Origin of the sequence: Traorella massiliensis, assembly GCF_900104665.1 — a bacterium.
Classification (GTDB): Bacteria; Bacillota_I; Bacilli_A; order Erysipelotrichales; family Erysipelotrichaceae; genus Traorella; species Traorella massiliensis.
The window spans coordinates 288,358-346,028 of record NZ_LT629968.1; the positions used below are offsets into that span (position 1 = coordinate 288,358).

The window sequence follows — 57,671 nt, forward strand, 5'->3', positions numbered from 1 at the left end:
TCATTTGTGAGAAAAAGGCGGTCTGTGGTGTTGATGTGCGTGGCGGCGGTCCTGCCTCCAGGGAAACTGAACTCTTGAGGCCAACAGCTAGCAATGATGGAATACATGGTTTATTGTTAAGCGGCGGCAGCGCTTATGGTTTGGAGGCAGCAGGTGGTGTCATGAAGTATTTAGAGGAACATAAGATTGGCTTAAAGGTAGGAAAATCACTAGTGCCAATCGTTGTTGGCTCTTGTATCTTTGATTTAGGATGTGTGGATGATCAGGTTCGTCCAGATGCTGCCATGGGGTATGCGGCCTGTGTAGATAGTGAAAAAAATCTAGAGCGCAATGGCAATGTTGGCGCCGGCATGGGAGCTACAGTAGGAAAGATACGTGGCGATAACTTTGCGATGAAATCCGGGCTGGGATGTTATGCTGTACAGACTGGCCGTTTGCAGGTAGGAGCTATAGTCGTTGTGAATGCCATAGGCGATGTTTTTGAGATGGATTCCAATCATCAGTTAGCAGGTCTTTTGAATGTGAAAAAAGATGGTATGGTTAGCAGTGAGCAAGAAGCTGTCAAATTGCTTCAGATCGCAAGTAAATTCTCTTTTAATACGACGATTGGAGCCATTGTAACCAATGCAGCTTTAGATAAGACACAAATGAATAAGGTAGCAGCTATGGCGAGCAATGGTCTTGCACGTACGATACGCCCGCTCAATACTTCCATGGATGGGGATTCAATTTATGCATTGGCAACCGGTAAAATAAAGTCAAGCCCGGATGTTGTTGGTACACTGGCGGCTTATGTTTTAGGAAAGGCTGTAAATCGTGCAGTATTAGAAACCGAAGAAAAGTATGGTTATAAGGCAGCTAGGAGCTTTCTATGAGAAGTCATAGTGAAATGATGAAACTGATCTTTTCTAAAGCTGAAGATGAACGCATTTTACTAGTAACCCAGGAGGGAAGCCGTAATAGCAATGAGGCAGATGCTTTTAGTGATTATGATATTACTTATTTTGTAGAAGATATTGACACTTTTGATGATACTTTTATTGAAGATTTTGGGGAAATCATGATTCTTCAAAAACCAGAAGCCATGGCTTGTTTAAAACATGCGAAAACTTATTTAATGATGTTTCAGGATGGGAATCGTATTGATTTAAAAATAGCCCCTCTTTGGGATCTTGAAACCTATTTGCATGAAGAAAATGTCCATGTTCTGTTAGATAAGAGAAATCTTTGTTTACAAAAGGATTATATCAATCATACTTATGAAATAGAAATGCTTTCTTATTCAGATGCTTTAGCATGCATCAATGAATTTTACTGGATCTCACTTTATGTACTAAAAGGAATTTTACGCCATGACCTTTTATATGCAAATTATTATTTTACTCATATCTGCATGGAAGAATGCCTGAAGATGATGAGCTTTGATATTCAGCTTCAACATCAAGAAAAACTAAAACTTGGAAAATGTTATAAAAGGATTTTTGAATATATAGATCATCGTGATCATGAGTTGATGAATAAATGGTTTCATACAGCTAGTACTCTAGAAATGGGTGAAGCTTTATTATCATGTATGTATCTATTTAAATCTTATGCCAAGGATGCTTTTTCACGATCAGGATGGACGATGCCAAAGGAAGTAGACAGGGTCGAGAGATATATTTCTAAGAAATTAAGTAAAAAGTAAGATTTGTTTATTGTGTTTGGAGGACGATGATGGTCATACGTGCATATCGAGAAGATGATGAAAAAAAGTGGCTTGCTTGGGGCACCCTCCGTAAGGAAGGTGCCCCAAGGTCGCTCTTGTAATTGAATTAAATATTGATTGTTTTGGACGGTGTAGCCATTGGTTACGCCGTCTTTGCTTTGTTTATCTTCCGTTTGGCAAGGTGTTCCTGAAAGGCTTCTTCCATTTCTTCAGGGGTAAGCCCTCGTATCACACCAACGCCGTTGTAATAGATGTCCATTAGCTGATAACGCTTTCCGTCAAGGTATCTCCGTTCGTGTATCACAATCTTTTCAATGAATTCGTGTACCAGTTCGGGAGTAAGCTTGGTTGGCTGCGTAATCTGTTTTACCTTGTCAATAAAACGCTGTAAGCCTTCAGACTTGTCCGTTTCGGTTTCAAGGTACGCCTGCATATCGGGTATTGCTTCTTTGAGATTTTTCTGTTCTTCCTCATACGCCATTGACATTGTGGCAAAGCGTTCATCGGAAAGTTTGCCCATTGCATTGTCCTCGTAAATCTTCTGAATCAGCAAATCAATATCCTTGATACGCTTCTCGGCTTTGGTAAGTTCTCTGCGTTTTTCGGAAAGTTCCTTTTGCTTTTCCTCTCCGTAGCATTTCATCTGCTGTTTGGCGAACTCTTTCTCATAAGCCTGAACATAACGAAATACTCGCCGCATATTCTCAAGAACATTTTCCTCAACCACTTTTTCTCGGATATAGTGTGCAGAACACACTTCGGAATTTTTACGATAGGAAGAGCAGAAGAAATAGGCTTGCTCTCGCTTGTAATTGTTTGTCACGCTGTAATACAGTTTCTCGCCACAATCGGCACAGTAAAGAAGTCCCGAAAACATACTGACAATTCCGCTTTTTGTCGGTCTGCGGCGGTGCTGTCTGAGTTCCTGCACAAGCTCAAAGGTTTCACGGTCGATAATGGCAGGGTGCGTGTTCGGGAAGATCTGCCATTCCTCCTGCGGTCTTTCAATCTTCTTTTTGTTCTTGAAAGACTTTGTTGTACTTCGGAAGTTTACCGTATCGCCACAATACTCTTGTTTGGAAAGAATACTCGCAACCGTATCCGAACACCAGTTGAATTGTCTTGCAGGCGGATTGCCGCAGTTTCTTCCCATACTGTTCCAATACTCGGTCGGCGTTAATATCTTATCCGATTTCAGCCTTTTTGCTATCTGTGTCGGTCCTAAGCCTGAAACGCACATTTCAAAGATTTGTCTGACAATCTTTGCGGCAGGCTCGTCTATCAGCCATTCCTTTGTGTTTTCGGGATTTTTCATATATCCGAAAGGTGGATTGGTGGTAAGTGGTATGCCTGCCATTCCCTTGTTCTTGAAAACATTGCGTACCTTTTGACTTGTATTCTTTGCGTGCCATTCGTTGAATAAGTCTTGCATAGGAACAATGTCGCTTAGTCCTTTTGCGGTATCAATATTATCCATAATGGCGATATATCGAATACCCAATCGGTCAAATTCTTCTTCCAAAAGCTGACCGACAATCAAGCGGTTTCGTCCTAATCTCGAATGGTCTTTGACGATAAGATTAGCAATCAATCCTTGTTCTGCAAGCTCCATAATCTCTGTAAAAGCCGGTCTTGCGAAGGTTACGCCCGACCAACCGTCGTCAATAAATACACGGGTATTTTTGAATCCGTTTTCCTTTGCGTACTTTTCAAGGATAGACTGTTGAGACGAGATTTGTCAAGGTTATTTTCTCCCGCTGAATACAAATGTCCAACTTTACTGTGAATAGCTCAGATATAATAAACACAGAGCCGCAGAATGGCCAGGGTTGCCATCACCGCCGCAATGATTAGGATGGTGTTTCGGTTTTCTCCGGCCACTCCGATGTCAATCATACTGGCCAGGGCAGTAGGCAGCAGCATGGCTGTCACAGCGGAGAGCAGCATCAGCGCCAAGAGGGCGGCCACATGCTTTCCGCTGAGTTTTACACGGGAAAAAATCGTACCCATAGTTTTCCTTTCTGCTCGTCGTACTCGCATTTTAGCTTGACAGGGCAAATAGCAAATGATAGTATAAATGAAACGATAGTATCATAGATGCTATGAATATCACAGAAGCAGGCGTTGTCAATAGTCCGAGCGAAAGTGGAACAAATGACAATCCTTGTTTCAATGATACGCAATTAAAGGAGACGTTTCTTATGCGAAGGACAACGGCTACAACAGACTATCTGAAAGAATGTATGGGTACAGCGTTGCTGGAACTAATGAAAGAAAAACCCATTGAAAAAATCAGTATTGAGGAGATGACTGCCAAGGCAGATGTAGGTCGCTCCACTTATTTCCGTTATTTCAAAAGTAAAGATGAAGTTCTGTCTTTCAAAATCACATGTCTGTGGAAGCGCTTTTCCGACGAACACGGTGCTACCAACTTCGCCACTGGTAGTTATGACGGCATCAGGCTGTTTTTTGAATTTTGCCTTTCCACTCGTCCTATTTGTGATCTGCTCTACTCAGCTGATCGCCAATATGTGATTCTAAACTTCTATTTACAAGAAGCGGCATCCATTGTCGCTAATGCCGATGCCAAAACGCACTACTTTATCCAATTTATTACATATGGATTGTTTGGGCTTATGAATGCGTGGGTATTACGAGGCTATAAAGAAACCCCACAGGAAATGGCACAAATAGTTTGCGATTGGGAAGCATCTTCGGAGGAGAAATAACATAGAGGGGGGTAAACATATGGGAAAAATCATTCGACGCATTCTAACAATTATTCCAGCGGTGGCTTTACAATCGCTCTGGCTTTTGCTGTTGATGAAATGGCTGATCCCTTACGCACCGATTATTGTGTCACTGCTTTCCGTTGCAGCGTTTTTCTTGGTGGTATTTATTATTATAAAGAGAGATGAAACCGCTTATAAATTGCTTTGGCTGCTGGTTATTCTGTCACTACCTTTGGTAGGAGCGTTACTATATCTGCTCTTTGGAAATAAACGGACGGCCCGCCCTCTAAAAAGGCGCTTGCAGCAAGTTCAAAAGAGTTGCAATCCGCAGCCTCTTCCAATAAAAGAAGCGCCCTTTGACGGCGAAAAACGCATGGGGCAAACAGTGCGGTGGCTGGAAGAAAAAACGCAATATCCGATGTGTGCAGTTGAGCAGGTTCGTTACTATCCGTTGGGCGATAATATGTTCCCTGATATGCTTGCCGATTTGAAAAATGCAAGAAACTCGATTTACGTAGAATACTTCATTATTGAGCCGGGGCATATGTGGGACGCAATCGTGAACGAACTGGAAGTAAAAATGGAGCAGGGCGTTGATGTACGTGTGATATACGATGATCTTGGCAGTATTTCTTCGTTCAATTTCAGTAATGTCCGTGAACTGAAAAAGAAAGGCATTCCATGTATTCCTTTTAATCCTTTCCTTGCCTTAAAAGGAACTGCAAACTATCGCGATCATCGCAAAATGCTGATTATTGACAACGAAGTTGCTTATAGCGGAGGTATCAACTTATCAGATCGGTATATCAATTTGGAACATCCCTATGGACACTGGAAGGACACAGGCTTTCGGATTACTGGTGAGCCAGTAAAAAATTTTACCCATATGTTCTTGACCTTTTGGAACGCATTTTCGCTGGAAAAAGAAGCAGGACAGCTTGCAATGCCCACATATCCCAAAAGGTATCCTGCGCCGCCGCACACATTTGATGGTTATGTGCTTAGTTACTACGATTCGCCCCTTAACCATGAAGCTACCAGTAATCAGCTCTTTATTGACTTGCTTTCTCAAAGCACGGATTACGCATGGTTTTTTACACCGTATCTTATGCTTGGCGATGACTTGATGGATGCAATGATTTCCGCTGCTCAACGTGGTGTAGACGTGCGGATCATTATGCCCGGCATCCCTGATAAGAAGCTGATTTTCCGTATGTCTCGGAGCTTTTATCAGGTGTTGCTGACTGGCGGCATCAAGATTTATGAGTATACTCCCGGCTTCGTTCATGCAAAGAGCTTTGTATCAGACGACAAAGTTGCGACGATAGGAACTGTCAATCTGGACTACCGCAGTCTCTTTCTCCACTTTGAAAACAATTCGTTCTTTTATCGTTCCAGTATTATTGCAGCAATAAAGGACGATTTCATCGCTACACAGGCAAAATGTAAAGAGGTAAAGCCCTATGATATGAAACATTATTCGCGCCGCTGGGTCGTAGATGGTGTCCTTCGTATTTTCGCACCGCTATGTTGAGGTTTTTATGAAGCATTTTCTTATGTGTCTGCTATATATCGCGGCGTTAGGGGTTCTCTCCTTTGTAGTGGGGCGCTTGATCCCGAAGCATTGGTTTCACGCCGATCGTTTTCCTTGGGTCTGCCACCCGGCAGAGCAAAAACTATGGAAGCGGCTTCATGTTCGGAAATGGCAGGCAAAGATCCCCGATATGAGCCGCATATTCGTTAAAATCATGCCGGAAAAGAAACTGACAAAGGAAAACTATGAGAACTTGCCGCGCATGATAGAAGAAACTTGCGTGGCAGAGTGGACACATATTCTGTTGTCTATCGCCGGTCTTGGACTGCTGAAAATATGGTCCGGTGTTGGCGGGGTATGTATAACGATTATCTACATTGTGCTGGGTAATTTGCCGTTTATTGTTGTCCAGCGCTATAATCGCCCACGCCTGCAAAAGCTGTTTGCTATGCAGCAAAGGAAAAAATAGGAGATTCAAATGCAAACACTAATTCTAAGCTGCAACACTGGCGCAGGGCATAACTCCTGTGCGCAAGCAGTTCAGGAAGCCTACCACTCTCGCGGAGAAATCTGCAATATTACAGATTCTTTGCAGTTTATTTCAGAAAAAGCATCCACGTTTATTTCTAATTGGCATACCCGAATTTACCGCCATGCTCCAAGGCTTTTTGATGCTGGGTATCAGCGTGCGGAATCTCACGAAGATATTTTTTGTGAGGGAACGCCGATCTATAAGCTACTTTCCTCCGGCGCAGAGCGGATGTATCAATACATCCGCTCTGCAGGCTACGATAATATTATCTGTACTCATGTATTCCCAGCCTTGGCGTTGACAGAAATGCGCCGACAGCACCCATGCTTACAGCTTGTAACGAGCCACATTTCTACAGACTATACCTGCGCTCCCTGCACAGCGGATTCTGCGCTGGACTGGTATTTCATTCCGTCCACTTCGCTGTTAGGTGAGTTTGAACAATGTGGACTTCAACCTCAAAAGCTGATCGCCAGTGGAATCCCTGTGCGGCAGCAATTCTACCAGCGTGTGTCACAAGAAGCAGGAAAAGCCAACGCCGGAATCTCTCCTGCTCATCAACATATTTTAATGATGTGCGGTAGCATGGGCTGCGGTCCAATGGAGGAGATTATATCGTATCTCTGCCCTTACCTCACAACAGAACAAGAACTTAGTGTTGTATGCGGCACAAATGATGATTTACGCAAAAAACTCCAAAAAAGGACAGAAAAGTATTCTCAAGTTCATGTTCTGGGAACCGTCAATAATGTGCCGCAGCTCATGCAAGCCTCAGACCTATTCCTGACAAAGCCCGGAGGTCTAAGTACATCTGAGGCAATGGCGGCAGAGTTACCAATGGTGCTTATCGATGCAGTGGCTGGCTGCGAGACACATAATCTGAATTTTTTTCTGCGTAATGGAATGGCCGTCACAGCCAATACGCCAAAAGCAATCGCAGACACCACAATAAAAACGCTAAATGCCCCAGTGCTTCTTTCTAAAATGCGCGCGGCAATGCGGTCGCAGACGGAATGTACGGCAGCCGATAAAATCTATGAATGGATATACAGTCATGCAAAGTAATCATATAAAGCCGGAAGTTAATTACCGTGAGTTCCGCATCCATAAACTTAATACACCTGAATTTTCTCACGTCAGGCTATTGCTTTACTGGCCAATTTTCGGCTTGCTGTTTTTGTTTCTTGAGCGGTTGCAACCGCAACGAAATTACTATCCCGTCTATTGTGGACTCGATGATATAATACCATTTTGTGAATGGGCGTTGATTCCGTATCTATTTTGGTTTGTCTTTCTAATCGGTACGTTGGTTTATACTTTTTTCGTCGATGTACCTGCATTTCGGCGTATGATGTATTTTGTGATAGTCACCTATACGATCACGGTTTTGATTTACCTGTTCTTTCCAACCTGCCAAAATTTGCGGCCAGAAGCATTTGTACGCAATAATCTACTTACACGCTTTATTGAATTATTCTATAGTTTCGATACCAATACAAATGTTTGCCCCTCACTTCATGTAATAGGCTCTGTTGCCGCGATGTTTGGGTTATGGGATTGCAAGGCGCTCCAAAGCGTCGGATGGAAAATCGCTGCTACATCAATCGCCGTGTGTATCAGTCTCTCCACCGTTTTTATGAAACAGCATTCTATCATGGATGTTCTCGCTGCATTGCCAGTCTGTTTCTTTGGTTGGTGGATTGCCTATAAGATACTCCCCAATAATAAAACAAACCGATTTCTTACGAGGATGTAATCATGGATAAATCCTACAAAAAGCCGCTTCTACTAATCACGTTTGGGGTGATCTTATTTGCGGCATTCAACAATCTAAACTATGTTGCCAACTTTCTAAAATCGTGTATTGGCTTGCTCGCTCCGATTTTATCAGGCCTTTTGCTGGCCTTTGTTCTGAGTGTACCCGTGCGCGGACTGGCAAAGAGGCTTCGACGAAAGCTGACTAAAGCTACAGATCGGCAAATAGACATGATAAGCCTGTTACTGACGCTGATATGTGTTATTGCGATTATTGCTCTTCTGTGTGTAATTGCGATTCCACAGCTCACTGCATCTGTAAAAAGCATTGCTGCTCTTGTTCAAGAAAAATGGCCTGACTGGGTCGGCTTATTGCAAAGATACGGCATTGACACAGAGAAACTGTCGGCACATTTTGCTGCGCTCGATTGGAAATCTATTCTGCAAAGCATTTCGAGCGAAATGAACACAGTGATTTCCTCAGTTGCCAATGTTGCTGGCTCTACGGTATCTGCGATTGCTGATGTTGCAATTTCACTTGTGATCACATTCTATGTGCTAATTGGATGGCGTGAATTGAGCAGTCAAAGCAAACGGGCACTGTATGCCTACTGTAAGGAATCCGTTGCAGATAGAATTTGCCATATTTCGAAACTTGCACATGACACCTATGCGAAGTTTCTTTCTGGTCAGTGTGTCGAGGTTATGATTCTTGGAACATTGATCTTTCTTTCGTTTTCTGTTGCAGGGATTCCATATGCGGGGCTAACAGCCGTTTTAACTGCCGCCTTTGCATTCGTTCCTTATATTGGAGGATTTCTCTCCTGCGCTTTCGGCATTTTATTTACTTTATTGGCGGCTCCGAACAAGGCGCTCCTATGCTTGATCGTCTATCAGGCAACTCAGTTTGTTGAAAATCAGTTCATCTATCCGCACGTCGTGGGAAACAGTGTAGGGCTATCCCCGTTCTGGACGTTGTTGGCGGTTTTGCTGGGCGGTAAACTGTTCGGTGTCCTTGGCATGATTTTCTTTATTCCGTTAATGGCTCTTGTATCTCAGCTTCTACACGAATCAATCGAACGGCGGCTGCATACCCGCAAACCGGAGCTGTCCAATGTACAAAGCAACTCAGACGAGAATACAGACATATCTCAATGATGTAGCAGGCGTTCGAATAGTTTGTGCGTTTATTGACGATAATCGTCTGGATGAACAGATCCGCCAGGCAGTTCTTTCATTGGAAACAAAATGGACAGAAAAAGAAATTGGTTTTCAGGTAGAATTGGAGGAAGTTAAATATACTGCGAATGAAGGACTTTTTATGCATATCTGGATAAATCTTTTAGATAATGCGATTAAGTTCAGCCCTTCAAAGGGGACAATTACGATGTTTCTGAAACAAGAACAGGATTCTGTTAAGTTCATTCTGGAAGATGAAGGACCAGGAATAGAGGATGATGTAAAATCCAGAATATTTGACAAGTTCTATCAGGTAGATGGATCTCATAAAGCAGAAGGAAATGGCCTAGGTCTTGCACTTGTAAAACGGATTGTAGATAGTGCCGGAGGAACAATCAAAGCAGAAAACCGTGAATATGGTGGATGCAGATTTGTTATAGAGCTGCCAAAGCAGAAAGATGAGATTATCTAGTTTTAAGATAAATTAGAAGATGGGAGTATTTATATGACATTTTATCAGGAGTTGCAGTTAAATCAGGCAGGTTCTAAAAACCTGTTGAAAAAGAGTGAAACACTAAAAGAAAAACTATATCATATGTGGGTATATCTGGTGAAGATAGCTGCTACAATGGCATTTTGTTTTTTCTTTGTTAGTATTTTCAGCATCCTATTTGGAAATGAGAACAGCATTGTAGGTGTAGTAGTCTTATTATGTCTCATGGTGTTTAGGAATGCGGATCTGGGGATCCACACCGGACAATCTACGATGCTTTTGGCTTTGTTCTTTGTAATTATGACTGTATGTCCGCATTTAGCAAATCAGTTTTCACCGGTATTGGGAATGCTGTTAAATATTGCGGCACTGGCTGTGTTGATTCTGTTCGGATGCCATAATCCATCCATGTTTAATCAATCTACATTGGTTCTTGGGTATCTGCTGCTATATGGTTATGATGTTACGGGAAAAAGCTATCAGATGCGATTAGTCGGAATGGCTTTAGGTGCAGCACTTACCTGCTTCGTATTTTATCGAAATCATAAAAACAGAACTTATAAAAGAAATCTGAAAGATCTGATACAAGAATTTGATATCACTTCTTCCAGAACAAAATGGCAGATATGTCAGATTTTATGCGTACCGATTGTCCTTTGCATTGCAGAACTTTGTAATATGCCACGTGCAATGTGGGCTGGTATTGCGGCCATGTCCGTGATTTTGCCGTCTATGGAAGATATGCACTACAGAGTCCGTAAAAGGATTGTCGGAAATATTGCAGGTGTTATATGTTTTACAGTATTATATTTTCTGCTTCCTTCGTCAATCTATGCATATATAGGAATTCTTGGTGGAATCGGTGTAGGATTTTCAGCACAATATGGCTGGCAGGCAGTATTTAACACATTTGGTGCTTTAGCCATTGCTGCAGAGACATATGGACTACAAGGAGCGGTTAGTCTTAGAGTGAGTCAAAATGTTTTTGGTGTTGTGTTTGCTTTAGCATTTTGTGTTATATTTTATTGGTTTATGCCTAAAAAAAAGGAAAGTGAGGTGACCGTACATGCAGAGTGAAGTGAATCAGAAAGAAAATTTGAATAGAATTATTACGGTTCCTAATCTTCTTTCTTTTTTCGGCTTTGTCTGATTCCGGTAATTATATGGAGTTATTGTGTAAAGAAAAATCCTCGAATGAATGCAGGGAAGTGACCGAAAAGTACCGCACAGGACGGAGTGCATATTTATGGCTCGGACAGTTGTTTATGAGATTGTTTGCAGGACTATTATAGCAGAAAGAAGAGGTGTTCGATATGTGTACAGCAGCAACTTACAAAACAAAAGATTTTTATATGGGCAGAACGCTTGATTATGAATTTTCCTATGGGGAACAGATCACGATAACGCCAAGAAATTACGAATTTGATTTCCGGTTTGCCGGGAAGATAAAAAGCCATTATGCTTTGATCGGAATGGCATTTGTTGCAGGAGGTTATCCGCTTTATTATGATGCTGTTAATGAAAAAGGCCTTGGAATGGCAGGTCTTAATTTTGTCGGCAATGCGGCATATGAAGAAGCTTTGCCGGAAGATGAAACAGAAGTCAGCCAGGTGGCACAGTTCGAGTTCATCCCATGGATCCTTACACAGTGTGCTACTGTAGCAGAGGCGAGAGAGAAGCTGGCAGCAATGAGACTGACAGGCACAGCATTCAGTGAACAGCTGCCGACAGCACAGCTTCACTGGATCATTGCAGACAAAGACTCCTGTATCGTTGTTGAGTCTATGAAAGATGGGCTGCATGTATATGATAATCCGGTAGGAGTGCTTACCAATAATCCACCATTCCCGAGTCAGATGTTTGCACTGAATAATTATGCCGGAGTATCCAGAAAACAGCCGGAGAGTACTTTTGCAGGAGTATTACAGCTTGATGCATATAGCAGAGGAATGGGTGGAATGGGAATACCTGGAGATCTTTCCAGCCAGTCAAGATTTGTGAAAGTTGCCTTTACAAAATTAAATTCGATCTCCGGTGAAGAAGAGGATGAGAGTGTAAGCCAGTTCTTCCATATCTTAGGATCCGTAGATCAGCAGCGTGGATGCTGTGAGGTGACAGAAGGCAAATATGAGATCACGATATACACGTCCTGTTGTAATACAGCAAAAGGTATTTATTATTATACGACTTATGATAATCATCAGATCACAGCGGTTGACATGCATGCGGAAAATCTGGATTCAGATCAGCTGATCTGTTATCCGCTTCTGTCCAAGGGCGAAGTCAGATGGCAGAATAAATAATACGAAAATGCACGGAGAAAGCATAACGCAGAACAACAGGAGGACAATATCGAGATTGTATGGAATGCAGATGTTAGGTTGATAATTGTGCAAGCACCGCCTGCACAATTTGTGCAACAAAAAAGAGGAGCCAGTCCAGACTCCTCAAAGGTACGTTATTTCAAAAAGTTGCTCTTGTGTTCCAGCGCGTGCAGATTATGATAGTCTTCATAAATAAGTCAATTTTGCAGATAAAATTAGCAACTCAGGAAAAAATGATTTGCTTGGAGAAATCGAAACGATAAGCTGAGATAATGGTTTCTCTTCTTTAGTGAGCCTATGAAATGACGAAATGTGGCTCGCCACATGGTGCTAACGCATACGACTGTTCTCCTCGTGGTGATGAATTGTTGAAGTTAAGTGAGCAAAAAGCAAAATCTGAACTTGTGAACTTAATTGCCAGTGCAGCAGGCGCATATACAGGGGCTGTTATCTCGCAAATATTCGATGCGGCGTAAGTAAAAAAGTTGGGCACGATCTTAACGAGCAATGCATGGCGGTACCCACTCATGCAAAATTTATAAGCCCCTGCCGCAGCAGGGGCTTATAAATCGCCTGTCTGGGATAAAATCCTCGAACCCCTTTGACACAGATTCCATCTGTGACTATGCATCGCAAGCGATGCTAAAGGAGCACGGTCAGCCACGACCGTGCTCCTTTAAATTTGTGCGGCTCTATGTCAATAGTTGGGATAGAGGTAAGCGCAAGAATGTGGTAGCATATATATATTATCGTTCCCAAGTGTCTCTGCTGTTCTTCTTGTTTTGCTTCTGCTGTGCCTGCTGTTTCTGACGCAGATGTTCACGGATGGAGCGAGCTTCCGTTTCCTCATGAAGTATATCAGCAACATCCCGCTTGCTGTCGTACATCATCAAGTAATCGTACTTATCTCCGTAAGCAGACTGCACACGGTCAACCACAGAGCGCTCCATTGCAGGACGCAGGTCGAGCCTTGCGTCCTGCAATTCGTCTGGGTCGAATTCTGCCGATTGCGTCTTCAAATCAGCATACTGCTGCAAAGCGTCGTTCAGCTCAGCCGTGTACTTTTCTTCCTGTTGCGACAGCTTTTTTAGTGCGGCTTCCATCGTGGAAATGTCCTTTTTCACAGCAGCGATACCGGCATCGTCACTGCATTCCAGCGAGTGCAGCAGCATATCCTTCTCGGATTTCAGCTCTTCCAATTCCTCGGTCAGCTCCGCAATATGGCGGGACAGTTCACACTGCTTCGGGATGAGATAGAGGGGTGTCTCCTTCTTTTGGGCAAGCAAAGACTTGCGTTCCTTGCCCTTGCCCCGAATCTCCTGAACCAGCTCGGTATAGCGCACCAGATTCGGCTGAACCGCGTGGATATAATCTTTCATGCGCTGCCTGCCCCGGCCGATATGCCGCAGCTGATAGCGGAAAACAATCATATTTGCCCGCAGCTTTTCCATCGCCTCGGCAATAACCGGGAGGGTGTTCTTTACCGCCTGTGCCAGCTTCCTGACCGCAGCTTTCAGCTCCCGCAGCAAGGCATTGTCCGCCTTGATCTGCCGGTTGATCTCGCAGCGGTCAGCAATGATCCCTTTCCGCTCCAGCGCCCGTGCGGTCACTCCCTCATGGATGGTAGGCTGCTCATCCAGACCTCTGGCTGCGTTGCTGCGGTGGTCGATTCGCTCCGCCCGTCCGGCGCGCTCCAGATAGAGATTGGTCACATCCGCCCATGCAGCCCGCCATGTCACAAGTTGCTCCTCACTATTCCAACGTTCGGAGATGGGGTTCTGTCTGCCGTAGCGGGTGCTCTTCGGATGCTTGTCAGCCCGGATGAGTCCCTGCGCCTCGGCAGCAGACGGTGTCATATAGACCTTCTTTTTGCCGACCTTGTAGGGATATTGCTTCTCCCAGCCCTCGTTCTGCGCCGCCCGGAACTCGGCGGCGGTGAAGCCTCGTTCTTCACCGTTTCTCATACAGAGATATTCTTTTTCGGTCTTGTACTGCCAGCGTCCCTGCTCATCCAGCGGGCGCACCGTCAGGAGAATGTGGGCGTGGGGATTGTGACCGTCGGTGTCGTGGATGGCAGCGTCGGCGCACATTCCATCGGACACAAATTGCTCCCGGATAAAGTCTTGCAGCAGCTCGATCTGCTGTTCCCGGTTTAGCTCTATGGGCAGAGCCACAACAAACTCACGGGCAAGCCTGCTGTCTTTTGCTGTCTCTACTTCCTCCACGGCGTTCCACAGTTTTTCTCTGTCTTGCCATTCCTGTGGGGCATATTCCGGCAGAAACATCTGCTGCCAGACAAGCCCTTGTTTTTTCGTGTAGTCGTGCTGAATCCCGTCGTAATCGTTATACAGGCGGGAGCAGCTCAAATAGGCAGAAGCAGCTACTGCGGAGCGGCCTGCGCCCCGGCTGACCACCTTCGCTTCCAAATGATAAATCGCCATATCTTCTTCACCTCGTTCTTCCTTTTTCTGTTTCTCTTTCGCAAAAGAGAAAATGCCCCGAAGATGAGCTTCGGGCATAGCCGCAAACAAAGCTGCCGGTGGCAGGTTTGTGCGGGCAGGGTGCAAGCTGTTTCCAAAGCAGAAACAACTGCGACCTGCGCAGACGATGACAGCAGCACCCTGCAAGTGCTGTGGCATTGTCTGGAGGCTGCCGCAGCAGCCGCATCCGCCTCGCAGAGCGCACGATTTCCGCAGGAAATACCACTGCCCTTTAGGGTGGTGAGTAAGTGCGCCCTTTGGGAGAAAAAAGAGGAAGGTCCCCGGTTTCCCGGAGACCTCCCAGCAGATTCAATCGTGCTGCGGCAGCTTCTGTATCAGATAATCCTCCAGTACAGTCGGCTCCATCGTCCGCACTTCTGGCAGCACCTTTTCCAGAATTGCGCCCTCCTGAATGAGCCTGCGTGTTCTGGCTTTGCGCTCCTTGACCCGATCCCGCGCCTGCGCTTCTTCCAACCGGTGCTGTGCCTGCAACAGTTTCTTTTCCGCATCTGTCATCATGCGAAAGCCCTCCTTATCTTCGTTTCTGCCAGACGATTTCATAGCCCAGCGCGTCGGCAAGCTGGACAGCTTCGACATAGCGCAGGGATTCCCGCTGGAGCTTATTGGACAGGTTTGATACGCTGTCAGACCAGCCGTGTTCATCCCGCAGCAGATCAACGACCTCCTGCATGGTCATGCCCTGACGGACGATGTATGACTTGATCTCATTTCTCAGATTGGATTTCATCAACTTTTACCTCCATATTTTCGTGATATTGGTTTTTGAGTAAGTGAACTGTGTGCGCTTTGTGGTGAAAAATCTGCTGTGCCGCAAATCCGCTCAGATTTCCGTCCGTGACGCCCTGTTCGTAACAGTACCCTACCAGCTTCATCGTTTTGTGCGAAAGCATACGAAATGGCAGGATATGCCACAGTCCAGTGCGGCGGCTTCACGCTTCGGTAAATCACCGGATGGTGCAGCGCGTTCGACCTACGGCGAAAATCTTCACGGATTTCACAAGCATTGATTTTGGGGCTGCAAGATTGAGCCGCCGGTGTACGGCTCGGTACAGAAGAGCCCTCTTGTGTACGCTTCTGTACGCCGGTTTTGTGTACCAGCCGTCGGTTCAGCGGCAGATTTTACACGTTGACGTGAAATACTCCACGGTGCTCACAAGCAAAAGCGGTTTTTAAGAATGAAATCAAAAACAGCCGTACAGAGTGTACGGCGTGTACGGCAGTTTTGAAGTCCGTTTCTTATTTTCAATACGGCGGCGGATTGATCACCTCAATACCCACAAAGCCCCGCACCCGCTTACCGCCGACATGGACATTGTTGGTGGCCTCTACATTGTAAAGCCGCTCATTTTGTGCAAGCTCAGAGCTGACCCGGTTGGCAGACATGGGCTTCTGCGCGTTGTCGTCGCACCATCTTGTGTAGGCTTCATAAATTGCCTTGGAGCTGGCCTCGCTGTCTGCCCGAAAGCGTATATAGCCCTCAGATTGCAGAAACTCGATCACATTGTTGCTGCTGCGCTTGACCGTCTCCATATTTTCTCTGGCTTTGCCCGAAATGCTGAACTGATAGTTGTTCCCAATCAGCCGGTGCAGCCCCTCCAGACACCATAGGAAGATACCATCCTTTTCCCGCAGCAGCTTGTCCACCAGAAACGGATCATCCGCTCTGCCTGCGGGCCGGTCTTTGGTGGTCAGCACGATCTGGCGGCGAAAAAAGCCGTCGGACTTGTCGTGCAGGGCGGTCAGCGCACCGTTTCCGAAGCAGAGGAAGCGAACATAAAGCTGGCTCTGATAGCTCTGAACGCCCTTGCGCTCCATGTCCATCTTGCACTCCGAAGTCACGATGGATTTGATATAATTCGTCTTGGGCAGGGCGCTCATATCCATATCATCGTCCACCATCAGGAGCTTGTTTTCCAAGTCCGCGCGGCTGAACCGGTTGCTCTCGACTTTCTGGATGCTGGTGGTATTCATACTGTCGCCCAGCAGCGAGCGCATGACCAGTCCGATGCGGCTTTTGCCCTCGCCGCCCTTGCCGATGAGCATGAGCAACTTCTGTCCCTTGGTGGTTGGCAGCAGACAGTAGCCGAGAAACTCCTGCAAGGTGGGAACGTCCTCCGGTTGCAGCAGCTCGGACAGGAATTGCAGCCAGCGTTTTGGCTCAGGCGCGTCTGGGTTGTAGGCGACCGTCAGCCGGTTGTTGCAGTAGCTCTTGTCGGCGGTGAAGCTGCCATCCATGAAATACGTTCCGTTGGCAACATGGATGCGATCCGTTTCAATGGGCAGCGGCGGTGAATAGGCTTGCAGCTTGATGCTGGCAAGCAGATTTATCACGACTTTGGACAGTCCGGAGGTCAGCACACCGGAGATTTCCTCCAGAATGAGATTGCCGATCTGCCCCTCGTCCTCTATCAACCCGTCTACCGTGAACAGCCGCCCGCGCACACATTTCATGGGGTGCTTGTCCAAAAACTGCTGGCAGAACAGCACTTCATTGATATGCCTGCCATCGTACCAGTCAGGCCACGCCTGCGGTGTCATTTCCATCTTCCAATTCCTCCTTGTGAATTTCCTCTAATCTTCTTCGCAGCCTGTCCAGCTTGCCGTCTTCCATCTGGTGCTGCACCACTTCGGCGCGTTCATGGGAATCCCCGGCGCACAAAATATCCAGATAGTATTCCGTTTCATCGAGCTTGCGACAGGCTTCCGTAAACCGTGCGTGAACAGGTTGATCAGGTGACTGCGGCGCATACCGCACCTTCCAGTTCCGCAGCACACGGGCGTAATCAGACAGAACAGAAAAGCACAGCCGCTCGTTTTCCATGAGCTGCTGTGCTTCTGTTCGGATGCGTTTTGCGTGAAGCGCTGCTGCGCTGGGCGGCTTGTCCGGGCTGAGATGAAAATCTGTCATCAGCTTCCGTGCCGCATCGTAGGGTGAAAGCTGAAACAGCCTGCCCACAAAGTCGATCACATCCCCGTGCTCCCCGCAGGCGAAGCAATAATAGTGGTCGTCGGCCACATACAGGCTGGGATGTCGGTCATTGTGAAACGGGCAGAGGGCTTTGCCGTATCGGTTCACATCGATCCCGTACAGCTCTGCCGCTTCCCGCAGATTGATGTTTTCTTTTACGATTTCAAAAATACGCATGATACCTCCATTTCTGCGCAAAAACGGCGGCCTGCCCGATCTGGGGCAAGCCGCCGTCTGTGTCTTTTCTTATGATGTTTTGATTTCTTCCTCATTCTTGGCTTCTCGCAAGGCTTTCTTCCGTGCGCCCTGCCGCTTGATCTGTGCTGCATACCGGCAAGCATCGGAGCAGTATTTGACGCTGCTTCGTGTCGTAGGAAACACCTTGCCGCAGTTTTCACAGGTACACTCCCGGCTGCGGCTTTCTGCCGCCTCCTGCCGGTAGAATTTTGCCCGGCAGTTGGGGCCGCAGAACAGGGTGTTCGTCCGTTTGGATGCAAATTCCTGCCCGCAGCACTTGCAGGTCAGCATGAAAGGCTGACCGACAGCGTGTTCACCAGCCTTGATTTTCTGATACCGTTCCCGGCTTTTAATGCGATGTCGCTTGAGCTGCTCCTGCCGCTTGATTTCTTCCTCGGTCAGCTCCGGCGCGGGAAGCTCAAACTGCCCGATAAACCGAAGGTGGATTTCCACCTCCTGCACCCGGTCGCCGTCGATACGCTCTGGGGCGTGGACGATGATTTTCTCAATAAACTCATTGATCATGGGCGTGGTCAGCTCGGAAAAATCGGTGTACTTCTTTGCCAGCTCCAAAAACTGCTCCACACGGGCGGTGTCCTCTGCGAAAGCGGACAGCTTTTCTTCCGCTTCTGCGACAGCAGTTTGCAGCGCTTTCTGCTCGGCTTCGTAATCTGCCAGCAGGCGGTCAAAGCGTTCATCGGTAATGCGCCCGACGGCAAAGGATTCATAGAGCTTTTTGATGATGGTGTCCAACTCGGCAATGCGCTTTTTGTCCTTGCTCAGCTTTCGCTTGGCATCCTTGGCCGCTTCTGCCTGTTGGAGCTGGGAGGCAGAGCGCACCTTTTCCATGAACGCCTCCTGATTGGAAATCGCAAAGGTGCTGACCGTGCGGATGGTGTCCAGAATCAGGGTGCGCAGAGCCTTGGTGGAGATGTAGTGACCAAAACAGGCACTTGTCCGTTTCTGATGCGCCAGGGTATAGGCAGAGCAGTCGAAAAAGTCAGATGGGTACGGATTATTCTCTGTGCCGCCTTTGGAGCGATGGTTATACATCTTTTCTCCGCAGTCAGCGCAGTACAAAAGCCCGGTCAGCGGATTCGCTTCTCCCAGCGTGTCAATGCGCTTTGGCGTCTTGCGGAGCTTCTGCGCAAGCTCCCATGTCTCCCTGTCCACGATGGCCTCGTGGGTGTCCTCAAAGATGAGCCAATCCTCCCTGGGATTCATCACGGCGTTTTTATCTTTATAGGACTGCTTGTGGGAGCGGAAATTCACCGTATGCCCCATATACTCCGGCTTGGAGAGGATCTGTCCCACGACATAGCCGCTCCAGTTATAGGGATTGGAAAATTCCTCTTTGCTTTTCCAGATGCCCTTGCCCTGCTTGCCGAAGTACACGGCGGGCGTTTCCACCTTATCCTCAAAGAGAATACGGGCAATGTCGTAGGGGCCTTTGCCCTCAATGGTCAATCGGAAAATGCGCCGTACCACGGCAGCGGCTTCCTCGTCGATCAGCCAATGGTATTTGTTTTCCGGGTCTTTCTTGTAGCCGTAGATGGCGCAGTTGGTGGTAGGCTTGCCGGATTCTCCCTTGACGCGGATGGCGGTTTTCTGCTTGCGGCTCAGGTCACGCAGATACCACTCGTTCATGATGTTGAGGAAGGGGGCAAACTCATTGCTGTTCTGGTCATCGCTGTCCACGCTGTTGGCGATGGCAACAAAGTGGACACCGTGCTGCCGGAAGAACACCTCCGTGTAAAATCCGGTTTGCAGATAGTCACGCCCCGCCCGGCTCATATCCTTGACAATCACATGGGCAACCTTGCCTGCCTCAATGTCTGCAATGAGCTGCTTCCATGCCGGACGCTCAAAATTGCCGCCGCTCCAGCCGTCATCGGTATAGTGTCGGCAGTTAGTGTAGCCTCTCTGCCGGGCATAGCTTTCGAGATATTTTTTCTGATTCACGATGGAATTGCTATCCCCGGCATTGTCATCGTCGCGGGACAGCCGCTCATAGAGGGCGGTAATTTTGCTTTCAGTCTGTTTCACGCTCATGATGCGCTCCTTTCAGACTGTCGGCTCATTTGTGGTGTCTCCATTATACCACAGGTTCCGTCGTTTGTAACCATATCATTGCGTACAATCCGTAAAATTTTATCCTCCATGGTCTCGCCGCCGCTTTCGTTGAACACGACTCTGACCTTGTAGGTGGTGCCGCCGATCCGGCGAATGATAAACTGTTCTCGTTTGTTCTGCTCCATACTGTCCCTCCTTGAAAAACTCATCATATTTTGGTATACTGATTGTGGTTCCGACGATTGTAAGCCGAATGTGTCATATCTCTTTTCCATGGCGTTGCCGCACTCTGCGTTCCTCCTTTTCCTTTGTTCTGCGCCGAGAAAGTAACCTGAGTAACCGAGTGTCAAATTACTTCTCACTAATAGGAGAAATACGGGGTGTAAATCGGAACTGTTTTTGAAAAAAAGAAAATTCTTTTTCGGGGAGGTGAAGCTGTCGTGGAACCATGGGAGGATGAACTGCTGTGGGATGATGATTATTCCGATGAGGAAGAAGATGCCGAGGAGCAAATAGAGGAAACCGGCCTTGAAATGGCTGCGGACAGCTTTGCCGATTGGGAGGATTCCTCGGACGGTGCGCCGGTGGATGAGCCGCTGGAGGAAGCGCTTGCAGAGGAACGCACGCTGGAGCTGGAGAGCGAACTGGAGCAGGACGAGCATCCCAGAGACTATGATGCCGAGCTGGAGGACGAGGAGGAAGAAGCCGCGCCTACCAGTGAGAAGCGGCTCAAGCGGGAAATTCGCGCCGAGGCTCTGCGGCGGCTGGAGGAAGCAGCACGGACAGAATCGGATTTTCTGACTGTGGTAGACGAGTGGAACAAGCTGGGCAGAAATCGGGAGCGCCGAGAGCGTGACCATGAAAACCTGCGCGGGGATGTTCCTTTGGAGTTTCAGGCGGTGCCTGATCCGAAGATTGCTCCCCTCTGGATGAATCTGCCGAGGTTCCGTCAGCTCTGTCAGGGAAATTTTCTTGACATCATCTTCTCCTGCCCCTACGAGCTGCATGAGCTGACAGCGAACCGTTTTCTCTCCAAGCTCTTTTTCACCCTCAGTGATGAACAGAAGGAGGTGCTGTACTACCTGTTCGTCAAGCAATACAGCACTACAAGGCTTGCTGCCATCCGTGGGCAGTCCGACCGGAATATCCGAAAGCTGCGGATGACCATTCAGAAAAAGCTGCAAAAGCGGATGTACGAGCATCTGAGCGAAAAACAGGAGAAGGACTACAGCATTACTCTGCGAGAACGCGAGTTTATAGAGGAATATGAGGCGTTGCTGCAAACCATGGGCAAGGATGCCGTGATCCGCCGAGAGAACAAAACCAAGCCGAGAAAAAAGAAAGCCGCCCTTGACGATGCCAAGGACGGTTGATACAATAGTAATATGGTTAATATATAGATAGATTACGAATTGAGAGGAACAGCGCCATGAACAATCTGTTTGCGCAGTCCCATTCCCATTGGGTGCGGTATGACCGCTATGAGATCAAGACCGGCAAGGATGGGAAACGCTATATAACGCCGGAGAACACAGCAAAGCCCGATGTCTATAACCCGCTGAAGGAGTCCTCCGAGATGGTGCTGGAGGCACTGAATGTTGGGATGCTGATGATGAACCGCAGCCCGGAGGATGAGGTGGAAAAGGCAATTCTGGCTTTTGTGACCCATTACGGTCTGTTGGGGCTGATGACGGCGCTGCCCACCACGCCGTCCTTTATGGACTATGAGGCAGTCTATCTGCCGAAGAATCACTTCATCAAGGAAGAAAGCATGGCAACAGAGGACTACCTTGCCCTGTTCTATCCCTTTGACAAATTGGATGTAGTGAAAAAAGGCGTGGAATCCAGTTGGAATGTTTCCGGGGATAATATGATGATTGCCCTGACCATGACCTTCATGGATGAGCCGATGGCAAAGAACATGAGCTTCCAGCGGGAATATGCAGAACCGTATGATTGGGTGGCGCAGCAGTTCAAGGATTGGGCGTTCACGCTGACTACCTCTATTTTGTACTACAATGACTACGACAGCATTGACGAGGATACAAGAAATCTCTACCGCAAGGCCATGGCTGCCTTCGGCGGCATTGCGCCGAGCTATCATATTGAACTGCTGGAGAAACCGACGATCTATTGGGATTTCCATTCGCTGCTGCTGGGTATCCAGATGATGTTCAGCTTCATGCTGGTTGATGATGCGAAACCCCTGCGGCTGTGCAAGCACTGCCAGAAGGTATTCCTCGGCAGCCGGGCCAATTCCGCATTTTGCAGCGCCCGGTGCAAGAATCAGTATAATGTCTATAAGAGCAGAGGGAAGAATAAGGGAAAGGACGGTGAGAATAATGATTGACCGCTGGATCGCAGAAGCGACCGAATGCGATTTCAAGGTCGCGCTGGAGGTAAAGAAGCCGAAAAGCTGGCTCAAAAGCGTCAGCGCCTTTGCAAATGGCATTGGCGGCACGCTGTTTTTCGGTATTGATAATGACAGAAATGTTGTCGGCTTAGCTGACGCACAGAACAATGCGGAGGCAATCAGCCGCTTGATCAAAGAGCGTATCACGCCTTATCCGAGTTTTATCCTCGCACCAGAACAGGAGGACGGCAAGGATATTCTTGTGCTGTCTGTGTCAGCAGGGCGCTCCACACCGTATTACTACAAAGCGGACGGCATTATGGAGGCGTATATCCGCATTGGCAATGAAAGCGTGATTGCCCCGTCCTATGTGCTGAATCAGCTGATTCTCAAAGGGATGCACCGCACCTATGACGAACTGGTTTCCGAGTATGATTTCAAGGATTACGCTTTTTCCAAGCTGCGCGAACGGTATAAGGCTTGGACGGGCAACAGCATGGAAGAAAAGCTGTTCGATTCCTTCGATATGCGGGACGAACACGGCAAGCTGACCAATGCAGGCGCTTTGCTTGCAGATGATTCTCCCATCAGGCATTCCCGCCTGTTCTGCACACGCTGGAACGGCCTTGATAAAAGCGGCGGCATGGTGGATGCACTTGACAGCGCAGAATTCTCCGGCAGCCTGATCATTCTGCTCAATGAGGGTGTCAGTTTTGTCAAGCGGAATATGAAAACACGCTGGAAGAAAACCGCCGATTCCCGTGTTGAGATGCCCGACTACTGCGAGCGGAGCGTTTTTGAGGCGCTTGTCAATGCGCTGATCCATCGTGATTATCTGATTTTGGGCAGCGAGGTACACATTGATATTTACGATGACCGTCTCACCATCTATTCTCCCGGTGGTATGCCCGACGGCACACGGATACAGGAACGGGATCTGTCCAGTATTTCCTCCACACGCCGCAATCCCATCCTTGCGGATATTTTCGGCAGATTGGGCTATATGGAGCGGCAAGGCAGCGGCTTTAAGAAAATCACGGAAACCTACCGCGCCGCTCACAATTACCGTGACGAACTGGAGCCAAAATTCTATTCCGATGCCAGTTCGTTCCAAGTTACGCTCTATAATCTGAATTATGGAGCGGCGGCAAACACAACCAAGATTACGATTGAAGATGAAAATGTTGCGATTGAGGTTGCGATTGACCGGCTGAACGCAAGCCAAGGTACGATTGCAAAGGCGAAAGCGGTATTTGCAAATATGGGCGTCGATGGTGTCTTTGGCCGATCCGATATCGCTGCTATCACAAAGGATTCTGTTACTGCCGCAGGGAATCTCATTACAAAACTGAAAAATGCGGATTTGATTGAGCCTGTCAGTGGCTTTGGAAAGGGCAAGTATAAGTTTATACCGCCTAAAGAATAAAGATAATGCCCGTTATCGGCCATGCTGCCAATAACGGGCATTTGTCATTCATATACAAGCTCGGTCAGAACGATTTCCTCCGCACGGCTGCGGATGTTGTTCATGCGGCACACCCATTCCATCTGGTCGGCGGCTTTGAGTGCTTCGGTCACACCTTCCCGCTTCGCCATTGCAGAAACGATGATTTCCATACGCTCATTGCAGGCTTGGTCGATCTCGGCAAGGTGACGATGCAGCGTTCCGCTTGTGAGCAAATTTGCGTAAAGAACAGGACGATGCTCCTTCAGATAGCTGCGGCGCATACACCCATACTTGCCGATTTGGTATTCCGGTTCTTCCGGCAGCGAGAGATTGGGAATAAGATAATCTCCCTCTTGTCGGTAAGTGACACCCATTTCCTCAAATAGAGATTTCATAAGAATCAGCTCCTTTTTGTGTTGATTTTCAGCGGTTAATAGGTTTTTCTACTCCTTTCCTATAACTGCTGTTCCATTCACCACAAATGAGCCGCAGTCATATGTATTAGGTGGGAGAAACCACCCTCTACATAGTATCTCTTGGTTTACTATGCTGTTGCTGTCTCCTGCAAGCTCATCATCACGGGAAAGCCTGCAGTAAAGAGCAGTAATTTTCGCTTCTTCAAATGCTAATGTTGATTTACGTATAGTGCTAAATGTTGACTGTCTATTCATTTTTTTCCTCCATTTCCGACAGTCTTCAAGCGGTTTAGTACTATGTATATTACCGTACTACCTTGAAGAAGTCGAGTTGATTTCCGTGGGTTTATATGAACTATCTGATAACTTTGAAAGGTTTTTTGCGTTGACTGTAATCAGTCGTTTCAGCTTGGAATATGCACTTTCCTTTGCTGAATCACTTACTCGTGATTCCACCACATAGACCGTACCTCCGATATCGGATTTGGTTGTGCGGCTGTTACTTTGGTTTTCCATATCGTGACCTCCTGTCCGATGTTTTGATGGAACTGGCACTGAGCCGAATTGATGACCCAGTGCCTAATCCATTATTTAAGCTTTTATTTGTAATATTTTCAGAGCATCCGATTGAATTAGCTTCCCATCCAATCTCTCGTAAGCAGAAAAGCCAATTTGCCCCTGCAATGCATATAATTCACTTAATTTCTTTATTGTTATTGGTTGACGCTCAATCAGCCAGTAGTATGATAAATCTCCAATTACAATGCTTTTTGCTCCTGCTGATACTGTAGGCATATATGGAGAGGTAACTACAGGCTTTCCGAAGATGGTGTTATCTGAAGAATTCCACAGATAACTGCCGCTTGTATCCTTAAGGGTTCTAAGGAGCATAGCTGTATTATCGTGCATGATAAACACAGCGTTATTTCGGTATTCATCTTTTAATGAAAAATACAGCGAAATAATCTCGTCAAAAGAGATGGTAGCACTATCTGCTGTAGTTACATCTGCGTCTGCCGTAAGTATACCTGTTGGCTGTGTTGTGCCATTTCCATTAAGCAATGCATTTTCCTCAGCCTTGCCAAAACGCTTCGCAAAATCACCCATCAGATATTTTTCAAGATTAAAGTTCATATCGGTGACGAATGAGCGGTTTAGCTTGACAAGAGATGCCAGCTTGTATGATTTCACCAGAAACTGTGTAAATGTATCGGCGCTTTCGGGGATTGGATCTCCGTCTTCAACCCAATCTGCTGTCCCCTTTGAGGATACCGCTTGAATTTTACCTTCTGCAGAAGATAGATTGATAACAGTAGCAAATCTGCGGAATATATTTTCCTTTGCCAAAGCAGTGTTAAAGCCTTCTCTGAACTCATCTGGTGCGACATAGGCTCCTGCATTATCAAAACCCTCGCTTAGATTTTGATTGTTTTCTTCTTTTCCTTTCATAACATTCCAAAACGCTCTATTATAAGTTGTTGATGTTGCCATAATCGTTTACCTCCTAAATTAAAATGGATTGTGGGGTATATACCCCGTTAGAAACCGCGTTTTTTTACGCGTTGCCCCACGCCCGTTATCCAGATAAAAAGGTGTGGAGATTTGACCTGCCCCTAGGGGCAGGTATCAACACATGGAGTCATATCCAGTGGTTTAAAGCTTTGTAGCAAGATGTAGCAGGTAAAAACTAAACTCTCTATACGAGAGCGATTTTTTATATAACCTGTTTTTCTTGCTACAAGCTGCTACACTGTGTTTAAATAAGAAGAAATTCTTCTTCTGTCAGCTTATATCCGATAAGCATTGTGGTCATTCCACCACCAGAACGTGGTCGTTTCCGTTCTACACGGGCGATAGCTGTTAATGCCTGTTTGAAGTTTCTTGCATTCTCCGAATAACATCCATTGGCACTGCACCAACGCTGATACCGGGCATACACTTCAGATGTCCGCACCTCACTATTAGGACTTTCCTCCAAGGCATCCTCGAAAAATAATGCTATTTTGTCGCTGTCACGCTTATAAGCCTCTGTTGCTGTCTTAACGGAATCAGGTAAAGTCAAGCCTTCCTTTTTTAACAGCTGATAGCCTTCAATTAGCCAGTTAAGGATAGCACTCTGATTCTTCGGTTTGGCGAATTCACGTTTTAGGTTTTTATCCTGCTCGCTTTCATCAAAGTGTCGTTCAAAAGGGATAATCACCACTCTGCCACTGGAAAACAGCGTCATATCCGTAATAACGGGCAGATAATTGGTGTTGATATATAGCTTAAACTTTGGCGAAAAGTCAAAAGAATTCTCATGTAGAAACCTTGCGTTGATGGTGTCACCACCCGTCATGCTTTTTACCTGTGCAGCATTTAAGACAAGTCCTCTGCTAGGCTCGGAGATATTTACATAGCGTACTCCTGCAAGCCGGGCAATATCTTCACTTGGACTTGAACTGTTATTGTTCTTTTTCAGACTGATAGTCTCCGGCCTTGCGGTACAGCCATAACTGCCTAATACCTTAAGAATGCTCTCGCATAGCGTACCTTTTCCGTTTCGAGTTGTAGCACCATAGAGAACAAACAGGCATTCATACCGAGTGTCTCCGCTGATACTGTAGCCAAAGGCTTTTTGGAGGAATTTTGCCTTTTCCTCATCTCCGCTCATAATCTCATGAATAAATCTATCCCATCGCTCGCTTTTTGCTTCTGGATCATACTTAACACCAGATATCTTTGTGAGTCTGTCCTCGCTGTTGTGGGGACGAAAATCCATAGACATTAAAAACAATGTTCCATTGGCACAATTGAGCATAAGCGGGTTTTGGTCAAATTCAGCCATTGATATGGGATATACGCTCTGTGCATCCTTAAGCACCGTTTCCCTGTATCTTCTTGACTGCCACTTTCGGCAATAGTCAATGTATGCCTTTCTTTGATGTTCATCCTGAATAGTCAAAGCATAGGTTAGCAGTTGATTAGCCAATGATTTACACATTTCCATTACTTTTAGATTAGCGACATCAGGAATCCAAATACCATTCTCATAGCAAAACCACATCTTCCTTTCGGGAACAAAGCGGGCAAAAGATTTATAATAATCAGCAAACAACCTGCTTGCCCCAATAACCGTCCAAGGGTAGCGATCGTTACTCTCAGGCTTAAAGTCAGCAAGGGAATATTCTCCAAAATCTTCTGTAGCTGATGAACGCTTACCACCTGGTTTGTATATTTCAGTAGCATTTGCGATAGCTTTTTCTATGGTTATCATTCCATAAGTACTGCCGGACTGTGGTCTATTCCATTTATCCCGCATTAAGCCGCTTTTTCGGAAAAGTCTGTCCATCTGCCCAATATCCCTGCCACACCAAAATGCCAACATACCGCAAAGTGCCAAATCAGCTTCACTAGCAGAAGCATAACCAGATGTATCTCCTTGCCACAATGCTTTGAACCTTTCTCCGTTTGCCGATTTTAATGCCTTCTCAATAACAGACTTGTCAGACAGATAGGATTTACTTTCTGTATCCAGTAGTTGCTTCACAGGGGCAGGACGCAGCATATATTTGTCTAGTATCATCTGTAGTTCATTCGATTTCTCCGGTATATCACCATCTGCAAATACATTGCCCGTTACGGTAACAAAACGATTTGTTGCTGCAGCCACATAGACCTCAACTCCCAGCTTTCTGTTGTTGATATAGTATTTTATTTTGTCAAAGTTAAAGCCTGTGGCCTTAAAGAAAATATGCAACCCTTTCCCAGATGGACTGTGTTCCATATAGCAACCACTAAAAGCCTCTACAATACTTTGGGCAATAGGCTTAAGCTTACCGCTACTATCAAAGCAATCATCTAAGTCGATAACACAAATGTCATTACCTACCAAAAATCCGATACCATCATAATTACTTACAGCAGCTACCGCCGAACTAAAATCTTTAAAGGTACTCCGCTTATCTGCTTTTGCCCTTTTTCCTGTTACCGGGTTATAGGGAACTTTGGTTTTTCTACCACTTCGTTCTTCATATTTCCAACAGCAAAACTGTGGCTTATCTTTAAGCACCTGTGGCAAGTTCATTTATTTTGTTTTCAGTTACTTCACCTCCTTGCCTTTTATTAATGACCCGAAACGCTACTGTTCCAGAGAGTTTGCCTTGTTTGACACAACATCGTTATCTTTCAAGGAATACGCTCGGAATTATCGTCATGGCATATTCTGCTTGAAATATCTCTTGCATTTCGGAGTATTCAGTTGTCAAGGAGCAGTGAGAGAAAAACTATGCTTTCATTGGGGGATTATTTTTCCTCTCACCTTATAGCCTTGATAGGACACATTAGTTGAGGATTTTAGAAAAATATTTTTCTTCCTCATCCATAAGCGAAGAATTCTATTGATTCGAACCCCTAAAATAATAAAACAGCCTGTCTTTTTTCCAGAAAAGACGGCTGTAATGTTTATGCTTTTGCTCAAATTTGAGCGGAAGTGATATTTAGTTTAAGAAGGATTAATGTTATAACTTTGCCTTTGGTTTTACAAATAGACTTACAGACTTTTTTGTCTAAAAGTCTTGATTTAAGCACCTTTAATTTCATGCGTAAATAGAAAATTGTGATTGAAATAGACGAAAAATAATGTGAGATTAAAAATTTATACTGTTTATAGCGTGTTTTTGTGATATAATTATTAATATTTGTAGGAGGTGCAAAAAATGGCAATACATTATAACAAGCTATGGAAGCTGCTAATTGATAAGAATATGAAAAAGAAAGATTTGCAACGCCTTTCCGGTGTTAGCTCGGCAACTATCACAAAGCTTGGCAGAAACGAAAATGTAAATACAGAAATACTTCAAAAAATATGCACAGCTTTAGAATGTGACATTTGTGATATTTTAGAGTTTGTACCTGATAAAATTGAGAAAGGCAAGGTGAATGATAACAATGATTAAGGATATTATGAATGCCAATGATAGTGCAACACCGAACAGTCGAGAAATGGCTGTATTAAAAGAAAATTTCCCCTCATGTTTTAGGGCAGATGGATCCTTTGATATTGAGCGGTTTAAGGAATTTTTAAGTGATAAGATTGCTGTAACGGGAGAGGGTTATGAACTTAAGTTTTTGGGTAAAAACTATGCCCGATTGCTGGCTTCAATTGATACTACAACAGTTGTTGTGCCAGACGAGGAACATAACTCAAAACCTGAAAATATGAACAGTGAAAATATCTACATAAGTGGCGACAACCTTGATGGATTAAAGCATCTCTTGAAGTCCTATTCAGGTCAAGTTAAATGTATTTATATTGATCCTCCTTATAACACTGGAACAGATGGATTTGTGTATAATGACCAGTTCAAATTTACTGTGGAAGAGCTTTCGGAAAAACTAAGTATTAGCGAAGAACAGGCACAACGTATTTTAGACTTAACAAAGCGTGGTTCGGCTTCTCATTCTGCGTGGTTAATGTTTATGTACCCACGTCTTTTACTGGCTAGGGATTTACTTAAGGATGACGGTGTGATTTTTATCTCAATAGATGATAATGAACAAGCAAATCTAAGGCTTATTTGTGATGACGTGTTTGGGGAGGAGAATTTTGAAGGTCACATTCATTGGAGAAGACGACATAATCAACCGAATGATAAAACTAAATTAATAGGAATTGTTGCTGAACACATTCTTGTATACTCTAGAAATTGTCAATACCTTAAAGATGCAGGCGTTGGTAAAGTTGCACTTACAGGAGAATTTTCAAATCCTGATAATGACCCACGTGGTGACTGGGCTTCAAAACCTTGGAAAGCAGGTTCTGATCAATCTGGCACTAGATACACTATTATTACTCCAACTGGGATTGAACTTAATGAAGAATGGATGGGAGACTTTGATACATATACATCTCTTTTAAACGACAATAGAATATATTTTCCACGTGGTGGCGATGGAATGCCTCGAAAGAAATATTTCAAAACTGAAAGGCAGGCAGAGGGGCAATGTGCTACTAATTGGTGGATTCACGAAATTTATGGGAGCAATCAAAAAGCTAGCGATGAATTAACAGAGCTATTTGGATTTAAAAATGCTTTTAGTAATCCCAAACCAACGCAATTAATTGATGCAATAATAAGCTTAGCTAATGTTAAAGACGGTGATATTATTTTGGATTTCTTTAGCGGTTCTGCAACTACGGCACATTCTGCACTCAAATTTTCATTAGGATGTAAGTGTAAATTTATAATGATACAATTGCCTGAAAACCTTGATTATCTTTTTGCAAATGCTTCTAGTAGTGAAAAGGAAAAGTGGAAAAATGTTATAGAGATGTTAGATGAAAATGGGCGTCCTCATACACTTGATCAAATTGGTATAGAACGCATTATCAGGGCAGCAAAAAAGATAAAAGAAGAATTTCCAGACACTAAGGTAGATCTCGGTTTTAGGCACTTTATTCTTGCTGAGCCTGAGCAAAACACTCTAGACAAGCTTGAAAAGTTTGACCCAACTGAAAATAAATTATTTGCTGACAAAGACATTCTTAGTGATTTTGGAAAACCTACCGTCCTTTCAACGTGGCTTGTTAGAGATGGATATGGACTTACAGCAGATGCTGAGGAGTTAAATTTTGCTGGATACAATGGCTATTATATAGGAAAACATCTTTACCTAATTGACCCGGAATTGTCTAATAAGGCGATTGAAGCCATTGTAGTAAAATATGAAACTGACGGTAGCTTTAATCCTGAGAACGTGGTGTTATTTGGTTATAGTTTTACATGGACGGAAATGGAAGCTTTAAAAATTAATTTGAAACGGTTGAAGGATACAGAGAAAAACTTGCGTATCAACTTCGATATCCGTTATTGATTGGAGGGTATGTTATGGAACTTATCCTACAACGAGGATTACCACACCAACAAAAAGCTGTAGATGCAATAAGTGCTGCTTTGAATGGGGTACAGATAGCTTCTCCTGTACAATTTTATGAAAATCCAAGTATTTCTCTTTCTGACCCTAAACTAGCTGCAAATATTAGAGAAATTCAAAAAAATATACCTGCAGAATATCGAAGCAGTATGCCTGTTGGTGATTGCTTGAATATTGATATTAAAATGGAAACCGGTACAGGAAAGACTTACGTTTATACTCATACTATATATGAGCTTCATAAACGTTACGGACTTAATAAGTTTATCATCGCTGTACCTTCACTTGCGATTAAAGCAGGAACTGCGCAGTTTTTGCGTGATGAATATGTAAAGCGACATTTTTCCGATGTTTGTGGCTATGGTACAGAGATTGAAGTTGGAGTACTAGAAGCGCCAAAAAACAAGAAAAAGGGACGCTCCTATTTCCCGAGTGTTGTGAGCGACTTTGTAAAAGGTTCTTGCCAGAACACGAAGAAGATTTATGTATTATTAGTTAATATGCAACTACTTGTTGTCCGATCAAATGGTATGCTTAGCCGTGACGACTATGATTATGGAGTAGAAGGTTTTTATAGACCACTTGATGCTATTCGTGCAACAAACCCTGTTGTTATTATTGATGAGCCACATAGATTTTCTCGTGACCAGAAGGTATTTAAGGTTATCGTTGATGAAATAAAACCACAGTGTATTATACGCTTTGGTGCTACCTTCCCTGAAACTACAAGTGGACGTGGAAAAAACAAAATAACCGTAAAAGACTACCAAAACCTGCTCTATGATTTAAATGCCTGTGAATCTTTTAATCAAAATTTGATAAAGGGAGTAACGAAGGAGCATTTTGAACCCGTATCCAAGCGTGAAGAAAAGGTGAAAATCACTTCCATCACAAGCAAGGATTCTGTTACCTTTCAGTATAAAAAGCGTGATGAATCGACTAAAACATTTACTCTTAAAACTGGAGATTCACTATCTATCATTAATGAAGCTTTTGAGGGAATTACGGTTCATGCTATTGGCAAATCAACAGTTGAGTTTTCTAATGGTATTCAAAAGTCAACTGGTGAGGAATTGGATGTGGATATCTATATGACCTCTTATCAAGAGCAGATGATGCGTCTTGCCCTTGAGCGTCATTTTGAAACAGAAAAAACAAACTTCTGTGGTCGCAATTTCAAGATCAAGACATTGGCATTATTTTTTATCGATGATATATCATCATATCGACCAAACGAGGAAGGTAAAACCCCTTATCTATTACAAGCTTTTGAGAGATTGCTTAAGGAACGGATAGAATCGGTGCTATCTACCCTCAGTGAGCATGATACAGAATATCGGGCATATCTGGAAGCAAGTCTTGCAGATATTTCTGCTTGTCATGCAGGCTATTTTTCACAGGACAATAGCGATTCGGATGAAGATATAGCAAAAGAAGTAGAAACCATCCTTCATGGGAAAAAACACCTTCTCTCTTTCAAGAATAATGACGGTAGCTATAACACTTTACGTTTTCTATTTTCAAAATGGACACTTAAAGAGGGCTGGGATAACCCTAATGTATTTACGATAGCTAAACTTCGTTCTAGCGGAAGTGAAAATAGTAAACTGCAAGAGGTTGGACGAGGTTTACGTCTACCTGTAGATGAGAATGGTAATAGAATCTCCAATGAAGAATTCCAGCTTAATTATATTGTTGACTTCACAGAGGCAGACTTTGCTAATCGATTAATAGACCAAATAAACGGAGAAATTCCACAAGCTTCTTCTATTAGCGAAGAAAGATTGGAACAAGTGGCCAAGAAGCTTGGCATGACTTCTGATGAGCTTTTTGATGCACTATATGATAAACATTACATAGACAGGCGATTAAATATAAAACCCGATACAAGGGACGCTTTCTTTGCAGAATACCCGGACTTTGCTACAGGATTGTCTTCAGGTAAGGTAAAAGACCGAAATGTAGCAAAAACAAAACCTGTAAAAATCCGCAAAGCTGTTTACAGTGAAATACGCAAATTATGGGAAGCAATCAATCAACGATATCTACTTTTCTATGATGATGATCTGGATGCTGATATGGCTAAAGTTGTTTTATCCTTGCTGGAAAAACCCGGTGTTTTTACAGACGTTGTCATGACTAGCTCCAGAGATATCGTTAAGAGCGATGGCTCACAGATGATGATTGTTTCAGATACAGGCGCCCAATATATAGTATCCAAACCTATTCCCTACAATGAATTTCTTAAGAGGATCACAAATGCTACAAACATTCCAATTAAAGTATTGCATGAGGCATTGTGTGAGTATGTTAAGAGGAATGGAACTATAAATCCAGAACATATTAATGAAAATTCTGTCAGCATGTTTATCCAACAATTTCATGACTGGAGAAGCAATAATTTGCAAGGTCGATTCCATTATGCAAAAAGCAATACGCCTGTTGGTGCCACAGCACTTACCTATTCAGACGGTTCTCCACGTGAAGATATTGCACAGGGACGTATCGGCACAAAGATAGCTCCGGGAACACCAAGCGAGAAGTATTTATATGATGCTTTCGCTTATGACTCACCGTTGGAACAAAAGAATATTATGTCGGACATCGAAGAAGTCATTGTATATGGAAAAATTCCACGTAGCAGCATTGCCATACCGACTATTACCGGTGGAATGTACAGTCCAGACTTCATGTATGTTGTAAGAAGGACTTCCGGTGAGAAAGAGCTTAACATTGTAGTCGAAACAAAAGACGTAGAAAATAAATCCGACTTACGTGGTACAGAAAAAGCAAAAATTGATTGTGCTCGTGTTTTCTTTGGTATGTTCTCGAAAGATGGATACACTGTTTATTTCCGTGATCAGTTAAACAACAAACAGATGGCTCAGATTATTAAGGAAGTATTAGCAGAGTGATTTGTGTGAATTTCTAGCTGAAAGGAGGTAAATCAATGAAAGCTATGATATTCTTAAACACAGCTTGGATGGAAAGATATGAAGGTTTATTGGGAAATGATAAAGAAATACATGGCGGTGGCTCCTATGTTGAAGAATATGGTTATGGACACGAAATATTCAATTTCAAAAAAATTAGCGGTAAGGTATATGGTTATGCTCAGCCAAGCGGGTATAACAACCTTCAAAGATTAGGAGCGAGTGAAGATGATGAATTCATAGATGATGTTTTAGTCATTTTCACTGCAACCCACAAGAATGGCGGAACGTATATAGTTGGATGGTATAAGAATGCCAGGTTTTTTAAAGATTATCAGAACACTAATCTTTCAGAAAGAAAATTTAGAAATGAATATATCGGATATTATGTTGTTGCTAATGCTGACAATGCTACTTTACTGAGTATAGATGAAAGGTTCTCATTTCCGATAATACCAAGAAGAGTAAAAGGCGGAATGGGTCAATCAAATGTTTGGTATGCTGATAGCCCTGAAATGGAGGATTTTAAGAAAGAAGTTCTAAGACATATAGAAAGATATGAAAAAAAGAAAAGTATTAGGCGTCGCCTTCCTATCTTCCGCCAAACCGATGCAGAACTAAGAAAGAAAATAGAGAATATCGCTATTAGAGAAGTTACCAGAGAATACTCAGAAAGGGGTTTTGCCGTGACTTCTGTAGAAAGTGAAAACTTAGGATGGGATTTGGAAGCAGTTTATAAGAAAATTAAATTAAAATTTGAAGTAAAGGGACTAGCAGGTCAAGAGGTTTCTGTTGAGTTAACTCCAAATGAATTTTCAAAAATGAACAACAATAAGGACTCTTACAGATTATGTGTTGTTACAAAGTGCCTAGAAAATCCTGTACTTTATGTTTTTTCATATTCCTCTGAAAGGAATGAATGGATAAGCGAAGATGGTCATATACTTTCAATTGACCAGATTATATCCGCAAGGTGCTATACTTAATTCCATAAAATGACCATATTTTGTATTACCACTAAACACAAAAAGACCAGCCGCTTCAAGCATTCATGCCTGATTGTGACTGGTCTTTTTTGCCCCGCTTGAAGCTGTTCACTTTAGTTTTTTTTCTTCAATCCCTAAGTGAGCGCTTCTTTCGCCGGTCTTTTACATGATTGATTTATTTTTTATCTTTATTTTGGATATCTGTAAATGCAGAAGGATTTTTCTGGTATTCTTTGTAAATGATGAATCCTCCCATTGCCATCAGTATCAAAGAAGCGATCATTCCGATAGATAGCGTCATTTGAAAAAGCAGCGGGAGATTAAAAATAAAAAGGATCAATCCTCCGGCAAAGATGCCACGGGTAAATGAATGTATCTTAAATTTCTTTTTCATTCTGTTCCTCCAAAAAAGAATAAACTTGTTTTGCCATTTCATCGCTTTGTGTCCAATGAAGATAATGAGAACCTTTCAGTTCGATCATTTTAGCATTTTTACAGTTTGCGATTTGCTCTTCATGCAGTTTTTTCCACCACTTGACCCTAGAAATATTTTCTGATGAGAGAAATATCAGGATCGGAAGTGTTGAAGGATATTGAAGATCACGGCAATGTTCAAAATTATCATGGATCCATTGACCTTCATTCTGCAAGGTTTCATTTTTATCAGAGAAGGTCATCGCACGAATCGTAAATAAAGATTCTTTATCATAGTTTTCCGATGGCGGTGTCAGAAGAGCCGGTTTGATCTTATCGATGAGACGTAATAAACCGATCTTACGTAACGGCTTCATTAGTTTTTCTTCTAAGGAAGCATCTATATAATCAATTTGTTGAGGAACGCTTGGATCAATGCCAATGATTCCTAGAACCTCTTGAGGATAGGTGTGCTGATAATAGAGACCGTAAACTCCTGAGATTGAATGGGCCATCAGATAATAATGATCACATTGCAGTTTTTCCATTAAAGCATGAATCTCTTCACAGATGTTTTGAACGCTTCTTGGACGAAGCGAATGATCGCTTTCTCCATATCCGAAATATTCAATCGTGATTACTTTTGAAAATGTGCTCAAACGGTCTGCGAGCGGTTTAAAATCTAAAATAGGTGCTGCACTGCCATAACCGCTTAAAAGAAGGATGACAGGACCTTTTTCACCGCTGATAGAAAGATTCATCGTACCAAAGCGAGTCGTTACCCGTTTTCCATAAGATTTTATCTTACGAAGATCGTTTTTCTCTTGAATACTTTCATAGGTATAGGAAGCAGCAATGACAGATGTGCCAATGAACAAGGGCCAAAAAATCTTTTTTTTCATAGATACACCTCTTTCCTTATATTATACGATGTTGAAAAAAAGAAGGCAATAAAGAAGTGATACTGGCAAAATATGTGAAATGAATGATTTTCTTGACACATAGTTATACAAAGTTTAAAATAAGTTGTAAAATTTTTAAGATTATAAAGAACCGGGAAATATCATACAAAAAATGAGATGTGTATAAATTTTAATCAAATTGATTTTCAATTTATTTTAAAATCCGTAAAATAAGAACATGAAAATCAATCGTATGGAAACAAAGGAGGCTGATAGATATGTATTATTTAGGTATTGATGTTGGATCTACAACGGTTAAGGCATACCTTACCAATGAGCAGGATGAATGTCTTTATCAGAATTATATCCGTCATAATTCTGATGTGCGAAATACGATGCTCTTTTTACTTGAAGAAATCAGAAATCAACTGGGAAATCTTGAAATCCATCCCGTTATCACAGGATCAGGAGGACTTTCAATTTCTACCACATTAAATATAAAATTTGTACAGGAAGTGATTGCTTGTACAAAGACAATAGAAAAGTATATACCTGAAACGGATGTCGCAATTGAGTTAGGTGGTGAAGATGCGAAGATCACTTATTTTGAAGGGTCATTGGAACAGAGGATGAATGGAACCTGTGCTGGAGGTACAGGTGCTTTTATTGACCAGATGGCTACGCTTCTGCAGACAGATGCCTCCGGACTAAATGAATTAGCAAAATCGCATACTTGTATTTATCCGATTGCGTCAAGATGCGGAGTATTTGCAAAGACAGATATCCAGCCATTGATCAACGAAGGAGCTCAAAAAGAAGATATTGCAGCCTCCATTTTTCAAGCAATCGTAAATCAGACGATCAGTGGTTTGGCATGTGGAAAACCGATATGTGGCAAAATAGCTTTCTTAGGAGGCCCGCTTTATTTTTTGGATCAGTTAAGAGTCCGTTTTATTGAAACTTTAAACTTAAAAGATGAAGATGTGATCTTTCCGGAAAATTCACAGCTATTCGTGGCCATGGGAGCTTGTTTAAGCGCTAAAGAGAATACAGAAGAAGTGCAGATCGATGAAGTTATCGATAAGCTGAAACATCTAAATGCTCAGCCAAGTGAAAGCGTGGGCTTGGAACCTTTATTTGAAAATGAAGGGGAACTGATTGAATTCCGTAATCGTCACTTCAAAGATAGTGCGAGAAGAAGAAGTCTTGAAACTTATCAGGGTGATCTTTATTTAGGAATCGATGTCGGATCAACGACTTCAAAAGTTGTTATGATCGATCCAAAAGGTAATATCCTTTATTCCTTTTATGATTCAAATCATGGAAACCCTTTGGAATTGATGATCGAAATCATGAAAAAAATCTATCAGCTGATCCCACAAGGAGCCCAAATCAAAAAAGCAGGTGTTACGGGTTATGGAGAAGCATTGATACAGAGCGCTTTAAAGATCGACTATGGTGAAGTTGAAACGATTGCTCACTATACGGCAGCAAAACATTTCCAGAAAGATGTAGATTTTATTTTGGATATTGGTGGTCAGGATATGAAGGCCATCACGATCAAAGAGGGTGTGATCCAGGATATTACATTAAATGAAGCATGTTCAAGCGGGTGTGGTTCCTTTTTAGAAACATTTGCACATTCGCTGGGATATGGTATTGAAGACTTCGCAGATTTAGCGCTCCGCTCAAAGCATCCTTTGGATCTTGGAAGCCGTTGTACTGTGTTTATGAATTCTAAAGTGAAACAGGCTCAAAAAGAAGGTGCTTCACTTGAAGATATTTCTGCCGGACTTTCATATTCAATTATCAAGAATGCTTTATATAAAGTTATTAAGTTAAGAAATAAAGACCAGATTGGTAAGCATGTTGTTGTACAGGGTGGTACTTTTAATAATAATGCTGTTTTAAGAGCTTTTGAAAAAGAAACCGGTATTGAAGCAATTCGTCCGGATATTGCCGGTTTGATGGGTGCTTATGGTATGGCAATGATTGCCAAAGAAAAAGATGACGGTAAGGGAAGTACGATATTGAGTGCTGAAGAGCTAAAGGACTTCCATTCTACCCATACGATGCGCCATTGTGGCAAATGTACGAACAACTGTTTATTAACGGTGACTGAATTTACAGATGGAAGAAGATTTGTCAGTGGAAACCGTTGTGAAAGAGGGGCTGATCTGCCAGTTAAATCAAAGACACTTCCAAATCTTTATGAATATAAATATCGTCGTTTATTTAGATATAAGCCATTATCGAAGGAAGAAGCGACTCGTGGCAGTGTAGGTATTCCACGTGTCTTGAACATGTATGAAAATTATCCTTTCTGGCATACTTTCTTCACAGATCTTAAATTCAGAGTCATATTATCTGATAAATCATCAAAGAAAATATATGAAAAGGGAATTGAATCGATACCAAGTGAAAGTGTTTGTTATCCAGCTAAGATCACACATGGACATATTGAAAATCTGATTGAAAAGAACGTAGGCTTTATTTTCTATCCATCTGTATTATATGAAAGAATTGAAAATAAAGATGCTGGTAACCATTATAATTGCCCAGTCGTAGCCTCTTATCCAGAAACGATTCGTAATAATGTAGACAATCTTCAGTCGCATAACATTATATTTAAAAATCCATTTATTTCATTGAATAATCCTAAGACCATGTTTAAAGTGCTGAAGGAAGAGCTTAAAGAGTTCAATATTTCAGATAGTGAATTGAAACATGCAATCCAAGTGGCTTATGAAGAATTAGATGTTTTCCAAAGTGATGTACGTGAAGAAGGTAAAAAAGCCTTGAATTATATGCGTGAGCATCATTTACAGGGAATCGTGCTGGCAGGACGTCCTTATCACATCGATCCGGAAATCAATCACGGTATTCCTGATTTGATTACTTCTGAAGGCTTTGTCTTATTGAGTGAAGACAGCATCTGTCAATTAGATGAAGAGCATCTGCAGCTAAGAGTCGTGGATCAGTGGACTTATCATTCTCGCTTGTATAAAGCAGCTTCTTACGTTTCTTCACAAAGCGATCTGCATTTGATTCAGCTGACTTCTTTTGGCTGCGGCCTTGATGCCGTAACAGCTGATCAGGTTTCAGAAATTCTAAAAGCCAGAAATAAGATCTATACCTTGATCAAAATTGATGAGGTAAGCAATCTGGGAGCGATTCGTATCCGTATCCGTTCGTTAAAATCAACGATTGAAAAAGGTGAAGAACATCTTGATCTTTCAAATAAGTATGCAGTGAAAAAAGTAGTGTATACAGAAAAGATGAAAGATGAACGTTATACGATCTTATGTCCACAAATGTCACCGATTCATTTCCAATTTGTTGAAACGGCCATGAGAGAAGAAGGCTATAACTTTGTAGTCTTGCCAAGTGTCGATGAAAATGCGGTAGAACAAGGCTTGAAATACGTGAATAACGATGCCTGCTATCCAAGTATCCTTGTTGTCGGACAGATGATGAATGCTTTGAATAGTGGTAAATATGATGTCAATAAAACAGCTTTGATCATTACTCAGACGGGTGGCGGATGTCGTGCAACAAACTATATTGCTTTCATACGTCGAGCTTTAAAAGATGCAGGCATGGAACAGGTTCCGGTCATTTCCGCAAACCTTTCTGGTTTAGAAAGCAATCCAGGATTTAAACTGACGCTTTCTCTTGCGAAAAGAGCCATTATCGGTGTTCTTTATGGGGATCTTTTGATGCGTGTATTATACCGTGTTCGTCCTTATGAAAAGGTAAAAGGTTCTGCGAATGCACTTTATGATAAGTGGGTTAAGAAAGGGCAAGAAAATGTCCGTACGAACAGTATGAGCGAATTCAAGAAAAATGTCGTTCAGATCGTTAAAGAATTTGATGAACTGCCGCTTATTGATGTGAAAAAACCAAGAGTAGGCCTTGTAGGAGAAATTCTTGTGAAATTCCATCCTACCGCAAACAATCAGGTAGTCGATGTAGTTGAAGCAGAGGGTGGAGAAGCTGTTATGCCCGATTTGATTGATTTCTTCCTTTACTGTTTCTATAATGCGAAGTTTAAGGCAGAACATTATGATGGAACGAAAAAAGGTGAATGGATCACAAAGGCCGGTATTGAACTGGTAGAATTTTTACGAAAAGATATGGTCAAAGCATTAAATGAGTCAAATCGTTTTACTGCTCCAAACCGAATCGAACATTTAGCTGAAAAAGCCAGTGAAATCGTTTCTTTAGGAAATCAGGCTGGTGAAGGATGGTTTCTAACAGGAGAAATGATCGAACTGATAGAAGAAGACTGTCCAAATATTATTTGTATGCAGCCATTTGCCTGTCTGCCAAACCATGTTACTGGAAAAGGTGTTATCAAAGCTCTACGTAAGAAATATCCACAAAGTAACATTGTCGCTATTGATTATGATCCAGGAGCAAGTGAAGTTAATCAGCTGAATCGTATCAAACTGATGTTAGCAACAGCCTTTAAAAATCTACAAAAAGAAATGTAAGTCTTTTAAGAAATAAATGGCTTATACATATAAAAACCTCCATTTTCTATATTGAATATGGAGGTTTTTATGATGATATTGATATTAAGCTTTTTTGATTAATTTTTCATATTTAGAAAATTCACTTGATGGAATATCTAATAATTCCATAGCCTTGTTTAAATCAATTTGTAAATGAACCATGATACTTTGAATGGACTTAATGGTTGCTTCTTCAATGCCCTTGGCTATACCCTTATTCTCTACATAATCACCTAAGTTGCACATTTCTCTGATCTCCTTTCTAGTTTCGTTATCCATGACGATGCCATAGTCTTTTTCTAGAATTTCCAGCTTTCTCTCGCTTTGAATCGTTTCATCCAGCAGTGTCTGCAGGAATCCCAGGATCTCTTCCTCGCTTTCCCTGCTTAAATAAAGCAGGATCACTGACAGCTTATCGTAGTCTTCTTTTCTAATTCTATTGTAGCCAACATGGACCGTTTTGTCCAGCGAGATTTCCGTTATGCTGCCTCTTTCTTCTTTGGGAGGATTGAGGCAGATCCAGATCGAATAGACCTTCTTGAGATTTTCATAACGGGAACCTTTGATCTGATCCTCATACTGCATGGAAAGCATACGGCTGCCATAGTAGACTCCTCTTGCCGATAAAGGATAGCCGGGATAGAAGTCATCCTGAATTTCGATATTGATGTAGAAGTCGATATCCTGATCACTCTCAGGCAGATGTGCCATAAAGAAGATATCAAAAACGACTTTTCCTTCTTCCAGAGTATCATCTTCAAACTGGGTAATGAAAGGTGAAAGACGATGGACTTCTTTCTGATTGACAGAGATGTCATGGATACACTTGCTGGCAATGATAAAGACATCGACATTACTGAATTCATGAATACAGCGTTTAAGGATATATGCGAGAAAGATAGGACGAGCGAGGATCTGTTTACAAAATGTGTCATACTGTTTGTTGAGATTGCTCATACATACCTCCACTCTTATATATCCATCAAATCGGCAAATTTCCCAAAAATATTGATATAAAATGAATATTGGTGAATTAAAATGTTTTTTCATCATGATGAATTCGATCATTTGAATATTTATTTTATCTAAAAGAAGAATGAATTGTCTTGATTTTCTTTACAAATGAACAATTATGATCATTTTGTGGTAAAATCAATAATCTAAACAGTTAAACGATGGAGGTGGAGATGAATACAGCTTTGGATATTGAAAACTTGAAATCACTCTTTACATCAAAAGACATTATTGGCATTAGGTGATGAAACAAGGGCTCAGATCTTACTGATGATGTTAAGTGGTGAATGTCAGGGATCAAGAGTGGTAGATATTGCGAAAAAGACACATTTGTCTAGACCTGCCGTATCTCATCATATGCAGATCTTAAAAGATGCAGGGATCGTAAAGTCTAGAAAAGAAGGTACATTGGTATATTATATTTAGATCCACAGAAAAGTGAAATAGATAACATGGTCTTACTTTTTCAAAAAATCCAACAGATCATGAAATATGTACCAGATCGTAGTGAAGAGAGTTTGTAGGAGGAAATATGGAACTTTTAGATTTGATGAAAAATAGACATTCTGTCCGGTCTTATACAGATAAAAAAATTGAAGGTGACGTAAAAGAAAATTTAGAAGCATTTATTCAACAGTGTAATCGTGAAGGTGACTTGCACATGCAGCTAATCGTAGATGAACCCATGTGTTTTTCTACGATGATGGCTCATTATGGTAAATTTAATAACGTTAAAAACTATATTGCAGTAGTAGCTAAAAAAGGTTCTGGTTTTGATGAAAAGTGTGGCTATTATGGTGAAAAGGTCGTACTTCATGCCCAAAGCTTAGGATTGAATACTTGCTGGGTAGCTCTTACTTTTAGTAAATCAAAAGCTGTTTTTAAAGTTGATGAAGGTGAAAAGTTATATCTAGTAATTGCAATTGGCTATGGGGAAACATCAGGTGTCTCTCATAAAATCAAGTCAGTGCAGGATGTGAGTGATGCACATGAAATGCCACAGTGGTTTAAAAATGGAGTGGAAGCTGCTCTTTTAGCGCCTACAGCTATGAATCAGCAGAAGTTCACATTTCAGTTAAATGGAAATGAAGTTCATGCAAAGGCAGGACTAGGTTTTTATTCAAAAATTGATTTAGGAATCGTAAAATACCATTTTGAAATGATTGCAGGAAAAGAGAATTTTACTTGGAAATAAAAAACATCAAGAGTGCAAAGCATTTGCTTTGCATTTTTAAATATCAGGCATCTAAGGATATGATATAATTATAAAAAAATTAGGAGATTGCCATGAGAGATAAACTGAATCAGATATTAGAAAAATTACATCAATATAATACAGATCATATCGCCTATATCAACTTTGGATTGGCAGAAGATATTATCTATGATGCCTTAATTGTTGCACCTTCCTATTCTCCAGATAAGATTATCAGCCACGATAGTTATAAAATTACAAAAATGGGTTCAAGAAGCTATTGTACAGGATATGAGGTTGAAAAAGATCATTTAAGAATAGCCTGGATAAAAACGGCTGCGGGAGGCTGTAATATGCTGGATTATTTATTGATCTGCGGAGAATTACAATTCAAGAATTTAATTTTTATAGGTGCTGCCGGTGCACTGAAAGAATCTTTTCATATTGGAGATATCTGTACTCCGTCTTATTCAGTGGCAGCAACATTGGCGAATACGTATTTAAAAGAAAGTCTTAAAGATTATGTTCCATTTGAAAAAGTCTATCCTGAATTAAATTATATCGATCATATGATTTCATTAGCCAAAGATCATCAGTATCAAATAAAAAAAGCGTCAGTATTTTGTACGGATTCTATCGTCATGGAATATTCGCATTTAGAAGAAATCTATTCTTTTGATACAGATCTGATTGAGATGGAAACAGCTACTTTTTATGAAATTGCGAAATTGATGGAAGTACCTGCGATAGCTTTGCTAGTAGTTTCTGATAATTTAAGGTTAAAAATTCCTTTAGCCGGAAGAAGTGAAGAAATTTTAAAATCATATGAATCTTCAAGAAAAAAATTGGCAGATTTGATATTTATGATCGTAAAAAATAGTGATCATATAACCAAAAAATAGGAGTTGATATTGATTGAATAGGGGTATTGCTGATGAACACTACAAAAATATGATATAATGAAACCAATGAAGTGAGGTAATAGTATGCTGGATTATAAGAAAGTTGATTTGCATCTTCATTTTGATGGTTCACTTCCGATTGAATGGGCATGGGAAACAGCTCAAAAAGAACTTGGACTGAGTGATAAAGAAGCTTTTATCAAAAGCATGCAGGTAGATCAGGATTGTCATTCGCTCTATGACTATTTAGCTCGTTTTGATATGGCTTTAAAACTGCTTCAAAGTGAAAACAATCTCTATGAAGCGATGAAGGCTTTGATTTTTGAACTAGATAAGCAAGGATTATTATATGCGGAAATACGTTTTGCTCCGCAACAGCATATCAAGCAAGGTTTAAGTCAAAAGCAAGTGGTGGATACTTTGTGCCGGGCACGTGAGGATGCACAGAAAAAGTGTGAGCATCTGCATGTGAACTTTATTTTATGTATGATGATCTTAGGAGAGGAAAGTTTAACGCATGAGCTCAATGAAGAAACGCTTTATCTTGCGAAAGAATATCAGCATAAAGGAGTTGTAGCAGTGGATCTTGCCGGAGCAGAAGGCATGGCACCGATGGAAGATTTTAGGGGACTGTTTTCAAAGGCTCAAGAGCTTGGACTGATTTATACGATCCATGCCGGTGAAAGCTATGGACCGGTCAATATTGAAAAGGCTCTTTCGTTTGGGGCCTTACGCATTGGACATGGTACAAGTGCAATTAAGGATGAGAAAGTAATGGCACTTTTAAAAGAAAAAAGAATCCCGCTGGAAGTATGTGTTACAAGTAATATTCATAGTGAAGCAATCGCTGTTTATGAAGAGCACCCGATCAAAGAATATATGGAGCGAGGGATTCCTGTATGTATCTGTACGGATAATATGACGATTTCAGATACGAACCTGGATAAAGAATATGATGTATTGCTTCAAAAGCTTGGTTTTTCAATCGATGATCTGCTTGCTTGCAATCAAAATGCACTTAAGCATTCTTTCGCAAGCGAAAAAGAGAAGCAGGAACTATTTGAACTTTTTAGGAGATAATATATGGAGTTAAGAACACTGGAATATTTCTTAATGGTAGCCAGGGAAGAAAATATTACGAAAGCAGCTGAAATGCTGCATATGACCCAGCCCACTCTTTCTAGGGCAATGATGCAGTTGGAAAAGGAAATTGGCAAGCCGCTATTCTTTAGAGGAAAGCGCAAGATCACGCTTACAGATGAAGGAATGTTATTAAGAAGGCGAGCTGAAGATATTTTAAGTCTTGTCAGCAAGACGGAGAGTGAACTGAGAAAAGAGGATCATGAATTAATAGGTGAACTTACGATTGGCTGTGCAGAATGTCAGGCTTCTCATCTTTTTTTACCACGGGTCATTGAAACCTTTACACATCTTCATCCAAAAGTGACTTATGATTTGCATACAGGGAATGCAGATTTGATCAAGGAAAGAATTGAAGCAGGTTTGATTGATGTTGGAATCGTACTTGAACCGGTAGATTTAGAAAAATATGAATATGTCCGTTTACCTTATCATGAAAGAATGGGAATCATTCTTTCTAAGGATCATCCGCTTTCTCAAAAAAGCAAAGTCACATCAAAAGACTTGTTAGAAATACCTTTAGGAAATGTCAGAAGAAATCTTTTAAAAAGTGAACTGGCCAGCTGGTTTAAAGAGGATTATGAAAAGATTCATATCATTGAAACACATGATATGATCTCTAATACGATTCCCCTTTGTGCTCAAGGGATCTGTGCCGCTATTTCAGTAGAAGGAGCCTTTTATGGACATAGTGATGAAAAAGTGACTTTTATTCCTTTTGAACCCGAATTAGCGAATGGAACGGTTCTGATATGGCGTAAAAATCGAATGCAGTCAGCCTTAGTAAAAGAATTTATTCAATACGTTTATCATACGTTAGATGAATGATGAATTATAAAATATAAGCATTAGACATAATAAAAATGATGATATAAAATGTAGATGTCGAAAGGGATCTGCATTTTTTTATGGACAAAATAGAGCTGACAAAAAAACTGAATCTGAGTCAAAAAGAAGTCATGGCTTATTTAAAAATGGTATCTTTATCAGAAAAAGAAATCTTTGATGATGAAGACATGAAAAAAATAGCTTTGATGATGACTCTAAAAAGACTAGGCTTTAGTGATGAAAAAATTGGCTGTTTTATGGAATATCCTTACTGCCGGCTAACTCTTTTAAATCAGCAGCGTGCACTCCTTTTGGATCAGCTTCATGATAAACAAAAGCTGTTAGATGATATTGATTATTTAATTCATGAATTGAAAAGAAAGGAAAGTGAGAAATGAAACGACCTTATGTATTTTGTCATATGCTGATTTCTATAGATGGTAAGATCATGGGAAACTATATGGATACGCCACAGGGAATCAAAGCAGGAGATATATTTTATGATATTGCTTTTGGGAAAAAGCCTTATTATCATCATCAAGGATGGCTATCCGGAAGGGTAACGACGGATGACAATTTCACTTTCTATAAAAAGCCGCAACTCGATGAAAATGCACCTCAAGTGCCTGAAGGTGATTATATCGCTGATGATCAGGCAAAGATGTACTATGTTTCTATCGATCCTAAGGGAAGACTTGGATGGGAAGATAGTACATTGGTCTATGAAGATACACAAGCCCATGTAATTGAAATCTTGACAGATAAAGCGAGCAATGCCTATAAGGCTTTATTAAGAAAACTGCATATTTCTTATATGATCGTAGGTGAAGATGCGATTGATTTTGAAGTCATGCTTGAAAAGCTGAAAGAAAACTTCCATATTGAAACGCTGATGCTTGGTGGTGGAGGTGTCTTAAACTGGTCTTTTATCCAGCAGGGTTTATGTGATGAAGTAAGCTTGGTGGTTGCTTCAGCGGCAGATGGTTCTGATCAGACACCGACACTTTTTGAAATGAGAGAAAAGTATTCAGATGATACACCGGTTGAATTTGCCTTGAAGGAAGCAAAAGTTATTGATGAAAATGCACTATGGCTGCGTTATAAAGTAAAGGAGGTAAAACGTCATGAGTGATATTTCAAAAGAAGAAATGGCAAAAACATTTTTTGATGAGAAGATGATCGAAAACGATCCGGAATTTACTGATTTGTTTACCAATTTCGCATTTGATGAAGTTGTAAATCAAATTGATTTAGATGAAAAAACACGATATATGGCGATTCTGGCAGCTCTTTTAGGATGCCAGGGAAAAGAAGCTTTTAAAGGAATCGTGGAATGTTCACTCAACGCAGGCGTAACACCTATAGAAATCAAGGAAATCGTTTATCAGGCTACGGCTTATTTAGGTGTTGGACGTGTATATCCATTCTTAGAAATTGTCAATGAAGTTTTAGAAAAGAGAAATATTTCACTGCCTTTAGAAAAACAGTCAACGACAAATCCAGAAAATCGTCGTGAAAAGGGAAGCCAGACTCAGGTAGATATTTTTGGTGAACAGATGCGTGATTTCTGGAAGAGCGGACATATCAATTATTGGCTAGCTGCAAACTGTTTTGGTGATTATTACACCCGTAAAGGACTGGATTATAAACAAAGAGAAATGATTACGTTCTGTTTTCTAGCTGCCCAGGGAGGCTGTGAACCACAGCTGACAAGTCATGCCGGAGCAAATATGAAAATTGGTAATGATAAAGATTATCTAATTAAGATCGTTTCTGTATGTTTGCCATATATCGGATATCCAAGAAGTTTGAATGCATTGACATGCATCAATAATGCCGCAAATCATTAAGGAGGAAAAGCAGATGAAGGAAAAAGAGAGTTTATTTGGATTAGGAAAACCAAATGATGCATTTGCACAGTATTTTGTTGGACAGAGTTATTTAAATCCACGTGCCAGCAATCAAGGAGTAGGGGTTGCGAACGTTACCTTTGAACCAGGATGCCGTAATAACTGGCATATCCATCACAAAGGAGCTCAGATCTTACTGGTGACAGATGGCAGAGGTTATTATCAGGAATGGGGCAAGGAAGCGATTGAACTGCATCCAGGAGATGTCGTCAACATTCCAAGTGAGGTAAAACACTGGCATGGAGCTGCCAAGGATAGCTGGTTTGCTCATGTTGCAATTGAAGTTCCTGCTGAGGGTGCTTCTAATGAATGGTGTGAACCGGTAAGTGATGAAGATTACGACAAACTTAAATAAACTCGCAGATGCGAGTTTTCTTCTGTCTTTATTTTAAAAAACAGTTGAGCTATAATTTATAAGAATAGATTTAAAAAAGGAGGAAGTATTATGGAAATGGTATATGATCATCAGCGTTTTGGGGAAGAGAGAGCTTTATATGGTCAAAAAAATATCAAGATCGATCATTGTCAGTTTGCAGGAGCTGAAGATGGAGAAAGTGCCTTAAAAGAATGCCGGGATGTTCATATTTTAAATACAGACTTTGAGCTTCGCTATCCTTTGTGGCATGTCACACATGGATATTTAGATCAATGTCATATGAGTGAAACTTGTCGGGCAGCTTTATGGTATGACAAAGATATTGAAATTAAAGATTGTGAAATGAATGGGATCAAAGCTTTGCGTGAATGTTCAAATATTAAGATATCAGATACTAAGATTCATTCTTTAGAATTTGGCTGGTTTTGTAAGGATGTGCAAATGAATGATTGTGATCTGAACAGTGAATATCCGTTTATGAAAAGCAAACGGATGACTTTTGATCATTTTAAGATGAAAGCAAAATATTCTTTTCAATATACTAAAGAGATCACGATCAAAAATTCAGAATTGGATACAAAAGATGCTTTCTGGCATAGTAAAAATGTTACCGTTTATGATAGTGTCATAAAGGGTGAATATTTAGGCTGGTATAGTAAGCACTTAAAGCTGGTAAGATGTAAGATCATCGGTACACAGCCTTTCTGTTACTGTGATGATTTAGTATTAGAGGATTGTGAAATGATCGATTGTGATCTTTCTTTTGAAAAAAGCAGTGTACATGCAACAATCAAAGGAAGTATCATGAGTGTTAAAAATCCTAAGAGCGGAATCATTGAGGCTGATCAGATCGAAAAGATCATCATGGATGAAACAGCAAAAAACTCAACCTGTGACATTAAGATTTTAAAGACTGTTTAGGCAGTCTTTTTTTCATATTCCTGCATCTTAGTGGTGTTTTTTTACCACTTGGGATAAAGATGTTGTTTATATTTGAAAATAACTCTATAATGCAAATGGTGATGCTATGAAAGTAGAACGGTTGAAAAAGAAACGATATCTGATTACTTGTGAAAATGATGAAGAAGAAAAAAAGTTAGAAGGCTTATTAAAAGGAGCAGATCCTAAGATACTGGGAATGAAGAATAAAAAGACTTATCGTATTGACATACAGGATATCTTCTATATTGAAAGTGTGGATAAGAAAACATTTATTTATACAGAGCAGGATGTTTTTGAAACAGGCAAACGCCTATATGAATTTGAAAATGAATTACATTTACCTTTTTTGCGTGTAAGTAAATCAACGATCTTAAATATAAACAAGATCAGCTCGTTACAGGCAGATTTAGGAGGCAGGCTCATGTGTAATCTTGATAATCATGAACGTATTAGTATTTCAAGACAGTATGCTCAGAAGTTTAAAGCGGTATTGAGAGGTGAAGAAGATGCTGGATAGGATCATTCGTATTATTTCAAGATCATTGATTGCGTTTGCGGTATTTATTTTAGTATTGTCTATTTGTGCGCAGTTTATGGGAAATGAGAGCGAAACTTTAGAAATGTCATTGTATCAGCTGGGAAATCAGGGGATTGCGATTGAAACGATCTTTCAAGGTTTTTTGCTTTCATTAGCTGTTTCATGTATTAATGAGGTCGTTGATCTATTTCATTCGATGCTAGTATTATGGAAAACGATCCTTAGAGTTGTTTTGATTACTTTGACAGCAGTTTTATTTATTATTTATTTTGACTGGTTTCCAAGTGATTTAATGGAAGCATGGGTGGGTTTTGGTCTTTCTTTTATGTTATGTTTTACGATTGCTTGTTGTTTTATGGTCTATAAGACTAAAAAAGAAAATGAAGAATATCAGCGTTTATTTGAACAGTTCAAGGAAAGGAGCCGTTATGAAGATCATTCAAATCAGTCATCTGAAAAAATCATTTCAAAATAAGATCATTTTAAAAGATATGTGCTTAGAAATAGAAGAAGGGGAATGTTTTGGCTGTATAGGGCCTTCAGGAGCAGGCAAGACGACTTTGGTGAAGATCATGATCGGTCAGTTAGATGCTGATCATGGAAAGTGTTTGGTTTTCAATGAAGATTCCAGACATCTAAGTTTTCAAGCTTATGAGAAGATCGGTCTTGTTTTAGATGAACAAGGTTTGTATGAACGTCTTTCTGTATTTGATAATCTTAAGCTTTTCGCAGATCTTCACCGTATTGAAAGTAAAAGAATTCATGAAGTACTGAAAAGAGTCGACTTAAATGAAGAAGCAGATAAGAAAGTTTTTCGATTATCTAAAGGTATGCGTCAAAGACTTGTGCTTGCCCGAGCCATCCTTCATAAGCCCCGTCTGCTTTTCCTTGATGAGCCTACCAGTGCTTTAGATCCCGGCAGCATGCATTTGATCCATGAATTACTATTGGAATTAAAAAGAGAAAAGGTGAGCATCTTTCTTACGACTCACAATATGCAGGAGGCTATGCTTCTTTGTGATCGCATTGGTCTTTTATATGAGGGATGTATGATCGAAGAAGGAAGAATAGAAGATATTGTTGAGAAGTATCATGAAAATCTTGATTTACAGATTGAATTGACCAATCATGACATTCTCAATCTTAATGGACAAAAAGAGGCAGATAAAATTTGTCATTATTTAAAAGAAGAAAAAGTATTAAAAATACATTCCAATGAACCTACCTTAGAAGATATATTTAAAAAATTAACAGGAAAGAGGTTAGATGTATGAAAAATATGACAATTATCTTAAAAAAACAAATCAAGGATACATTGAATAATAAAGCGATTCTTATACAGTTTTTATTATTTCCTTTTATGAGTGCTATTATGACTTTCTCCATACAGATCGAAGGAATGCCATATGACTATTTCATTAAAATGTTTGCCTGTATGTATATCGGCATGGCACCTATTATCATTGCTTCTACTATTATTTCAGAAGAAAAAGAAAGTGGTGCTTTAAAAATGCTGATTTATTCAAATGTAAAGGGAAAAGAATATATTGGCGGTATTGCCTTATATATTGTAGGCGGCTGTTTGATAGGATGTTTCATGATGTCCTTGATAGCTTCTTATTCATTATCGGAAATGATCATTTTTCTTCTGATCTCACTTATAGGAATGCTGATTTCAGTTATGATCGGAAGTATCATAGGTATCATGACTTCTTCACAAATGAAAGCTTCTTCATGGAGCATTCCCATGATGATCATCTTTTCTTTTATACCTATGATTTCCAGCTTTAATGAATCATTTAAAAAGATTGGCTTTCTTTTCTATACCCAGCAGATCAGTGAAATGATCAATACTTTGGATCTAACTTCTATTCAAAGCTTTCATATGATCTGGTTAGTGATATACTTCATTTTAGCTTTTATTTTATTTATGCTGGTTTATAAAAAGCGATTGACACATCAATAAAATTTAATCAGAGTAGGAGTATTGCCGTTTGTCTGAAAACGTTGTAAACTATTATCATATGAAATGCTTTTTTCTTTGAAATTAAGTGTTTCACTGTCTTGATGGAGGGATTATATGTATCAGAAAAGAAGAGAAAAATTAGCAGCTATGCTGCCTGAGAATGCGCTCCTTTTTATTTTGAGCGGACATGCGGTATATAGTGTAGGAGATGAGCAATATCCTTTTTCAGTGAACCGTAGCTTTTATTATCTGACAGGGCTTGACAGAGAAAATATGATATATGTACTGATCAAAAAAGATGGCAAGCCAAGTGATGCTTTGATCATTGAACGTTATGATGAAATGATGGCAAAATGGGTCGGAGGCAAGATCCTTCCTAAAGAAGCACGAGCCATCAGTGGTATTGATCAGATCATTATGGATGATGAAAAATGGTCCTTTATTCACCGGATCATGGCATATCAGTTTGATCAGATACCTCATTTAGATGTCTATGCAGATTTCACAAAGCAGGAACCTGATCAAATCATACCTTCACAAATTTTTATGAAAGAATTTTGTGAGAAGTATCCTTATGTAAATGTCAATGATGCTGCTGCCTATCTGACATCACTTCGTCTTGTTAAGGAAGAGGAAGAAATTGCTTTATTGAAAAAAGCGATCCATGTCACCAATGAAGCAATACTGAATATGATGTCTCATGCGAAAGCTGATATGGGTGAAAATGAATTAGAAGCATATTTTGATTTTGTCTTGAAGACGAATAACTGTGGTCATTCTTTTCCAAGTATCGTAGGAAGCGGTAAGAATGGAACCGTGCTTCACTACAGTGACAACAATCAGGTTGCGAAAGATAATACCCTGGTTTTATGTGATTTGGGTGCCAGCTATCAATATTACAATGCTGATATTACCCGTACCTTCCCAGTGAATGGGAAATTTACACCTCGTCAGAAACAGATTTACAATATCGTTTTAAAAGCGAATGAGTATATCATGAGCGAAGTAAGACCAGGAAAGACACTTCGTCAGTTAAATAATATGCTGATTGAATTTTATAAAAAAGAATTATCAAAGATTGGTTTATTAGAAAATGGTAAACGTGTTTCCGATTATTACTGGCATGGAGTGAGTCATATGTTAGGACTGGAAACTCATGATGTCACACTTTCTGATTATGTGCTTCGCCCAGGCAATGTCTTTACGATAGAACCAGGATTATATCTTGAAGAGGAAGAAATTGGGGTACGTATTGAAGATAATGTATTCGTAACAGAAGATGGCTGTATCAATTTATCCGAAGAAATTATTAAAAGTGTTGAAGATATTGAAGCCTATATGGCAAATAATAAAGATAAATAGAATTATAAATGGTTAACTGTTGAGTAATTTTAGATAAAAGATATCTATAAATTACTCTTTTTTTTGTATCAATATGATGAAAAAAATTAAGGGATTCTAAATAATTCTGTGGTCTAGGCTATAAACAGCGTGTGGGTCAGGCTATCACAACCATGTGGAAAGTTATAACAGAGTGTGTGGTATGACTATGACAAATCTGTGGTTTATATGAGGAAAAAGGTGATCGGTTCGATCGCCTTTTCTGTTCAAAATCACTTGTATTATCGTTATATACTGTAGCTGTTTTTAAATTTTAAAAGTGTCTTTTTTATTCAGGCAGTAAAGTATTCTGTTACGGGTTCTTTTGAAATTTCTAAACCCGTTTGCATTCATCATCAGTCTTTCCAGCTGATTGTTTCTTGATTCAATATAGCTGTTGTTGATTCTTCTGCCGCTGACAGCAGAAAATGAATGGACGATCTCTTCATTCCAGTTAATCAAAAGATTGTAGAAGCCAGCATATTCACTGATTCCGGAATCTGCAAACTGCCGGATCTGATCTGCAAGCTTTTCCTTTGCATTCTGCACGCAGCAGGACTCGTTGAAGAGAATATAGCCTTCTTTCAGTTCATAGGCTTTCTTCAGATCAGGGAAACGCTCAAACAGGATGGTCTGCATGTCTCTGTAGTTCATGCGGCGCTTGAATCTTTTATTGTACTTAGGATCGTTGTCGAGATTGAAGCCATGACTGAAGATATACTTGAACTTTGTAAGAAGATACCGGAGATTTTCATCTTCGGTGTTTCTTCTGCACCTCAGACGGACAGCTCTGAAGGCCTCAGTGAGATGTTTGAGAACGTGAAAGGAATCGGCGCAGATGAGAGCTTTAGGAAAATAAATCTGAGCAATGATTTTATAAGGCTCGTAGAGATCAATCGAGACATATCTGACATTGTCGAGTTCGCTTTTTCCGGTCTTTTCATCGTAAGTATCCAGCCGCACTTTAGTAAAATAGCCGGCAAGATAATCTTTTTTTCTGTCAGGAAGCACATCGATGATGGTGCCGTCCTCAAAATCCATCAGAAGACAGCAGTAGAGAGAATCATAGCTGGATTCAGGAAAATGGTGTTCATCGATAGACAGGACTTCCGGCAAAGGCTTTCTGGGGATATTGACATGGGCATCAAAGATGCGCTGGACTTTGGTGGCAGAAAGATGATAGCGGGCAGCCGTAGAAGTGTAGGTATTATTGACGAACTTGAGATCCTTGAGAACATTGACCTTGGTTTCAAAGGTCACATTTTCAGAAGAATTGATGAAAGGATTCTCTTCAAAGAAAGTCATCTCACACGAATCACATCTGAATCTTCTGCGTTCATAAAAGATGGTGCATTTTCTGTTGACAAGAGTGGAATGGATCAGTTTTCTTAAGGAATAGCCATGGATATGGACTTTTCCGCCGCATACAGGGCAGCAGATATCTTTCTTGGCTTTCAGTCTGATTCTAAGATTTACAGAACCGTCAGAAAGATCAAAGGAATCAATCTTATCAATATTATCCGGTTTAATGTTCAGCATATCTGTGATAAACTTATGTAAGGACATGAATATGTCTACCTCCTTTTCTGTATAAAGTGATTTTGAACACACACATTATACGACAAGGAGGATTTTATTTTACAAGCAAAAACCACAGAAATGTCATAGGACTACCACAAAAACTGTTATACCAGACCACATAGTCACATAATTTTCACATAACCACATTTTCTGTTATAGGGGTAACCACACCACACGATATGGTATATACCGAAAATTAAAGAAAATGAACGAAAAATCCCTATTAAGAATGCGCTTTCAATCGTAAATAACAAGTGCTATAATGAAATTGCATAGAAAGTATGATAAACAGAATTTATATTGATACAATTCAATAGGAAAGGGGTGTAAAAATAATAATCGATTATTAAGTTTGTGATACTTTTGCACATCATGTGTTTTTTTTGTCTATGCAAGGAGGTACAAATGAAAGGGAAAAGAAAGAACTATACTGTTCTGAAACTTATCTTAGCGATCATGATGTCCTTCTCCTGTGTTGCCAACAGTAGACTGAACATGAGCATATCAGCTACAGATTCAGAAAACTTAGCCTACGGTAAAACAGCAGTGGCCAGCTCCGAAGAAGCAAATACAGTTCTGGCTTCAAATGCTGTTGATGGCGATACAGAATCTCGTGATTCAAGATGGGGAAGTGGTCAAGGTGCAGGTCCTCATTGGATTTATGTTGATTTAGGGAAAACGGAAACTGTTCAGACCGTTAAAATATTTTGGGAGAATCGTAAGGCTACTGCCTATAAGATTCAAATTGCTCAGGATGGAAGCGATCCATTAGTTGAAGAGAGCTGGCAGACGGTAACAGAGCGTACTCGTCCGGAATCAGTAGATGACATCATTGATTTAGGTCAGTCATATGAAGCTCGTTATGTTCGGCTTTATATTGATTCGTTTACAGCAGAGGATCCAGATCAAATAAAACCAACATGGAACACCGTTTCAATTTATGAATTAGAGGTATATGCACCAACTGAAGAAGCTGTTACTGATGTTGAGATTTTATCGATAACCGAAGAGGAAGGAAAAATCAAATTAGAATTATCTGCAAAACCTGAAGGATATTTCACAAAACTTCATGCCGGATATCATACATTTAGATATGTAGAAGATAATGGTAAAGTGTATGCTGTACAGGCGACAGATCCAATTCCAGCTGGAGAGGAATTTTATAATGTTGTATCCTTTGAGCTTCCTCAAGAAGATGAAAATGGTAATTTATATGTAAATTATTGGATGTACCGTGATGCCGAAGGAAAATTTACTTACGGGCGAATTCCAGCTGATAATGATGACTCTGTTATTCCAACACTTACAATTCAAGTGGGTGATAGAAGTTATAGTATACCTGAATATAATTTAGGCGATGAAATTCCTACTATCGATGTTAATTTAGGAGAAACAGCAAAAGTAACTGTGGAAGGAATTGATCTTAAAACATTCAATTATATGGATCCTGCTGGGAAAACAATTCGCAATCAGGTAATCGATGGTAATCATCAAAAGATTACTTTTGACTTAGTAGATAATACAGGAAGTTTATCCAGTGGATATTATTCTTTCTATGTGACGATGCCGTCAGTTTCTAGTATGGATATTCCTGATGACGAATTTAAGGGTAAAACCACATCATTTAATATAAAGGTCAATGTTGTAACTGTAGATAAGACAAAACTTCAAGAATTGTATGATGATGTGAAAGATTATACGAGTGATGACAGCTATTATGTTGAATTCACAGAAGTATTAAACGATGCAAAGACGGTTCTTGATAATGATGGTGCAACTCAAAAAGAAGTTGATAAAGCTTATGATACATTGAATCAAAGATACTGGCTATCAAAGGTAAACAGTTATGTAAAAAAATATCGTCCTATAGATGGAAATCTCGGTAATTTTGATTATGAAAAATATGAAGCATCATCTACGCTTCCTGTAGTAGGTGTTTATGTAGTTGCTCGTGATCATACCAATACATCATATCCAGCTGAAGAATTAGAAAAATTGTATTATCAGTTTGTAGAAGCTGAAAAAGCATTAGTTGAATTAGATGAAAATCCACGTTCAGTAATGGCTGGACCAAATGCTGATAAGTTCAACGGTATAACAAAGTATCGTGGACATTTTACTTTTAGTGAATCAGTAGTAAATGGTAAATTGATGCTTCATGTTGAGTATATCAATGATGGTATCAATGTCATTACAAATGAAGATTTAGGAAAATTTACAAATTATGAACTTAAAAATAAGCTTTCAATCTGGCTTGATTATGCTGAATATGATGGAGCAAGAGGCAGCAAATCTGTTAAGAATTATGTTGAACCATTAGAAGGAGAAGCTGACTACAATAAGGGCTTCCAGATGAATATAGAAGTAGATCCAGGTAAATATTCGATAAGAATGAGTGTTGAAGATGATGATACTGAGTCTTATGGTTCATTCTATACGATGGAAAATTTTGTTGATAAGACTAGATTAAAAGAATTATTAGATGAAGCAGATCCTCTAACTGATAACTTAGGTATCAAGTATATCGATACTTATTGGGATTATTTAGTTGCTAGAAGAGAAGAAGGTCATACAGTTTATGATGATGAAGCAGCTACTCAAGAAGAAGTAGATTCTATCGTTGCTAGACTTGAAAAGGCTTTAGCTTTACTAGAAGTAGAAGAATCTGAATCTCATTTCACTAAAGTAGAAGGGACTGGTAACGAAGTTACTATCACTTTAGATGTACCTATCAATGAAATTAGAAATAGTGAATATAATCCAAACTATGTTACTCAAAAAGATGGTGTAGAATGGACTTATAATGCTGATGTTGATAATGAAACATATACTATAACTACTGATGATCTACCTGAAAGTGAGATCTATGCTCGTATCTTTACTGTAGACTCTGATAGCAGTTATACCGGTCATATCATTTATCGTAATCCTGATGGTGAATGGACGATCGTTCATGAATATCGTGATAAAGATACTTGGC

The 57,671-nt window shown here is 41.1% G+C and carries 54 protein-coding genes (2 of these 54 only partly in view); 36 read left to right on the plus strand and 18 right to left on the minus strand.

Annotated features, from left to right (window positions below):
* Positions 1–875 carry the 3' portion of a P1 family peptidase gene (locus tag BQ5367_RS05850; protein WP_071441605.1) on the plus strand. 94 nt of this gene lie to the left of the window's left edge, so 875 of the gene's 969 nt are visible here — the last part of the coding sequence; the start codon falls outside the window, past its left edge; the stop codon is at positions 873–875.
* Positions 872–1,687 carry an aminoglycoside 6-adenylyltransferase gene (locus BQ5367_RS05855; RefSeq protein WP_071441606.1) on the plus strand — a complete coding sequence of 272 codons (816 nt, stop codon included), beginning with the start codon at positions 872–874 and terminating at the stop codon, positions 1,685–1,687. Before BQ5367_RS05850 ends, BQ5367_RS05855 begins: the two co-directional genes overlap by 4 nt.
* A gap of 163 nt (positions 1,688–1,850) precedes the next feature.
* On the opposite strand, the gene BQ5367_RS05860 is transcribed toward BQ5367_RS05855, so the two are convergent.
* Together BQ5367_RS05860 and BQ5367_RS05865 are read right to left on the minus strand one after the other, a co-directional pair.
* Positions 1,851–3,443: a recombinase family protein gene (locus BQ5367_RS05860; protein WP_083383179.1), complete on the minus strand. Its 1,593-nt coding sequence runs from the start codon at positions 3,441–3,443 to the stop codon at positions 1,851–1,853.
* A 56-nt stretch (positions 3,444–3,499) separates the two neighbouring features.
* Positions 3,500–3,718: a hypothetical protein gene (locus BQ5367_RS05865; protein ID WP_008978047.1), complete on the minus strand. Its 219-nt coding sequence runs from the start codon at positions 3,716–3,718 to the stop codon at positions 3,500–3,502.
* Between the two features lie 191 nt (positions 3,719–3,909).
* On the opposite strand from BQ5367_RS05865, the gene BQ5367_RS05870 reads away from it, so the two are divergent.
* The 10 genes from BQ5367_RS05870 (at position 3,910) to BQ5367_RS13490 (ending at position 12,733) form a co-directional block, all read left to right on the plus strand.
* A complete protein-coding gene (locus tag BQ5367_RS05870; protein WP_071430984.1) occupies positions 3,910–4,437 on the plus strand; it encodes a TetR/AcrR family transcriptional regulator in 528 nt (175 codons plus the stop codon).
* Between the two features lie 19 nt (positions 4,438–4,456).
* The gene (gene cls, locus BQ5367_RS05875) at positions 4,457–5,974 is read left to right on the plus strand and encodes a cardiolipin synthase (protein ID WP_071441607.1); all 1,518 of its coding nucleotides are present in this window, start codon (positions 4,457–4,459) and stop codon (positions 5,972–5,974) included.
* A gap of 7 nt (positions 5,975–5,981) precedes the next feature.
* Complete coding sequence (locus tag BQ5367_RS05880; RefSeq protein ID WP_009295644.1) at positions 5,982–6,443, plus strand: glycosyl-4,4'-diaponeurosporenoate acyltransferase CrtO family protein; 462 nt, start codon at positions 5,982–5,984, stop codon at positions 6,441–6,443.
* Between the two features lie 9 nt (positions 6,444–6,452).
* Positions 6,453–7,571 carry an MGDG synthase family glycosyltransferase gene (locus tag BQ5367_RS05885; protein ID WP_008978051.1) on the plus strand — a complete coding sequence of 373 codons (1,119 nt, stop codon included), beginning with the start codon at positions 6,453–6,455 and terminating at the stop codon, positions 7,569–7,571.
* On the plus strand, positions 7,561–8,262 hold the full coding sequence (locus BQ5367_RS05890) for a phosphatase PAP2 family protein (RefSeq protein ID WP_008978052.1): 702 nt from the start codon (positions 7,561–7,563) through the stop codon (positions 8,260–8,262). Before BQ5367_RS05885 ends, BQ5367_RS05890 begins: the two co-directional genes overlap by 11 nt.
* A 2-nt stretch (positions 8,263–8,264) precedes the next feature.
* Positions 8,265–9,419, plus strand: coding sequence for an AI-2E family transporter (locus BQ5367_RS05895; RefSeq protein WP_071430986.1), 1,155 nt, complete (start codon positions 8,265–8,267; stop codon positions 9,417–9,419).
* Positions 9,376–9,912, plus strand: coding sequence for a sensor histidine kinase (locus tag BQ5367_RS05900; protein ID WP_008978054.1), 537 nt, complete (start codon positions 9,376–9,378; stop codon positions 9,910–9,912). Before BQ5367_RS05895 ends, BQ5367_RS05900 begins: the two co-directional genes overlap by 44 nt.
* A 33-nt stretch (positions 9,913–9,945) precedes the next feature.
* Positions 9,946–11,010 carry an FUSC family protein gene (locus BQ5367_RS05905; protein WP_005946426.1) on the plus strand — a complete coding sequence of 355 codons (1,065 nt, stop codon included), beginning with the start codon at positions 9,946–9,948 and terminating at the stop codon, positions 11,008–11,010.
* A gap of 236 nt (positions 11,011–11,246) precedes the next feature.
* Positions 11,247–12,236 carry a choloylglycine hydrolase gene (gene bsh / locus BQ5367_RS05910; RefSeq protein WP_009295645.1) on the plus strand — a complete coding sequence of 330 codons (990 nt, stop codon included), beginning with the start codon at positions 11,247–11,249 and terminating at the stop codon, positions 12,234–12,236.
* Positions 12,237–12,559: 323 nt separating this feature from the next.
* Positions 12,560–12,733 carry a hypothetical protein gene (locus BQ5367_RS13490; protein WP_008978056.1) on the plus strand — a complete coding sequence of 58 codons (174 nt, stop codon included), beginning with the start codon at positions 12,560–12,562 and terminating at the stop codon, positions 12,731–12,733.
* A gap of 270 nt (positions 12,734–13,003) precedes the next feature.
* Here the strand turns inward: BQ5367_RS13490 and mobQ are convergent, their stop codons facing one another.
* From mobQ to BQ5367_RS05945, 7 genes are all read right to left on the minus strand, one after another.
* Positions 13,004–14,896 (minus strand): MobQ family relaxase, encoded by a 1,893-nt coding sequence (gene mobQ, locus BQ5367_RS05915; RefSeq protein WP_020990945.1) that lies wholly within the window; start codon positions 14,894–14,896, stop codon positions 13,004–13,006.
* Positions 14,897–15,046: 150 nt separating this feature from the next.
* Complete coding sequence (locus BQ5367_RS05920; protein WP_202615273.1) at positions 15,047–15,256, minus strand: DUF3847 domain-containing protein; 210 nt, start codon at positions 15,254–15,256, stop codon at positions 15,047–15,049.
* 13 nt (positions 15,257–15,269) lie between these two features.
* Positions 15,270–15,485 carry a DUF6471 domain-containing protein gene (locus BQ5367_RS05925; RefSeq protein ID WP_071441608.1) on the minus strand — a complete coding sequence of 72 codons (216 nt, stop codon included), beginning with the start codon at positions 15,483–15,485 and terminating at the stop codon, positions 15,270–15,272.
* Between the two features lie 515 nt (positions 15,486–16,000).
* Positions 16,001–17,302 carry a DNA primase family protein gene (locus tag BQ5367_RS13060; RefSeq protein WP_074021999.1) on the minus strand — a complete coding sequence of 434 codons (1,302 nt, stop codon included), beginning with the start codon at positions 17,300–17,302 and terminating at the stop codon, positions 16,001–16,003.
* A complete protein-coding gene (locus BQ5367_RS05935) occupies positions 17,274–17,903 on the minus strand; it encodes a CHC2 zinc finger domain-containing protein (RefSeq protein WP_071441610.1) in 630 nt (209 codons plus the stop codon). The genes BQ5367_RS13060 and BQ5367_RS05935 overlap by 29 nt, the downstream gene beginning before the upstream one ends.
* Positions 17,904–17,972: 69 nt before the next feature.
* The gene (locus tag BQ5367_RS05940) at positions 17,973–20,015 is read right to left on the minus strand and encodes a recombinase family protein (protein ID WP_071441611.1); all 2,043 of its coding nucleotides are present in this window, start codon (positions 20,013–20,015) and stop codon (positions 17,973–17,975) included.
* The gene (locus tag BQ5367_RS05945; RefSeq protein WP_071441612.1) at positions 20,012–20,221 is read right to left on the minus strand and encodes a transposon-encoded TnpW family protein; all 210 of its coding nucleotides are present in this window, start codon (positions 20,219–20,221) and stop codon (positions 20,012–20,014) included. The genes BQ5367_RS05940 and BQ5367_RS05945 overlap by 4 nt, the downstream gene beginning before the upstream one ends.
* 255 nt (positions 20,222–20,476) lie before the next feature.
* Here BQ5367_RS05945 and BQ5367_RS05950 point away from each other — a divergent pair, with 255 nt between their 5' ends.
* Genes BQ5367_RS05950 through BQ5367_RS05960 form a run of 3 tightly spaced genes read left to right on the plus strand, consistent with a single transcriptional unit; the run spans position 20,477 to position 23,815 of the window.
* Positions 20,477–21,409, plus strand: coding sequence for a hypothetical protein (locus BQ5367_RS05950; protein WP_071441613.1), 933 nt, complete (start codon positions 20,477–20,479; stop codon positions 21,407–21,409).
* 56 nt (positions 21,410–21,465) lie between these two features.
* Positions 21,466–22,386 carry a hypothetical protein gene (locus tag BQ5367_RS05955; RefSeq protein WP_071441614.1) on the plus strand — a complete coding sequence of 307 codons (921 nt, stop codon included), beginning with the start codon at positions 21,466–21,468 and terminating at the stop codon, positions 22,384–22,386.
* Entirely contained in the window at positions 22,379–23,815 is a 1,437-nt protein-coding gene (locus tag BQ5367_RS05960; RefSeq protein WP_235858741.1) for an ATP-binding protein, read from the plus strand. Before BQ5367_RS05955 ends, BQ5367_RS05960 begins: the two co-directional genes overlap by 8 nt.
* A gap of 44 nt (positions 23,816–23,859) precedes the next feature.
* Here the strand turns inward: BQ5367_RS05960 and BQ5367_RS05965 are convergent, their stop codons facing one another.
* The 5 genes from BQ5367_RS05965 to BQ5367_RS05985 all read right to left on the minus strand — a co-directional run bounded on the left by BQ5367_RS05965 (position 23,860) and on the right by BQ5367_RS05985 (position 28,318).
* The gene (locus tag BQ5367_RS05965; RefSeq protein WP_071441615.1) at positions 23,860–24,231 is read right to left on the minus strand and encodes a TnpV protein; all 372 of its coding nucleotides are present in this window, start codon (positions 24,229–24,231) and stop codon (positions 23,860–23,862) included.
* A 48-nt stretch (positions 24,232–24,279) separates the two neighbouring features.
* Positions 24,280–24,507, minus strand: a complete 228-nt coding sequence (locus tag BQ5367_RS05970; protein WP_071441616.1) for a hypothetical protein — start codon at positions 24,505–24,507, stop codon at positions 24,280–24,282.
* A 57-nt stretch (positions 24,508–24,564) separates the two neighbouring features.
* Positions 24,565–24,768 carry a transposon-encoded TnpW family protein gene (locus tag BQ5367_RS05975; RefSeq protein ID WP_071441617.1) on the minus strand — a complete coding sequence of 68 codons (204 nt, stop codon included), beginning with the start codon at positions 24,766–24,768 and terminating at the stop codon, positions 24,565–24,567.
* 75 nt (positions 24,769–24,843) lie between these two features.
* On the minus strand, positions 24,844–25,743 hold the full coding sequence (locus BQ5367_RS05980; RefSeq protein ID WP_071441618.1) for a phage major capsid protein: 900 nt from the start codon (positions 25,741–25,743) through the stop codon (positions 24,844–24,846).
* Positions 25,744–26,008: 265 nt separating this feature from the next.
* Positions 26,009–28,318 (minus strand): phage/plasmid primase, P4 family, encoded by a 2,310-nt coding sequence (locus BQ5367_RS05985; protein ID WP_071441619.1) that lies wholly within the window; start codon positions 28,316–28,318, stop codon positions 26,009–26,011.
* Between the two features lie 631 nt (positions 28,319–28,949).
* Here BQ5367_RS05985 and BQ5367_RS05990 point away from each other — a divergent pair.
* The 4 genes from BQ5367_RS05990 to BQ5367_RS06005 are packed head-to-tail and all read left to right on the plus strand — an operon-like array spanning position 28,950 to position 35,086.
* Positions 28,950–29,189, plus strand: coding sequence for a helix-turn-helix domain-containing protein (locus BQ5367_RS05990; protein ID WP_012103576.1), 240 nt, complete (start codon positions 28,950–28,952; stop codon positions 29,187–29,189).
* Positions 29,182–31,107: a site-specific DNA-methyltransferase gene (locus tag BQ5367_RS05995; protein ID WP_071441620.1), complete on the plus strand. Its 1,926-nt coding sequence runs from the start codon at positions 29,182–29,184 to the stop codon at positions 31,105–31,107. The genes BQ5367_RS05990 and BQ5367_RS05995 overlap by 8 nt, the downstream gene beginning before the upstream one ends.
* Before the next feature lie 14 nt (positions 31,108–31,121).
* Positions 31,122–34,082 carry a type III restriction-modification system endonuclease gene (locus BQ5367_RS06000; RefSeq protein ID WP_071441621.1) on the plus strand — a complete coding sequence of 987 codons (2,961 nt, stop codon included), beginning with the start codon at positions 31,122–31,124 and terminating at the stop codon, positions 34,080–34,082.
* A 35-nt stretch (positions 34,083–34,117) separates the two neighbouring features.
* Positions 34,118–35,086: a protein NO VEIN domain-containing protein gene (locus tag BQ5367_RS06005; RefSeq protein ID WP_071441622.1), complete on the plus strand. Its 969-nt coding sequence runs from the start codon at positions 34,118–34,120 to the stop codon at positions 35,084–35,086.
* A gap of 175 nt (positions 35,087–35,261) precedes the next feature.
* Here BQ5367_RS06005 and BQ5367_RS06010 read toward each other — a convergent pair whose 3' ends face one another.
* Both BQ5367_RS06010 and BQ5367_RS06015 read right to left on the minus strand, forming a co-directional pair.
* Positions 35,262–35,480, minus strand: coding sequence for a hypothetical protein (locus BQ5367_RS06010; protein ID WP_071441623.1), 219 nt, complete (start codon positions 35,478–35,480; stop codon positions 35,262–35,264).
* Complete coding sequence (locus BQ5367_RS06015) at positions 35,464–36,402, minus strand: alpha/beta fold hydrolase (protein WP_071441624.1); 939 nt, start codon at positions 36,400–36,402, stop codon at positions 35,464–35,466. The genes BQ5367_RS06010 and BQ5367_RS06015 overlap by 17 nt, the downstream gene beginning before the upstream one ends.
* A 278-nt stretch (positions 36,403–36,680) precedes the next feature.
* Here BQ5367_RS06015 and BQ5367_RS06020 point away from each other — a divergent pair, with 278 nt between their 5' ends.
* Positions 36,681–40,898, plus strand: coding sequence for an acyl-CoA dehydratase activase-related protein (locus BQ5367_RS06020; RefSeq protein WP_071441625.1), 4,218 nt, complete (start codon positions 36,681–36,683; stop codon positions 40,896–40,898).
* An 84-nt stretch (positions 40,899–40,982) separates the two neighbouring features.
* Here BQ5367_RS06020 and BQ5367_RS06025 read toward each other — a convergent pair whose 3' ends face one another.
* Positions 40,983–41,876 (minus strand): hypothetical protein, encoded by an 894-nt coding sequence (locus BQ5367_RS06025; RefSeq protein WP_071441626.1) that lies wholly within the window; start codon positions 41,874–41,876, stop codon positions 40,983–40,985.
* Between the two features lie 288 nt (positions 41,877–42,164).
* On the opposite strand from BQ5367_RS06025, the gene BQ5367_RS06030 reads away from it, so the two are divergent.
* The 15 genes from BQ5367_RS06030 to BQ5367_RS06100 all read left to right on the plus strand — a co-directional run bounded on the left by BQ5367_RS06030 (position 42,165) and on the right by BQ5367_RS06100 (position 53,092).
* Positions 42,165–42,359, plus strand: a complete 195-nt coding sequence (locus BQ5367_RS06030) for an ArsR/SmtB family transcription factor (protein ID WP_143052354.1) — start codon at positions 42,165–42,167, stop codon at positions 42,357–42,359.
* A gap of 106 nt (positions 42,360–42,465) precedes the next feature.
* Positions 42,466–43,128 carry a nitroreductase family protein gene (locus BQ5367_RS06035; RefSeq protein ID WP_071441627.1) on the plus strand — a complete coding sequence of 221 codons (663 nt, stop codon included), beginning with the start codon at positions 42,466–42,468 and terminating at the stop codon, positions 43,126–43,128.
* A 92-nt stretch (positions 43,129–43,220) separates the two neighbouring features.
* Positions 43,221–44,030 (plus strand): phosphorylase family protein, encoded by an 810-nt coding sequence (locus tag BQ5367_RS06040; protein ID WP_071441628.1) that lies wholly within the window; start codon positions 43,221–43,223, stop codon positions 44,028–44,030.
* Positions 44,031–44,114: 84 nt separating this feature from the next.
* Positions 44,115–45,110: an adenosine deaminase gene (add, locus tag BQ5367_RS06045; protein ID WP_071441629.1), complete on the plus strand. Its 996-nt coding sequence runs from the start codon at positions 44,115–44,117 to the stop codon at positions 45,108–45,110.
* A gap of 3 nt (positions 45,111–45,113) precedes the next feature.
* The gene (locus tag BQ5367_RS06050) at positions 45,114–45,998 is read left to right on the plus strand and encodes a LysR family transcriptional regulator (RefSeq protein WP_071441630.1); all 885 of its coding nucleotides are present in this window, start codon (positions 45,114–45,116) and stop codon (positions 45,996–45,998) included.
* Between the two features lie 80 nt (positions 45,999–46,078).
* A complete protein-coding gene (locus BQ5367_RS06055) occupies positions 46,079–46,396 on the plus strand; it encodes a MerR family transcriptional regulator (RefSeq protein WP_071441631.1) in 318 nt (105 codons plus the stop codon).
* Positions 46,393–47,130 (plus strand): dihydrofolate reductase family protein, encoded by a 738-nt coding sequence (locus BQ5367_RS06060; RefSeq protein ID WP_071441632.1) that lies wholly within the window; start codon positions 46,393–46,395, stop codon positions 47,128–47,130. The genes BQ5367_RS06055 and BQ5367_RS06060 overlap by 4 nt, the downstream gene beginning before the upstream one ends.
* Positions 47,123–47,848, plus strand: coding sequence for a carboxymuconolactone decarboxylase family protein (locus tag BQ5367_RS06065; RefSeq protein WP_071441633.1), 726 nt, complete (start codon positions 47,123–47,125; stop codon positions 47,846–47,848). Before BQ5367_RS06060 ends, BQ5367_RS06065 begins: the two co-directional genes overlap by 8 nt.
* A 13-nt stretch (positions 47,849–47,861) precedes the next feature.
* On the plus strand, positions 47,862–48,263 hold the full coding sequence (locus BQ5367_RS06070; RefSeq protein WP_071441634.1) for a cupin domain-containing protein: 402 nt from the start codon (positions 47,862–47,864) through the stop codon (positions 48,261–48,263).
* Positions 48,264–48,353: 90 nt separating this feature from the next.
* Positions 48,354–49,205: a DUF3737 family protein gene (locus tag BQ5367_RS06075; protein WP_071441635.1), complete on the plus strand. Its 852-nt coding sequence runs from the start codon at positions 48,354–48,356 to the stop codon at positions 49,203–49,205.
* 106 nt (positions 49,206–49,311) lie between these two features.
* On the plus strand, positions 49,312–49,743 hold the full coding sequence (locus tag BQ5367_RS06080; RefSeq protein WP_071441636.1) for a LytTR family DNA-binding domain-containing protein: 432 nt from the start codon (positions 49,312–49,314) through the stop codon (positions 49,741–49,743).
* The gene (locus tag BQ5367_RS06085; RefSeq protein ID WP_071441637.1) at positions 49,733–50,239 is read left to right on the plus strand and encodes a hypothetical protein; all 507 of its coding nucleotides are present in this window, start codon (positions 49,733–49,735) and stop codon (positions 50,237–50,239) included. Before BQ5367_RS06080 ends, BQ5367_RS06085 begins: the two co-directional genes overlap by 11 nt.
* The gene (locus tag BQ5367_RS06090; protein ID WP_071441638.1) at positions 50,193–51,038 is read left to right on the plus strand and encodes an ABC transporter ATP-binding protein; all 846 of its coding nucleotides are present in this window, start codon (positions 50,193–50,195) and stop codon (positions 51,036–51,038) included. The genes BQ5367_RS06085 and BQ5367_RS06090 overlap by 47 nt, the downstream gene beginning before the upstream one ends.
* A complete protein-coding gene (locus tag BQ5367_RS06095) occupies positions 51,035–51,730 on the plus strand; it encodes a hypothetical protein (protein WP_071441639.1) in 696 nt (231 codons plus the stop codon). The genes BQ5367_RS06090 and BQ5367_RS06095 overlap by 4 nt, the downstream gene beginning before the upstream one ends.
* A 114-nt stretch (positions 51,731–51,844) precedes the next feature.
* The gene (locus tag BQ5367_RS06100) at positions 51,845–53,092 is read left to right on the plus strand and encodes an aminopeptidase P family protein (protein WP_071441640.1); all 1,248 of its coding nucleotides are present in this window, start codon (positions 51,845–51,847) and stop codon (positions 53,090–53,092) included.
* A 285-nt stretch (positions 53,093–53,377) separates the two neighbouring features.
* On the opposite strand, the gene BQ5367_RS06105 is transcribed toward BQ5367_RS06100, so the two are convergent.
* Positions 53,378–54,676: an ISL3 family transposase gene (locus tag BQ5367_RS06105; protein ID WP_071441641.1), complete on the minus strand. Its 1,299-nt coding sequence runs from the start codon at positions 54,674–54,676 to the stop codon at positions 53,378–53,380.
* A 420-nt stretch (positions 54,677–55,096) separates the two neighbouring features.
* On the opposite strand from BQ5367_RS06105, the gene BQ5367_RS06110 reads away from it, so the two are divergent.
* A protein-coding gene (locus tag BQ5367_RS06110) for an immunoglobulin-like domain-containing protein (protein WP_071441642.1) crosses the window boundary here: on the plus strand, positions 55,097–57,671 show its 5' portion. It continues 2,393 nt past the right edge of the window; 2,575 of the gene's 4,968 nt are visible here — the first part of the coding sequence; the start codon lies at positions 55,097–55,099; its stop codon lies beyond the right edge, outside the window.

Bases quoted from the DNA above. Each gene is read 5' to 3' on its own strand.
- BQ5367_RS06010 (WP_071441623.1), bottom strand. From the start codon at position 35,480: ATGAAAAAGAAATTTAAGATACATTCATTTACCCGTGGCATCTTTGCC.
- BQ5367_RS05965 (WP_071441615.1), bottom strand. From the start codon at position 24,231: ATGAAATCTCTATTTGAGGAAATGGGTGTCACTTACCGACAAGAGGGA.
- BQ5367_RS05880 (WP_009295644.1), top strand. From the start codon at position 5,982: ATGAAGCATTTTCTTATGTGTCTGCTATATATCGCGGCGTTAGGGGTT.
- BQ5367_RS06025 (WP_071441626.1), bottom strand. From the start codon at position 41,876: ATGAGCAATCTCAACAAACAGTATGACACATTTTGTAAACAGATCCTC.
- BQ5367_RS05935 (WP_071441610.1), bottom strand. From the start codon at position 17,903: ATGCGTATTTTTGAAATCGTAAAAGAAAACATCAATCTGCGGGAAGCG.
- BQ5367_RS06050 (WP_071441630.1), top strand. From the start codon at position 45,114: ATGGAGTTAAGAACACTGGAATATTTCTTAATGGTAGCCAGGGAAGAA.
- BQ5367_RS06105 (WP_071441641.1), bottom strand. From the start codon at position 54,676: ATGTCCTTACATAAGTTTATCACAGATATGCTGAACATTAAACCGGAT.
- BQ5367_RS05970 (WP_071441616.1), bottom strand. From the start codon at position 24,507: ATGAATAGACAGTCAACATTTAGCACTATACGTAAATCAACATTAGCA.
- BQ5367_RS06090 (WP_071441638.1), top strand. From the start codon at position 50,193: ATGAAGATCATTCAAATCAGTCATCTGAAAAAATCATTTCAAAATAAG.
- BQ5367_RS13490 (WP_008978056.1), top strand. From the start codon at position 12,560: ATGACGAAATGTGGCTCGCCACATGGTGCTAACGCATACGACTGTTCT.
- BQ5367_RS05870 (WP_071430984.1), top strand. From the start codon at position 3,910: ATGCGAAGGACAACGGCTACAACAGACTATCTGAAAGAATGTATGGGT.
- BQ5367_RS05960 (WP_235858741.1), top strand. From the start codon at position 22,379: ATGATTGACCGCTGGATCGCAGAAGCGACCGAATGCGATTTCAAGGTC.
- BQ5367_RS05865 (WP_008978047.1), bottom strand. From the start codon at position 3,718: ATGGGTACGATTTTTTCCCGTGTAAAACTCAGCGGAAAGCATGTGGCC.
- BQ5367_RS05855 (WP_071441606.1), top strand. From the start codon at position 872: ATGAGAAGTCATAGTGAAATGATGAAACTGATCTTTTCTAAAGCTGAA.
- BQ5367_RS06095 (WP_071441639.1), top strand. From the start codon at position 51,035: ATGAAAAATATGACAATTATCTTAAAAAAACAAATCAAGGATACATTG.
- BQ5367_RS05990 (WP_012103576.1), top strand. From the start codon at position 28,950: ATGGCAATACATTATAACAAGCTATGGAAGCTGCTAATTGATAAGAAT.
- BQ5367_RS05920 (WP_202615273.1), bottom strand. From the start codon at position 15,256: ATGATGACAGATGCGGAAAAGAAACTGTTGCAGGCACAGCACCGGTTG.
- add (WP_071441629.1), top strand. From the start codon at position 44,115: ATGCTGGATTATAAGAAAGTTGATTTGCATCTTCATTTTGATGGTTCA.
- BQ5367_RS06100 (WP_071441640.1), top strand. From the start codon at position 51,845: ATGTATCAGAAAAGAAGAGAAAAATTAGCAGCTATGCTGCCTGAGAAT.
- BQ5367_RS13060 (WP_074021999.1), bottom strand. From the start codon at position 17,302: ATGGAAATGACACCGCAGGCGTGGCCTGACTGGTACGATGGCAGGCAT.
- BQ5367_RS06070 (WP_071441634.1), top strand. From the start codon at position 47,862: ATGAAGGAAAAAGAGAGTTTATTTGGATTAGGAAAACCAAATGATGCA.
- BQ5367_RS06065 (WP_071441633.1), top strand. From the start codon at position 47,123: ATGAGTGATATTTCAAAAGAAGAAATGGCAAAAACATTTTTTGATGAG.
- BQ5367_RS06080 (WP_071441636.1), top strand. From the start codon at position 49,312: ATGAAAGTAGAACGGTTGAAAAAGAAACGATATCTGATTACTTGTGAA.
- BQ5367_RS06015 (WP_071441624.1), bottom strand. From the start codon at position 36,402: ATGAAAAAAAAGATTTTTTGGCCCTTGTTCATTGGCACATCTGTCATT.
- BQ5367_RS06055 (WP_071441631.1), top strand. From the start codon at position 46,079: ATGGACAAAATAGAGCTGACAAAAAAACTGAATCTGAGTCAAAAAGAA.
- BQ5367_RS05940 (WP_071441611.1), bottom strand. From the start codon at position 20,015: ATGAGCGTGAAACAGACTGAAAGCAAAATTACCGCCCTCTATGAGCGG.
- BQ5367_RS06075 (WP_071441635.1), top strand. From the start codon at position 48,354: ATGGAAATGGTATATGATCATCAGCGTTTTGGGGAAGAGAGAGCTTTA.
- BQ5367_RS06040 (WP_071441628.1), top strand. From the start codon at position 43,221: ATGAGAGATAAACTGAATCAGATATTAGAAAAATTACATCAATATAAT.
- BQ5367_RS05995 (WP_071441620.1), top strand. From the start codon at position 29,182: ATGATTAAGGATATTATGAATGCCAATGATAGTGCAACACCGAACAGT.
- BQ5367_RS05955 (WP_071441614.1), top strand. From the start codon at position 21,466: ATGAACAATCTGTTTGCGCAGTCCCATTCCCATTGGGTGCGGTATGAC.
- BQ5367_RS06035 (WP_071441627.1), top strand. From the start codon at position 42,466: ATGGAACTTTTAGATTTGATGAAAAATAGACATTCTGTCCGGTCTTAT.
- BQ5367_RS05890 (WP_008978052.1), top strand. From the start codon at position 7,561: ATGCAAAGTAATCATATAAAGCCGGAAGTTAATTACCGTGAGTTCCGC.
- BQ5367_RS05980 (WP_071441618.1), bottom strand. From the start codon at position 25,743: ATGGCAACATCAACAACTTATAATAGAGCGTTTTGGAATGTTATGAAA.
- BQ5367_RS05975 (WP_071441617.1), bottom strand. From the start codon at position 24,768: ATGGAAAACCAAAGTAACAGCCGCACAACCAAATCCGATATCGGAGGT.
- BQ5367_RS06060 (WP_071441632.1), top strand. From the start codon at position 46,393: ATGAAACGACCTTATGTATTTTGTCATATGCTGATTTCTATAGATGGT.
- bsh (WP_009295645.1), top strand. From the start codon at position 11,247: ATGTGTACAGCAGCAACTTACAAAACAAAAGATTTTTATATGGGCAGA.
- BQ5367_RS05895 (WP_071430986.1), top strand. From the start codon at position 8,265: ATGGATAAATCCTACAAAAAGCCGCTTCTACTAATCACGTTTGGGGTG.
- BQ5367_RS05945 (WP_071441612.1), bottom strand. From the start codon at position 20,221: ATGGAGCAGAACAAACGAGAACAGTTTATCATTCGCCGGATCGGCGGC.
- BQ5367_RS05985 (WP_071441619.1), bottom strand. From the start codon at position 28,318: ATGAACTTGCCACAGGTGCTTAAAGATAAGCCACAGTTTTGCTGTTGG.
- BQ5367_RS05900 (WP_008978054.1), top strand. From the start codon at position 9,376: ATGTACAAAGCAACTCAGACGAGAATACAGACATATCTCAATGATGTA.
- BQ5367_RS05885 (WP_008978051.1), top strand. From the start codon at position 6,453: ATGCAAACACTAATTCTAAGCTGCAACACTGGCGCAGGGCATAACTCC.
- cls (WP_071441607.1), top strand. From the start codon at position 4,457: ATGGGAAAAATCATTCGACGCATTCTAACAATTATTCCAGCGGTGGCT.
- BQ5367_RS06000 (WP_071441621.1), top strand. From the start codon at position 31,122: ATGGAACTTATCCTACAACGAGGATTACCACACCAACAAAAAGCTGTA.
- mobQ (WP_020990945.1), bottom strand. From the start codon at position 14,896: ATGCCACAGCACTTGCAGGGTGCTGCTGTCATCGTCTGCGCAGGTCGC.
- BQ5367_RS05925 (WP_071441608.1), bottom strand. From the start codon at position 15,485: ATGAAATCCAATCTGAGAAATGAGATCAAGTCATACATCGTCCGTCAG.
- BQ5367_RS06005 (WP_071441622.1), top strand. From the start codon at position 34,118: ATGAAAGCTATGATATTCTTAAACACAGCTTGGATGGAAAGATATGAA.
- BQ5367_RS06085 (WP_071441637.1), top strand. From the start codon at position 49,733: ATGCTGGATAGGATCATTCGTATTATTTCAAGATCATTGATTGCGTTT.
- BQ5367_RS05905 (WP_005946426.1), top strand. From the start codon at position 9,946: ATGACATTTTATCAGGAGTTGCAGTTAAATCAGGCAGGTTCTAAAAAC.
- BQ5367_RS06020 (WP_071441625.1), top strand. From the start codon at position 36,681: ATGTATTATTTAGGTATTGATGTTGGATCTACAACGGTTAAGGCATAC.